The 56200-nt window shown below is 58.8% G+C and carries 58 protein-coding genes (1 of these 58 running past the window's edge); 32 read left to right on the forward strand and 26 right to left on the reverse strand.

Going from position 1 to position 56200, the window contains the following annotated elements; genetic code table 11:
• Nucleotides 1-121: 121 nt before the first annotated feature.
• Nucleotides 122-673, forward strand: coding sequence for a TRAP transporter small permease (locus T18_RS17815; RefSeq protein ID WP_003517954.1), 552 nt, complete (start codon nt 122-124; stop codon nt 671-673).
• Nucleotides 674-676: 3 nt separating this feature from the next.
• Nucleotides 677-1957: a TRAP transporter large permease gene (locus tag T18_RS17820; RefSeq protein ID WP_003517952.1), complete on the forward strand. Its 1281-nt coding sequence runs from the start codon at nt 677-679 to the stop codon at nt 1955-1957.
• A 24-nt stretch (nt 1958-1981) separates the two neighbouring features.
• Here T18_RS17820 and T18_RS17825 read toward each other — a convergent pair whose 3' ends face one another.
• Nucleotides 1982-2878 carry a LysR substrate-binding domain-containing protein gene (locus T18_RS17825; protein ID WP_003517949.1) on the reverse strand — a complete coding sequence of 299 codons (897 nt, stop codon included), beginning with the start codon at nt 2876-2878 and terminating at the stop codon, nt 1982-1984.
• An 88-nt stretch (nt 2879-2966) separates the two neighbouring features.
• The gene (locus tag T18_RS17830) at nt 2967-4163 is read right to left on the reverse strand and encodes an MFS transporter (protein WP_003517947.1); all 1197 of its coding nucleotides are present in this window, start codon (nt 4161-4163) and stop codon (nt 2967-2969) included.
• Nucleotides 4164-4286: 123 nt separating this feature from the next.
• Here T18_RS17830 and T18_RS17835 point away from each other — a divergent pair, with 123 nt between their 5' ends.
• Nucleotides 4287-5141 carry an AraC family transcriptional regulator gene (locus tag T18_RS17835; protein ID WP_038493844.1) on the forward strand — a complete coding sequence of 285 codons (855 nt, stop codon included), beginning with the start codon at nt 4287-4289 and terminating at the stop codon, nt 5139-5141.
• On the opposite strand, the gene T18_RS17840 is transcribed toward T18_RS17835, so the two are convergent.
• The gene (locus T18_RS17840) at nt 5138-6028 is read right to left on the reverse strand and encodes a helix-turn-helix domain-containing protein (protein WP_013761428.1); all 891 of its coding nucleotides are present in this window, start codon (nt 6026-6028) and stop codon (nt 5138-5140) included. The two genes, T18_RS17835 and T18_RS17840, sit on opposite strands and share 4 nt — an antisense overlap.
• 93 nt (nt 6029-6121) lie before the next feature.
• On the opposite strand from T18_RS17840, the gene T18_RS17845 reads away from it, so the two are divergent.
• The 6 genes from T18_RS17845 (at nt 6122) to T18_RS17870 (ending at nt 13890) form a co-directional block, all read left to right on the forward strand.
• Entirely contained in the window at nt 6122-7393 is a 1272-nt protein-coding gene (locus tag T18_RS17845; protein WP_019566481.1) for an ABC transporter substrate-binding protein, read from the forward strand.
• A gap of 78 nt (nt 7394-7471) precedes the next feature.
• Nucleotides 7472-8332, forward strand: coding sequence for a carbohydrate ABC transporter permease (locus T18_RS17850; protein WP_038493841.1), 861 nt, complete (start codon nt 7472-7474; stop codon nt 8330-8332).
• Nucleotides 8329-9165, forward strand: coding sequence for a carbohydrate ABC transporter permease (locus T18_RS17855; protein ID WP_013761425.1), 837 nt, complete (start codon nt 8329-8331; stop codon nt 9163-9165). The genes T18_RS17850 and T18_RS17855 overlap by 4 nt, the downstream gene beginning before the upstream one ends.
• A 13-nt stretch (nt 9166-9178) precedes the next feature.
• Nucleotides 9179-10264, forward strand: a complete 1086-nt coding sequence (locus T18_RS17860; protein WP_038493838.1) for an ABC transporter ATP-binding protein — start codon at nt 9179-9181, stop codon at nt 10262-10264.
• Between the two features lie 37 nt (nt 10265-10301).
• Complete coding sequence (locus T18_RS17865) at nt 10302-12305, forward strand: aldo/keto reductase (RefSeq protein WP_038493835.1); 2004 nt, start codon at nt 10302-10304, stop codon at nt 12303-12305.
• A gap of 352 nt (nt 12306-12657) precedes the next feature.
• Complete coding sequence (locus T18_RS17870) at nt 12658-13890, forward strand: M24 family metallopeptidase (protein ID WP_038493832.1); 1233 nt, start codon at nt 12658-12660, stop codon at nt 13888-13890.
• Nucleotides 13891-13902: 12 nt separating this feature from the next.
• Here T18_RS17870 and T18_RS17875 read toward each other — a convergent pair whose 3' ends face one another.
• The 3 genes from T18_RS17875 to T18_RS17885 all read right to left on the reverse strand — a co-directional run bounded on the left by T18_RS17875 (nt 13903) and on the right by T18_RS17885 (nt 15931).
• On the reverse strand, nt 13903-14220 hold the full coding sequence (locus T18_RS17875; RefSeq protein WP_003517929.1) for a cupin domain-containing protein: 318 nt from the start codon (nt 14218-14220) through the stop codon (nt 13903-13905).
• 41 nt (nt 14221-14261) lie between these two features.
• Entirely contained in the window at nt 14262-14999 is a 738-nt protein-coding gene (locus tag T18_RS17880; RefSeq protein ID WP_038493829.1) for a FadR/GntR family transcriptional regulator, read from the reverse strand.
• A 134-nt stretch (nt 15000-15133) separates the two neighbouring features.
• Nucleotides 15134-15931 (reverse strand): NAD-dependent epimerase/dehydratase family protein, encoded by a 798-nt coding sequence (locus tag T18_RS17885; RefSeq protein ID WP_038493827.1) that lies wholly within the window; start codon nt 15929-15931, stop codon nt 15134-15136.
• A 175-nt stretch (nt 15932-16106) separates the two neighbouring features.
• Here T18_RS17885 and kduI point away from each other — a divergent pair, with 175 nt between their 5' ends.
• The 8 genes from kduI to T18_RS17925 all read left to right on the forward strand — a co-directional run bounded on the left by kduI (nt 16107) and on the right by T18_RS17925 (nt 23736).
• A complete protein-coding gene (gene kduI / locus T18_RS17890) occupies nt 16107-16931 on the forward strand; it encodes a 5-dehydro-4-deoxy-D-glucuronate isomerase (RefSeq protein ID WP_013761418.1) in 825 nt (274 codons plus the stop codon).
• Nucleotides 16928-17671 (forward strand): 2-dehydro-3-deoxy-D-gluconate 5-dehydrogenase KduD, encoded by a 744-nt coding sequence (gene kduD, locus T18_RS17895; protein ID WP_038493824.1) that lies wholly within the window; start codon nt 16928-16930, stop codon nt 17669-17671. The genes kduI and kduD overlap by 4 nt, the downstream gene beginning before the upstream one ends.
• Nucleotides 17672-17784: 113 nt before the next feature.
• Nucleotides 17785-18696 (forward strand): 5-dehydro-4-deoxyglucarate dehydratase, encoded by a 912-nt coding sequence (gene kdgD / locus T18_RS17900; RefSeq protein ID WP_003517921.1) that lies wholly within the window; start codon nt 17785-17787, stop codon nt 18694-18696.
• A 24-nt stretch (nt 18697-18720) separates the two neighbouring features.
• Nucleotides 18721-19857 carry a D-galactarolactone cycloisomerase gene (locus T18_RS17905; protein WP_038493821.1) on the forward strand — a complete coding sequence of 379 codons (1137 nt, stop codon included), beginning with the start codon at nt 18721-18723 and terminating at the stop codon, nt 19855-19857.
• On the forward strand, nt 19854-20732 hold the full coding sequence (locus T18_RS17910; RefSeq protein WP_013761415.1) for an amidohydrolase family protein: 879 nt from the start codon (nt 19854-19856) through the stop codon (nt 20730-20732). Before T18_RS17905 ends, T18_RS17910 begins: the two co-directional genes overlap by 4 nt.
• Nucleotides 20733-20878: 146 nt before the next feature.
• Complete coding sequence (locus T18_RS17915; RefSeq protein ID WP_003517915.1) at nt 20879-21856, forward strand: TRAP transporter substrate-binding protein; 978 nt, start codon at nt 20879-20881, stop codon at nt 21854-21856.
• Between the two features lie 77 nt (nt 21857-21933).
• On the forward strand, nt 21934-22455 hold the full coding sequence (locus T18_RS17920; RefSeq protein WP_019566473.1) for a TRAP transporter small permease: 522 nt from the start codon (nt 21934-21936) through the stop codon (nt 22453-22455).
• Nucleotides 22456-23736 carry a TRAP transporter large permease gene (locus T18_RS17925; protein ID WP_003517912.1) on the forward strand — a complete coding sequence of 427 codons (1281 nt, stop codon included), beginning with the start codon at nt 22456-22458 and terminating at the stop codon, nt 23734-23736.
• Between the two features lie 29 nt (nt 23737-23765).
• Here the strand turns inward: T18_RS17925 and T18_RS17930 are convergent, their stop codons facing one another.
• Nucleotides 23766-24692, reverse strand: a complete 927-nt coding sequence (locus T18_RS17930) for a helix-turn-helix domain-containing protein (protein WP_038493817.1) — start codon at nt 24690-24692, stop codon at nt 23766-23768.
• 211 nt (nt 24693-24903) lie between these two features.
• Between T18_RS17930 and T18_RS17935 the strand changes: the two genes are divergently transcribed.
• The 6 genes from T18_RS17935 to T18_RS17960 all read left to right on the forward strand — a co-directional run bounded on the left by T18_RS17935 (nt 24904) and on the right by T18_RS17960 (nt 31860).
• Complete coding sequence (locus T18_RS17935; RefSeq protein WP_003517909.1) at nt 24904-25785, forward strand: carbohydrate ABC transporter permease; 882 nt, start codon at nt 24904-24906, stop codon at nt 25783-25785.
• A 4-nt stretch (nt 25786-25789) separates the two neighbouring features.
• Nucleotides 25790-26674 carry a carbohydrate ABC transporter permease gene (locus T18_RS17940; protein ID WP_038493814.1) on the forward strand — a complete coding sequence of 295 codons (885 nt, stop codon included), beginning with the start codon at nt 25790-25792 and terminating at the stop codon, nt 26672-26674.
• Between the two features lie 2 nt (nt 26675-26676).
• Nucleotides 26677-27777, forward strand: a complete 1101-nt coding sequence (locus tag T18_RS17945) for an ABC transporter ATP-binding protein (RefSeq protein WP_035199333.1) — start codon at nt 26677-26679, stop codon at nt 27775-27777.
• A gap of 49 nt (nt 27778-27826) precedes the next feature.
• Entirely contained in the window at nt 27827-29095 is a 1269-nt protein-coding gene (locus T18_RS17950; protein ID WP_038495769.1) for an ABC transporter substrate-binding protein, read from the forward strand.
• Nucleotides 29096-29207: 112 nt separating this feature from the next.
• The gene (locus T18_RS17955; protein WP_038493811.1) at nt 29208-30779 is read left to right on the forward strand and encodes a glycoside hydrolase family 28 protein; all 1572 of its coding nucleotides are present in this window, start codon (nt 29208-29210) and stop codon (nt 30777-30779) included.
• A complete protein-coding gene (locus tag T18_RS17960) occupies nt 30766-31860 on the forward strand; it encodes a glycoside hydrolase family 105 protein (protein WP_019566467.1) in 1095 nt (364 codons plus the stop codon). Before T18_RS17955 ends, T18_RS17960 begins: the two co-directional genes overlap by 14 nt.
• A gap of 45 nt (nt 31861-31905) precedes the next feature.
• Here the strand turns inward: T18_RS17960 and T18_RS17965 are convergent, their stop codons facing one another.
• Nucleotides 31906-33168 carry an ATP-binding protein gene (locus T18_RS17965; RefSeq protein WP_038493808.1) on the reverse strand — a complete coding sequence of 421 codons (1263 nt, stop codon included), beginning with the start codon at nt 33166-33168 and terminating at the stop codon, nt 31906-31908.
• A complete protein-coding gene (locus tag T18_RS17970; protein ID WP_193559229.1) occupies nt 33165-33896 on the reverse strand; it encodes a response regulator in 732 nt (243 codons plus the stop codon). The genes T18_RS17965 and T18_RS17970 overlap by 4 nt, the downstream gene beginning before the upstream one ends.
• Before the next feature lie 203 nt (nt 33897-34099).
• Here T18_RS17970 and T18_RS17975 point away from each other — a divergent pair, with 203 nt between their 5' ends.
• The 4 genes from T18_RS17975 (at nt 34100) to T18_RS17990 (ending at nt 38396) form a co-directional block, all read left to right on the forward strand.
• Nucleotides 34100-34765: a hypothetical protein gene (locus tag T18_RS17975; protein ID WP_038495766.1), complete on the forward strand. Its 666-nt coding sequence runs from the start codon at nt 34100-34102 to the stop codon at nt 34763-34765.
• Nucleotides 34766-34891: 126 nt separating this feature from the next.
• Nucleotides 34892-35188: a hypothetical protein gene (locus T18_RS17980; RefSeq protein WP_038495763.1), complete on the forward strand. Its 297-nt coding sequence runs from the start codon at nt 34892-34894 to the stop codon at nt 35186-35188.
• A 22-nt stretch (nt 35189-35210) separates the two neighbouring features.
• Nucleotides 35211-36434, forward strand: coding sequence for an efflux RND transporter periplasmic adaptor subunit (locus T18_RS17985; RefSeq protein WP_019566463.1), 1224 nt, complete (start codon nt 35211-35213; stop codon nt 36432-36434).
• Nucleotides 36435-36437: 3 nt separating this feature from the next.
• Nucleotides 36438-38396 (forward strand): MacB family efflux pump subunit, encoded by a 1959-nt coding sequence (locus tag T18_RS17990; protein WP_019566462.1) that lies wholly within the window; start codon nt 36438-36440, stop codon nt 38394-38396.
• 16 nt (nt 38397-38412) lie between these two features.
• Here T18_RS17990 and T18_RS17995 read toward each other — a convergent pair whose 3' ends face one another.
• A complete protein-coding gene (locus T18_RS17995; RefSeq protein ID WP_003517889.1) occupies nt 38413-38649 on the reverse strand; it encodes an acyl carrier protein in 237 nt (78 codons plus the stop codon).
• A 309-nt stretch (nt 38650-38958) separates the two neighbouring features.
• Here T18_RS17995 and T18_RS18000 point away from each other — a divergent pair, with 309 nt between their 5' ends.
• Nucleotides 38959-40056 carry an acyltransferase family protein gene (locus T18_RS18000; RefSeq protein WP_019566461.1) on the forward strand — a complete coding sequence of 366 codons (1098 nt, stop codon included), beginning with the start codon at nt 38959-38961 and terminating at the stop codon, nt 40054-40056.
• A 268-nt stretch (nt 40057-40324) separates the two neighbouring features.
• On the opposite strand, the gene T18_RS18005 is transcribed toward T18_RS18000, so the two are convergent.
• The 13 genes from T18_RS18005 to T18_RS18060 all read right to left on the reverse strand — a co-directional run bounded on the left by T18_RS18005 (nt 40325) and on the right by T18_RS18060 (nt 49235).
• A complete protein-coding gene (locus T18_RS18005; RefSeq protein ID WP_038493805.1) occupies nt 40325-40636 on the reverse strand; it encodes a hypothetical protein in 312 nt (103 codons plus the stop codon).
• Between the two features lie 13 nt (nt 40637-40649).
• Complete coding sequence (locus T18_RS18010; RefSeq protein WP_013761399.1) at nt 40650-40943, reverse strand: hypothetical protein; 294 nt, start codon at nt 40941-40943, stop codon at nt 40650-40652.
• A gap of 639 nt (nt 40944-41582) precedes the next feature.
• The gene (locus T18_RS27195) at nt 41583-41723 is read right to left on the reverse strand and encodes a hypothetical protein (RefSeq protein ID WP_003517881.1); all 141 of its coding nucleotides are present in this window, start codon (nt 41721-41723) and stop codon (nt 41583-41585) included.
• 90 nt (nt 41724-41813) lie between these two features.
• Nucleotides 41814-42098, reverse strand: a complete 285-nt coding sequence (locus T18_RS18015; protein WP_038493802.1) for a hypothetical protein — start codon at nt 42096-42098, stop codon at nt 41814-41816.
• Nucleotides 42099-42245: 147 nt separating this feature from the next.
• Nucleotides 42246-42461: a hypothetical protein gene (locus T18_RS18020; RefSeq protein WP_003517878.1), complete on the reverse strand. Its 216-nt coding sequence runs from the start codon at nt 42459-42461 to the stop codon at nt 42246-42248.
• Nucleotides 42462-42491: 30 nt separating this feature from the next.
• On the reverse strand, nt 42492-42728 hold the full coding sequence (gene rpsU, locus T18_RS18025; RefSeq protein WP_003517876.1) for a 30S ribosomal protein S21: 237 nt from the start codon (nt 42726-42728) through the stop codon (nt 42492-42494).
• A 27-nt stretch (nt 42729-42755) separates the two neighbouring features.
• Nucleotides 42756-43046 carry a hypothetical protein gene (locus T18_RS18030; RefSeq protein ID WP_019566459.1) on the reverse strand — a complete coding sequence of 97 codons (291 nt, stop codon included), beginning with the start codon at nt 43044-43046 and terminating at the stop codon, nt 42756-42758.
• Between the two features lie 110 nt (nt 43047-43156).
• On the reverse strand, nt 43157-43366 hold the full coding sequence (locus tag T18_RS18035) for a cold-shock protein (protein WP_003517872.1): 210 nt from the start codon (nt 43364-43366) through the stop codon (nt 43157-43159).
• 479 nt (nt 43367-43845) lie between these two features.
• Nucleotides 43846-45081, reverse strand: a complete 1236-nt coding sequence (locus T18_RS18040; protein ID WP_038493798.1) for a Gfo/Idh/MocA family protein — start codon at nt 45079-45081, stop codon at nt 43846-43848.
• A 20-nt stretch (nt 45082-45101) separates the two neighbouring features.
• Nucleotides 45102-45923, reverse strand: coding sequence for a sugar phosphate isomerase/epimerase family protein (locus T18_RS18045; protein WP_013761396.1), 822 nt, complete (start codon nt 45921-45923; stop codon nt 45102-45104).
• A 51-nt stretch (nt 45924-45974) separates the two neighbouring features.
• Nucleotides 45975-47138, reverse strand: coding sequence for a dihydrodipicolinate synthase family protein (locus tag T18_RS18050; protein WP_019566457.1), 1164 nt, complete (start codon nt 47136-47138; stop codon nt 45975-45977).
• A gap of 10 nt (nt 47139-47148) precedes the next feature.
• Entirely contained in the window at nt 47149-48291 is a 1143-nt protein-coding gene (locus T18_RS18055) for a Gfo/Idh/MocA family protein (RefSeq protein ID WP_003517858.1), read from the reverse strand.
• 245 nt (nt 48292-48536) lie between these two features.
• Nucleotides 48537-49235: a TetR/AcrR family transcriptional regulator gene (locus tag T18_RS18060; RefSeq protein WP_003517856.1), complete on the reverse strand. Its 699-nt coding sequence runs from the start codon at nt 49233-49235 to the stop codon at nt 48537-48539.
• A gap of 119 nt (nt 49236-49354) precedes the next feature.
• On the opposite strand from T18_RS18060, the gene T18_RS18065 reads away from it, so the two are divergent.
• The 4 genes from T18_RS18065 to T18_RS18080 all read left to right on the forward strand — a co-directional run bounded on the left by T18_RS18065 (nt 49355) and on the right by T18_RS18080 (nt 53637).
• Nucleotides 49355-50644 (forward strand): ABC transporter substrate-binding protein, encoded by a 1290-nt coding sequence (locus T18_RS18065; protein WP_038493795.1) that lies wholly within the window; start codon nt 49355-49357, stop codon nt 50642-50644.
• Between the two features lie 6 nt (nt 50645-50650).
• Nucleotides 50651-51604, forward strand: coding sequence for a carbohydrate ABC transporter permease (locus T18_RS18070; RefSeq protein WP_003517854.1), 954 nt, complete (start codon nt 50651-50653; stop codon nt 51602-51604).
• Nucleotides 51597-52472, forward strand: a complete 876-nt coding sequence (locus T18_RS18075; RefSeq protein WP_013761392.1) for a carbohydrate ABC transporter permease — start codon at nt 51597-51599, stop codon at nt 52470-52472. The genes T18_RS18070 and T18_RS18075 overlap by 8 nt, the downstream gene beginning before the upstream one ends.
• Before the next feature lie 88 nt (nt 52473-52560).
• The gene (locus T18_RS18080) at nt 52561-53637 is read left to right on the forward strand and encodes an ABC transporter ATP-binding protein (protein WP_003517850.1); all 1077 of its coding nucleotides are present in this window, start codon (nt 52561-52563) and stop codon (nt 53635-53637) included.
• Nucleotides 53638-53851: 214 nt separating this feature from the next.
• On the opposite strand, the gene T18_RS18085 is transcribed toward T18_RS18080, so the two are convergent.
• The 3 genes in view from T18_RS18085 to T18_RS18095 are tightly spaced (each overlapping or abutting the next) and all read right to left on the reverse strand, a layout consistent with a single transcriptional unit that may run on beyond the window.
• Nucleotides 53852-54628, reverse strand: a complete 777-nt coding sequence (locus T18_RS18085) for a sugar phosphate isomerase/epimerase family protein (RefSeq protein ID WP_038493790.1) — start codon at nt 54626-54628, stop codon at nt 53852-53854.
• Nucleotides 54625-55641: a hydroxyacid dehydrogenase gene (locus tag T18_RS18090; RefSeq protein WP_038493786.1), complete on the reverse strand. Its 1017-nt coding sequence runs from the start codon at nt 55639-55641 to the stop codon at nt 54625-54627. The genes T18_RS18085 and T18_RS18090 overlap by 4 nt, the downstream gene beginning before the upstream one ends.
• Nucleotides 55638-56200, reverse strand: the final stretch of a protein-coding gene (locus tag T18_RS18095) for a DUF2264 domain-containing protein (RefSeq protein WP_038493783.1). The gene runs 1315 nt beyond the window's last position; 563 of the gene's 1878 nt are visible here — the last part of the coding sequence; its start codon lies beyond the right edge, outside the window — the gene reads right to left on this strand; its stop codon occupies nt 55638-55640. Before T18_RS18095 ends, T18_RS18090 begins: the two co-directional genes overlap by 4 nt.

Below are 56200 nucleotides of genomic sequence, written 5' to 3' on the forward strand. Positions count from 1 at the left end.
CCGGGGTTGCACCGATTAGCAACCCGGCCGCTCCCATCGTCAGCAAGGGTTGCCTTGCCGTAGCGGCAGGGTGGCATTCGTTTTACCGGATATCCGGTTTCAGCAGTGGAAGGGTATTGTCATGCGCGATACGAAACCGTCGGTGCTCGGCACCATCGTCAAAGTCATCGCTGATGTCGCCGCCGGGGCGGCCTGTTTCGGTATTCTTGTCGTCGTTCTTCTCCAGGTCATTGGCCGTCTCATCGGCAGCCCGCTCCCCTGGACCGAGGAGGCGACACGCTTTCTCTTCATCTGGATGGTGTTCCTCGGCCTTGCCGCCGGTTTCCGCACTGTTGAAAGCGCGCGGGTCGTGGTGTTTCTGGTGCTGTTCCACCGCCTGTTCAGGCGGTTGGCGGTGCCGATCTATGTCGGTTCTTCGGTGTTCTTCTTCGGCATGATGGGCTGGACGGGCTTCACCCTGGTACGCCAGCAGATCATGATGAACGAGACCGCCGCGACCTTGCCCATCCCCATGTGGACCATCGGCATGGTTCTGCCTGTCTCGGCCGTCATCGCCGTGCTGGCCATCATCGAATCGCTGCGCAGCAGGCGGGACCTGATCGCGCTCCCCGAGATCGGTATCCCCGCGGACGAGATCGCCCACGCCGATATCTCTATTTCAGCAGGACATTGAGCCATGTCGGTCTTTCTTCTCATCGCCTTTTTCGGTCTCAGCATGCTGGGTGTGCCGCTCGCCATCGCTTTGGCGCTCGCCAGTGTCGGCACGCTGTGGCTCTTCACCTCCATGCCCATGGACCTTCTGTCGCAGACGATGTTCTCGTCGATGAACTCTTTCCTTCTCGTCGCCGTGCCACTCTTTATTCTGGTCGGTACGGTGATGGAGCGCGGGCGTGTGGCGGAGCGCATCTTCGATTTCGCCGAGGCGATGGTCGGCTGGCTTCCCGGTGGGCTTGGTCACGTCAACGTCATTTCGTCGGTCATCTTTTCCGGCGTCTCCGGCTCCTCTGTCGCCGATATCGCCTCTGTGGGCGCAATCGAAATCAAGGCCATGGAGCGACACGGATTTCCAAAGGGTTATGCCGTCGGCATGACGCTCTGCACCTCCACGCTCTCTTCCATCATCCCGCCGTCGATCCTGATCGTGATTGCCGGTTCCATCGCCAATGTGTCGATCGGCACGCTGCTCATTGCGGGTCTGGTGCCTGGCCTCTTCATCGCCTTCGCTTTTCTTGTCTTTAACCACTTCTATTCGGTGCATTACGGCTACAATCCACCGACGCCCTTCAATTTCCGTCTGGTTATCGTCACCGGCCTTCGCGCCATCCTGCCGATGCTCACGCCGCTGATCCTCATCATCGGTATCGCCAGCGGCCTGTTCACGCCGACGGAAGCCGCGGCCATCGCGGTTGTTTATGTGGCCGTATTGGGTGTGCTGGTCTATCGCACGCTGCCGGTTCGCGAATTGCCGGAAATACTGATATCCACGGCGCGCATTTCCGGCACCATCCTGTTCATCGCCGCCACCTCGCAGCTTGCCGCCTGGGTCTTCACCTTCGACGGCCTGCCGGAACAGGTGGCCGAGCTTTTGAAGGCGATGAACCTTGGGCCGATGTCGGGCATGCTGGTGATCTTCGTGTTTCTGCTGATCATCGGCATCTTCATGGAGGCTATCCCTGCCATGTTCATCCTCATTCCGGTGCTGATGCCGCCGGTGGAGGCGCTGGGCATCGATCCGATCCACTTCCTGATCGTGACTGTCATGACGCTGACACTTGGCCTTGTGACGCCGCCGGTCGGGGTCTGCCTGTTCGCGGCAGCACAGGTGGCGAACATGAAGATCGAAGACGTCATTCGTGGTTCGCTGGCGCCGATGACGGTGCTGACGCTCGCCATATTCGCACTCGTGCTTTTCCCGGTGCTGACGCTCGGGCCGATACGGTTGATGGGTCTTTATTGAGACTGAAACAGGAAGCCTGAAACATCAGACAACGCGACGGGCACGCCACTCGTCGCGTTGTTTTCGCATCCACTCCAGAAACAGCGTCACTTTTCTCTGACGCAGGTGGGAATGCGGGCAAACGATCCATTGCGTGACGAGCTTGATGCGGGGCGCATCGGCCACGGCCGGGATCAGCATTCCGCGTTGCAGTTCCCGCTCCATCATCAACGTGCTTTCCAGCGCCACGCCGATGCCGAGAACGGCGGCGTCGATGGCCATGTGGCTGCGATCGAACAGAACGCGACGCCAGCGCTTTTCAGCCGTCACGCCGGAAAGCGGGAACCAGTGGTTCCATTGCGCCTGCGCCTTGACCGAGTGGATAAGCCGCTGGTTCTGCAAATCTTCGGGCAGGAATGTACCGGCACCGGGCATATCCGGTGAACAGACCGGCAGGAACTCCTCTTCCACGAGCCCTTCCACAAACAGGCCCGGCCAGCGGCCATCGCCATGGCGCAGCTCTATGTCGACAAGCTCCTGCGAAAAATCGGTCGGCTCGTTGGTGCCGTCGAGGCGCACTTCCAGTTCGGGATGCTCCTCCAGAAAGGAGCCGAGACGCGGCAGCAGCCATTTGTTGGAAATGGTCGGGGTTGCCCTGATTGTCAGCGTGGTCACCGAGCGGAAGCCGCGAATACTGTCGGTGGCATCGGTGATCTGCTCGATCTGTGCGGTGATCATCGAGAAGTACCGCTCGCCCGCCTCCGTCAGCGTCACCTTGCGGCCGGTCCGCGCCATCAGCGTCGTGCCAAGCTGGCCTTCGAGCAACTGGATCTGCTGGGAAACGGCTGAAGGCGTAACGCTCAGCTCTTCCGCCGCCCGCGAAATGCTGCCCGCCCTTGCCGCAGCATGAAAGACGAGGATCGATTTTATCGGTATCTGCATGTGGCTGGTCTTCGCTCAACGAATTACGGCAGTCACCGTGATTATCACAGGTGACTGCCGTGACGAAACGCTTGAGAGCGTAGGGTCTTTACCGGTGGCTCGGCAACTTTGGCAAAAGCACGGTCAACAGGCCGAGCAGCGGCAGGTAGGAGCAGATGCGATAGACGAACTCGATGCCTTCCTTATCCGCATAGATCCCGAGAACCGCGGCTCCGATGCCACCGAAGCCAAAGGCGAAACCGAAGAACATGCCGGCGATGAGACCAACGCGCCCGGGTACCAGTTCCTGCGCGAACACGACGATTGCCGAGAAGGCGGAGGAGAAGACGAAGCCGATGACGACGACGAGAACGGTCGTCCAGAACAGGTTCGCATAGGGCAGCATCAGCGCGAAGGGAATGACGCCGAGGATAGAGAACCAGATGACGACGCGCGAGCCGAAGCGGTCGCCGATCGGGCCACCGAAGAAAACGCCCGCCGCAGAAGCGCCAAGGAAGAGGAACAGCAGAACCTGCGCATCCTGCACGCCCAGCCCGAACTTCTCGATGGTGTAGAAGGTGAAATAGCTGGAAAGGCTGGCGAGATAGGCGTTCTTGGTGGCGGTCAAAACCACCAGCACGGCAAGCGTCATCATCACGGTGCCGCGCGCCAGCGGAAGTGCGCGGCTGGCCGGAGCCTTGCCGACATTCGCGCGGCGGTGGCGGGTATACCAGACGCCGACCCAGGACAAGACGGCAAAGCCCATCAGCGCGATCAGTGAGAACCAGCTGAGGCTGGCTTGACCGAACGGGATGACGATGAAGGCGGCCAGCAGCGGGCCGATGGCCGTGCCTGTATTACCACCAACCTGGAAGAAGGACTGTGCCAGACCGTGGCGACCACCGGATGCCAGACGGGCAACGCGTGACGCCTCCGGATGGAAGATCGCCGAGCCGACACCGATCAGGCAGGCGCCGATCACGAGCACCTCGAAGCTGTGAGCGAATGCGAGCGTGATGAGGCCGGCACAGGTCGAGAGCATGGCGACTGGCAGGGAGAAAGGCATGGGCCAGCGATCGGTCACCATGCCGACGACCGGCTGCAACAGCGATGCCGTGACCTGAAAGGCGAAGGTGAGCAGCCCGATCTGCATGAAGTCGAGCGCATAATTGGCCTTCAGCAGCGGATAAAGCGACGTCAGCAGCGATTGCATGATGTCGTTGAGCATGTGGCAGAAGCTGGCTGCTGCGATGATTGAAAACGCCGTGCGTTGCGGGCTGAACCCGGTGCTGGTGACGGTGGCCATGATGTATCCTCTCCAGATTCCCCGCGAGAGACGGGAAACGTGTCTTTATTTCTTCCCGCTTTTATTCATATTGCTTCTGGCCTGCTTTCGTGTTCTGGACGAGTTTCTTTGTGAATGGGCCAAATGGCAAAAATCAAATCGCTAAAACCCGCCCGTCTGGCGGATGACGACCATGAGCGCAGCCTGAAATTGATCGACGGCACCAACGAGCCGGTGCTGGCGCTTCACCGTGCCTATCCGACAGGACACCGTACCCCGGTCCACAGCCATGGCCGGGTGCAGATATGGTGCGCACGCCAGGGCGTCGTGCTGGTCAGCACCGCCGCAGGGCGCTGGATGATACCGCCCGGTCACGGGCTTATCATTCCAGCCGGGCTGAAACATGAGGCCGAGATCATCTCAACGGTGGAGATGCATTCGATCTACGTTCACCCCGATCTGTTTCAAGCCGGGACGCCAAGGGTGGTGGAAATTACCGCCCTTGCCTCCAGCCTGATTTCGGAATTGCTGGGCGAGGAGTTGCAACCTGCCGCTTTTCACCGGCAGGGACTGGTGCGGGCGCTTCTGCTTGATGAGGTCAACCGTCTGCCTGAACGCCCGCTGGGATTACCCTTTCCCGATAATCAGCGTCTTGCCGGTCTTTGCCGCGAGTTCCTGAAAAAGCCTGTGGCCAGAGTGGAAATCGATGACTGGGCCGCCGCCATGGGCATGAGCCGGCGCTCCTTTACGCGGTTATTTCGTAAAGAGTTGGGGGTGAGTTTTGTCACCTGGCGTCAGCAGGCCTGCATTTTTGCGTCTCTGCCGAGGCTTGCCGCGGGCGAGGCGGTGACCAATGTGGCGCTGGATGCCGGTTATGAAAATATTCCGGCTTTCACCACCATGTTCCGGCGAATGCTCGGCAATTCGCCCCGCGCCTATCGCAAGGCGGCAGGTCAGCGCAGTGCCGGCTACTCCGATTTTGAAGAGGCGGAAAATTAAGCCGCCGTCGCGCGCATATCGCGGCGGAAATCAGAAGGCGACATGCCGGCGATCTGACGAAACGCCTTGTTGAAGGCGCTGACGGAGCCGAAGCCGCTTTCCATGGCAATCTGCAGAATATTGTCCTTGCCGTTCATCAGCATCGCCTGGGCGCGAGAAAGCCTGAGCAAGGTCAGGTATTTGATCAGCGTCATGCCGGTGGATTTGCGAAACAGGTTCATCGCATATTTCGGATGAAGCGAGGCGGCGCGGGCAATTTCGGTCGCGTCGATGTCGTCTAGAAAATTGGCGGCAATGAAATCGCACATGCGCACCACGCCGATTGAGGGCGCCATGCTCTCGTCGTTCTCTTCCCGTTTGCCGCTGACGGCGGAGGATATGACGGTATAGGGCTCGAGGAACATGCGCTCCACCCGCAGCAGCAATTCCTCCACCGCATGCTGCGCCTTGGCCGGATCACCCGAAGTGACGTAACGGAACCAGCGGCCGAAATTTTCCTCGTCGGCCCGGTCCGTCTGCGCACTCACCATCGTTGCGCCGCCCATCAGCAGGCTGGAAACCGCAGCCGGCAGCCGCATGCGGAAAAAATGGACGAGCGGCAGATGCGCGCCCGCATAAATCGAATCATCGGAGGAACGGTCCATCTGGTGCGGCTGGCCGCCCCAGAAAATGCACATCTGGCCGGCATCGAGCGAAAGGTCGTGGTCGCCCATCCGGTAATGTACGGATCCCGACATCACATAGTTCACCTCCACCTGCGCATGCCAGTGCGGCCTGAGCATGATGGGCGGGTGGTTGTAAAAAAGCTGGAGCGTGGTCGGCATGCCTTCGATGCTGCTTGCACCCGGCTGGTAGAAGGCTCTTTCGGCAATCTTACTTTCCGCCAAATCGATGTTCCCTTTGTACGAGACAGATTTCCTGCCGCCGGTAATGTGCCCATGTTCGCTAAAGAACGGCAATTGAAAAAAGGGAGGTTTTCAATGTGCTTTAAATTTCTTGGCGCGTCGACGGCTCTGGTGCTCCTTGCGGCACCGGTAATGGCGCAATCCGAGACCTTAACCATCTGGAGCTGGAATGTCGCCGCATCGGCGCTTAAATCCACTGTCGAAGGGTTCAACAAGCAAAATCCTGACATCAAGATTGTTGTTGAAGACCTTGGAAACGATCAGGTTTTCGACAAGACGCTGGCGGCTTGCGCAGCGGGTGGCGACGGCCTCCCGGATATTGTAACGGTCGAAAATTTCGAGGCGGAACTGTTCTGGAGCCGGTTCCCGGATTGTTTCACGGATTTGACTGCACTTGGCTATACGCCTGAAAAACAGGCGCTTTTTCCTGACTTTAAGCGCACGGAACTGGAGGTCGATGGCGTAGCTTATGCGGTGCCTTGGGATTCGGGTCCGGTGGCCGTTTTTTACCGGCGCGATTTCTACGAAAAGGCTGCTGTCGATCCGGCCACCATCAAAAGCTGGGATGATTTCATCGCGGCTGGCAAGAAGGTCATGGCCGCCAATCCCGGCACCGTGATGGCGCAGGCCGATTTCAACGGCGACAGCGAGTGGTTCCGCATGATCGCCAACGAGCAGGGATGCGGTTACTTTTCGACCGACGGCCAGAACATCACCATCAACAAACCTGCCTGTGTCGCGACGCTTGAAAAGATCAAGCAGATGAAGGATGCCGGCATCATCACGGCTGCGATCTGGGATGAGAAGATTCAGGCCAATACTGCCGGCAAGGCCGCGAGCCAGATGTATGGCGCCTGGTATGAAGGCACGGTTCGCTCCGGCTCTCCCGGTCTTTCGGGCAAGTGGGGTGTCTATATGATGCCGAGCCTTACGCCCGACGGCCCGCATGCAGCCAATCTAGGTGGCTCTTCGCTGGCAATAAGTTCGGCGTCCAAGCACAAGGAAGCCGCCTGGAAGTACATTGACTACGCGCTGACCACCAATGAGGGGCAGGTGACGATGCTGAAGTCCTTCGGCCTCGTTCCCTCGCTTCTCTCCGCCATCGATGATCCTTTCGTCAAGGAAAAGCAGCCCTATTGGGGTGGGCAGGCGGTCTGGACCGATATTCTGGCGACCCTGCCGAAAATCGTGCCCAGCCGTGGCACCGCGTTCCAGTCGGATGCAGATGCGATCTACAAGGCGACGCAGACCAAATATTTCGCGGGTGGTTATACCGATGCGAAAGCAGCTCTCGACGATGCCGCAAAGCAGATCGAAACGGCCACGGGGCTGCCGGTCGCGGAATGAAGCTCTCGGATGGCCGGCCTTGCGGTTTAGCATGACCGGCCTCTCCAAGCTTTCCAACCATCGCATCTGGAGGTCGTCATGCCGTCAAGGAACAGGATCGCTTATGCGTTCCTTGCGCCCTATCTTCTGATTTTCGCGTCGTTCTGGGTCTGGCCGATCGTCAGCTCGTTCATGCTGTCGTTTCAGAACACCCGCATCAATCCCTGGCGGTTTGCGCCCTCCATGAACTGGGGGAGGCTGGTCTCCGATCCGGCGTTTTATAACGCGCTCTACAATACGCTCATCATTCTGGTCATTCAGGTGCCTGTCATGATCGCGCTTGCGACCGTCATGGCGGTACTTCTGAACTCGCCACTGTTGAAGGTACGCCCGCTTTACCGTTTTGCCTTCTTCGCACCCGTCGTCGTCGGAGAAGTCGCTTATGCGGCAGTTTTCCGGCTGATGTTCAGTGCCGATTTCGGCATCATCAACAAGCTCATCACTTCCGTTGGCCTTTCGCCCATCTCGTGGTTCGACAATGCCAATGCGGCCATGGCGCTGGTCATCATCGCCGTCACATGGCGCTGGGCGGGGTATAACGCCATCATCATTCTGGCCGGCCTGCAATCCATCCCCGGCGATGTCTATGAGGCGGCGACACTGGACAAGGTGAACAAGCGGCAGCAGTTCTTCCACATCACACTGCCGCTGTTGAAACCCATCATCCTTTTCTGCGTGGTCCTGTCCGTCATCGGCACCATGCAGCTTTTTGCCGAGCCTTTCCTCATCACCAACAGGGGTGGGCCGGGCGGCGGTACGGAAACGCTGGGGTTGTTCCTTTACCGGCAGGGCTTCACTTCGCTCAATTTCGGCTACGCCTCAGCCATCGCCTACACCATGGCGGCGCTCGCCATCGCCATTTCGCTTCTTAATCTCTGGGTCGGGAGGGAGCCGAAATGAGATCGAAATCCAGATCGCTTCTCTGGCAGAAGATCGCGCTGCATGCGACGCTGACGCCGCTTGCCCTCATCTGGCTATTTCCGCTGTGGATGATGTTCGTGTTCTCGACTATGCCTGATTTTGGCATTTTCAGCCCCGACATCGTGCTCGTCCCGTCCACCAATTTCATCGAGAACTTCAAAAACCTTCAGGCGGATACCAACTTCCTGCGGGCGATGTTCATATCGATCACCGTTGCGGTCATCTATACGGTTTTCTCGGTGTTTCTGACCTCCATGGCGGGCTGGGCGCTGGCGCGCTATCGTTTTGCCGGACGCTCGGTGGTGATCGCCATCATTCTCGGCACCATCACCTTGCCTTTTGCAGTTGTCGTCATTCCCCAGTTCATCATGGTGGCGCGCGAATTCAAGCTCGCCAACACCTGGGTGGCACTCATCGTGCCTCCACTGTTTAACTCGCTCGGCGTGCTGTTCATGCGGCAATCCTTTTCCATGATGCCAACGGAGCTTTTCGATGCGGCAAGGGTCGAGGGCGTCAAGGAATGGCAGATATTCCTGCGCATTGCTCTGCCATTGGCGCGCCCCACCATGGCGGCGCTGTCCATCATCCTCTTCCTCGCTTCCTGGAATAATTATCTCTGGCCGCTGCTGATCAACTCCCGCCCGGAAATGATGACCGCACCCGTGGCACTTGGCACCCTCATCGGGCTCACCAAAGTGTCATGGGGCGGCATCATGGCCGGTGCAGTTCTGCTCACCGCACCCATTCTCATCGTTTTCGTGGCTTTGCAGCGCCACTTCATCGCCGGCATTTCCGCCGGGGCAGTCAAGTAAGGGGAGAGACCGCATGGCGGAACTTTCGCTCAAGAATGTCGTAAAGCGCTACGGTGCGCTGAAAGTCATCCATGGTGCAGATCTCGATATTGCCGATGGCGAGTTCGTGGTCTTCGTCGGCCCGTCCGGCTGTGGCAAATCAACGCTTCTGCGTATGATTGCGGGGCTGGAGGATATATCGGGCGGCGATATCAGTATCGGCGGCAGAACGGTCAACGATGCCGATCCGGCCGATCGCGGCATCGCCATGGTGTTTCAATCCTATGCGCTTTATCCGCACATGACGGTTGCCGAAAACCTGTCCTTCGGCCTCAGGATGAACGGCAATCCCAGGGCCGATACGGAAAAGCGTGTCAGCCGCGCTGCCGAAATCCTGCAGATCAACGAGTTGATGGAACGCCGGCCAAAGCAGCTCTCCGGCGGGCAGCGGCAGCGTGTCGCCATCGGCCGCGCCATCGTGCGCGAACCGCAGGTCTTTCTGTTCGACGAGCCCTTGTCGAACCTCGATGCGGAACTTCGGGTGCAGATGCGGGTGGAAATCTCGCGGCTGCACAAGCAGCTTGGCACCACGATGATCTATGTCACCCACGACCAGACCGAGGCGATGACGCTGGCCGACAAGATCGTGGTTTTGAGGGCGGGCAATATCGAACAGGTCGGTGCCCCGCTCGATCTTTATGACGACCCCGCCAACCGTTTCGTTGCCGGTTTTGTCGGTTCGCCGAAGATGAATTTTCTGGAGGCGACCGTCATTGGTACGGGTGGACAAAGCGTTACGCTGTCGCTCGACAGCGATCCTGCCGTGCGGCTGACCCTGCCGATCAAGGACCGGCTCGATGAGGGAAGCAAGGTCTCGCTCGGCATCCGGCCCGAACATTTTGCTGATGTCGGGCAGGGCGATGCCGATCTCACCGTCCACGTCGATGTCGCCGAGCACCTCGGCAATACCAGCTATGTCTATGCCCGTACGGAAGGCGGTGAGCAACTCGTCATCGAGCGGCCGGAATCGCGAGACGTCGCCAATCGTGACCGGCTGACGGTCGGTCTTTCCGCCCGCAAGGCATTTCTTTTCGACAGTCAGGGCAATCGCCTGCGCTGAACCCTTTCCCAAGCACGCAAGTCAAGACGAGGATTTCATGACGACCGACCAACCGATCCGCTGGGGCATTATCGGCCCGGGCACCATCGCCAAGACCTTTGCGGACGGCATTGCCCATTCCCGCACGGGTAAGCTCGAGGCTATCGCCACCCGCAATCCGGACAAGCCCGGCCTTGCTGACGCCTTTCCCGGCGCGCGCATCATCCACGGTTACGATGCGCTGCTTTCCGATCCCCATATCGACGCCGTCTATATCGCCACGCCCCATACCGGCCATGCGGAATGGGCGATCAAGGCGATCCGTGCGGGCAAAAATGTGCTGGTGGAAAAGCCCATCGCGCTTTCCGCCTATGACGCCGACGCCATTTTCCACGAAGCGAAAAAAGCTGATGTCTTTGCGGGCGAGGCCTATATGTACCGCCTGCATCCGCAGACGGCAAAACTGGTAGAGTTGATCAGGAACCGCGCCGTTGGCGATATCCGCATCATCCGCTCCAGTTTCGGTTTTAACATGGGGTCTTTCCGTGCCGACCATCGTCTGTTTTCCAATGAGACGGCAGGCGGCGGCATTCTCGATGTCGGCGGTTATCCCGTATCCATGGTGCGGCTGATTGCCGGTGCAGTCGATGAAAAACCCTTTGCTGAACCCGAAAAGATTGTAGGTGCGGCCCATCTCGGCCAGTCGGGCGTCGATGAATGGGCTTCGGCCGTTCTGAAATTTTCGAACGGTATCGTTGCCGAAGTCTCCTGCTCGATCATGGCAGGCCAGGACAATGTGCTGCGCATCATCGGTTCGGAAGGCCGTATCGAAGTCAAGGATTTCTGGTTCGCCGCCGGCCACAAGGGTGGCACCGGCCGGATCGATATTTTCAGGGGCGACAAGGTCGAAACCATCGAATTGCCGGAAGACCGTTGGCTCTATTCCTTCGAAGTCGATGCGGCAGGTGAGGCGATAAGGCAGGGCAAGCAGGAATTCGGCGCGCCCGGCATGGGCTGGGCCGACAGTCTCGGCAATCTACGTGTCATGGACCAGTGGCGTGCCGCCGTTGGCCTGGAATACAGCGTCGAAAAAGCAACTTCTCGCATCACGAATATTGCCGGTGGCAAGGTCGTGGCAGGCAATGCGGTTCCGAAGCGGCAGATACCCGGCCTCACCAAACCCGCTTCGGTGGTTGCGCTCGGTTTCGAGTTCTTCCCCAATTTCGCCTCCGCGTCCCTTACGCTCGATGCCTTTTATGAGGCGGGCGGCAATCTGTTCGATACGGCTTATGTCTATGGCGGCGGCAAGACGGAAGCCATATTCGGTGACTGGCACACCAGCCGCAACGTGCCGCGCGAAGAAATCGTGCTGATCGGCAAAGGCGCGCATTCGCCCCTCTGCTATCCGGACATGATCGCCAAGCAGCTCAACCAGTCGCTGGAGCGTCTGAAGACGGATTATGTCGATGTCTATTTCATGCATCGTGACAATCCCGACGTGCCGGTCGGCGAATTTGTCGATGCGATGGATGCCGAAGTTCGGCGTGGTCGCATTCGGGGCATTTTTGGCGGATCGAACTGGACGCGCGAGCGTATGGACGAGGCCACCGCCTATGCGCAAGAGAACGGCAAACAGGCGCCGGGCGCACTTTCCAACAATTTCTCGCTTGCCGAAATGCTCGATCCCATCTGGGCGGGGTGTGTGGCGGCATCGGATGATGAGTGGAAGGCATGGCTCCAATCCCGCCAGATCCCGAATTTCGCCTGGTCGAGCCAGGGGCGCGGCTTCTTCACCGACCGGGCGGGGCGGGACAAGCTAGATGACGAGGAAATCGTCCGCGTCTGGTATTCCGACCGCAACTTCGACCGCCGCGACCGGGCGATCGAGCTTGCCCGGAAACTCGGCCGCCATCCGATCCACATCGCGCTCGCTTATGTCATCGCCCAGCCTTTCCCGGTCATTCCGCTGATCGGGCCGCGCACCATTGCCGAACTGGAGGACAGCCTTTCTGCGCTGGATATCAAGCTGACGGCTGAGCAGGTTAAGTGGCTGGAGGCGTGACGCGACACGAGGCGGCGGGTTTTCCGCGGTCTCCGGATGGATGATAAAGTTGGCTACCTCTCCTGCGTCATGCCGGGCTTGACCCGGCATCCGGCCACGGTGTGCCAGCGCCGTGGCCGGAGCCTTTTGCAATCAAGGAATTGACCGTGCTGGACCCCGTATCTCGTCAGGGTGACGGAATGCGGATGCTGTGATTGTGCTAAAGCACTGTTTTATAGGAGGACTATCCCCAACCTCCTATCTTATCTTGTTTTCCTGCTTCTTTCTCTCAGCAGCCGCTGATAAATCGGAATCTTGATATAATTGCGCCCGCCTGAAAATACGGCGGGTGAAACAATCTACCGGGGTTCTTATGGGCGATATCGATCGAGGCCGTGCGCAGCAGTTGATGGGTGAGGCGGGCATGGATGCGCTGGTGCTTTTCCAGCCCGAAGCCTTCCGTTATGCGGTAGGAGCACATGCGGGCGTTGCGACGATGTGGGGCAGGGCGGGGTCGGCGATTGCGCTTGTGCCAGCCGATGCTGCGTCCGGGCTTGCCGCCGTCGTCAGCGATCACGCCGCACCTCTTGTCGAGAAGGCCGCGCCTGATGTCGATCTGCGCCGGCATCGCATCTGGATCGATATGGTCGATATGTCGGGTGTCGAAAACGCCTCGCAGGTAGACGGTGCCTATCGCCGAAACAATTCCGGCGGACAGAGGCCGGAGACATTCGATCGCGCCGCCTGCTTTGTTTTGCTGGCCGACCTTCTGCAGGAACGCGGGCTGTCTGCGGCGCGTATCGGTGCCGATCTCGAATTCATGCCCGCCGCCGATTTTTCGGCTCTTCGTGAGGCGACGCCCGCTGTGACCTGGGTTGATGGCTCGACGGTGCTGAAACGTCTGCGTGCGGTGAAATCCGTGCGCGAGATTGAACTTCTCAGGCGGGCCGCAGCGGCCGCTGAGGCCGGGCTGGTCGAGATGGCGGCGGCCGTGCGGCCGGGCTTGGCGCTCAGCCAGCTTTCCAACGCGTGGAAAGTCGGCGCTCAGTTGCATGCCGTGAAGTCGGGTTTTTCGCTGAGCGGTCATTGGGACTATATATCGGTCGGTCCGGTCCTGTCGGATATGACGGCGGTCGTCGCGCCCGGTGCCCTGATCAAGGCCGATGTTGGCACGTTGGTCGATGGTTATTCGTCGGATGGCGCGCGGACGTTTTCATGGGGTCTGGTCTCTCCGCTCGCGGCCAATATTTTCAAGGCGCTGGAGGCAGCTTTTGCCAGAGGGCTGGAAGCGATTCGTCCCGGCAATACATTCGGTGCGGTGCACGCCGCCATGCTGGCTTCGATGCGCAAAGACGGATTCAGCGAATATTATCGCGGTCACTTCGGCCATTCCGTCGGCGGCGGCGTAGGCATCGAGGAATGGCCGTTCTTTTCCCATGACAATGAGGAGGTCATTCTTCCCGGCATGGTCGTGGCACTTGAAGCGCCGTTTTACGGCGAAGGTCTGGGCGCGCTGATGATCGAGGACCAGTTTCTCGTTACCACAGCAGGGGCAGAGTGCATGAACAGCCTGCCACGCACCCTGCGGGATTTGTCCCGGGCCTGAGGCCGGCCAGGTTCAGAGAAAGTCGTCGCGGCGCGGGGTGAAGCAGTCGATCAGCTCGCCCTCTTCCAGGCAGAGGCAGCCGTGCTCGACATGGCCGGGAATGATGAGGCTGTCGCCTTTCTGCAGGTCGTAGGCTTCGCCATCCCGGTAAAAGCGGAAGCTGCCGCTGGCGACATAGGTGGATTGCACATGCGGATGGTTGTGCAGCTTGCCTTCGGCGCCGGTCTTGAAGCGGAACGAAACCACCATCAGCTCCGGCGCTTCGGAAAGCACGGTGCGTTCAACACCATCGTCGGGTGAAACGGTGGGGAATGTCGGAAGCTGCTGCATGTCGTTCTCCTCGGTCATGCGATGTCGTTCAAGCTTGAAATTCAGCGCGGCGCGCGCAGCATGGCGCGGTAACGCGTCTGGCTGCTTTTCAGGTGGTGGCGCATGGCGCTTCTTGCCGCCTCTTCGTCGCCGTTCTGTATAGCAATCAGGATCGCTTCGTGCTCACCGACAAGCCGGTTGAGGTCAGCGGGTGAAAGCACGGTTTCCTTGCCGTTTCCGGCAACGGCGCGGCGCGGAATGAGCGTGGGGCCAAGCACCTGTAGAAACTCGCTGAAGCGCGGATTGTTGGTTGCGTCGGCAACGGCCAGGTGAAAAGCGAAGTCGGCCTCTGCTGTCGGAATGCCCTTGGCGGCGCTGGCGCGGAAGGCATCGAATGCTTCGATGATTTTCTCCTCCTGCGCCGGGGAGCGGCGAACGGCGGCAAGACCGGCGGCATCACCCTCCACGGCGGTGCGCAGTTCGAGCATTTCGATCAGGGACGAGACGCGGGCAAGATCGACATTATGGAACGGCCGTCGCTCGACAGGCGCTGGCTCCAGCACGAAGACGCCCGCACCCTGACGCGGCTCGACCAGCCCGTCGGACCTCAGTGAGGCGATGGCCTCGCGCACCACGGTGCGGCTTACGCCGAATTCCTGCGTCATCTGCGCTTCGGAAGGCAGGCGCTCGCCTGTCTTGTAACGGCCCTTGGCGATCTGGCTGCGGAGCTCCTCAGAAACCTTCATCACAAGCGTCTTGGCTTGCGGAGCTGCCGGTTCGGAGGTTATCGCTTTTGTCATTGTCATCGCCGTTCTAAAAAAGGGTGCAGGTTAGCGTCCGGTATTCCTCGATACGTCATTCGCGGTCCGGCTTGCAATCCCGCTGCACGCGCAGGAAAGACCGGTTATCATGCCTGTCGGTCCCGATTGGCATTTCAAGTCGCCTTGAAGATCGGATTGTCGATGAAAACGCCGCCCTGAAAACGCGCCACCGCATCTTTAGGGTCTGGTTGCGGTGTTGTCTCGGCAATGTGCTGCCGGAAAGTCTCGGCGTTGTCCTTCGGTTTCCAGCCAAGCCAGCCGAGGTGGGAATTGTCCCACCAGCCCGCGTCATTGGCCGATGCGCCCCAGATGACCGGGCAGCCGAGCACCGGCGCGCGGAAAACCGCCTCGATCAGCAATACGAAATCATCCTGCGAAAACCAGGTCGACAACATGCGGTGATTTTGCGGTTCCGGCGTGCAGGAGCCGATGCGGACCAGCGCCGTTTCCTGGCCGAATTTTTCGAAATACATGCGGGCGAGGCTTTCGCCGAAACATTTGGACACGCCGTAAAGACCGTCCGGCCGGAAGGGAACGTTGGGGCCAAGCCGCTCTGTCTGGGAATAATAACCGATCGTGTGATTGGAGCTGGCGAAGACGATTCGCGGCTGCCCATGGGCGCGGGCCGCCTCATAGAGGTTATAAAGCCCGATGATATTACCGTGAAGGATCTGCTCGAAAGGCCGCTCCACCGATATGCCGCCAAGATGGACGATGCCGTCACAATCGGCGACCATCGCATCGACGGCGCTGGCGTCGGCCAGATCGCATTGCACGCATTCCTCGTTCGGTCCGGCAGGATCGAGCGGCGAAAGATCGGCAAGACGCAATATCTCGGCCATGGGTGCGAGGCGCTTGCGCATGACGCGGCCGAGCTGGCCAGCCGCACCTGTAACAAGAAGCCGTTTCATTGCAATTCTCCCTAAACGAATGGACTGCGGATCATCGAGGCTGCGGGAAACCCCATTCAACGTCTCCGGCGTGGTCGAGATATCCAGGTTCCTCTTGACCTTGTCATACAGATCGTACAAAAAGCGGATAACATATATTATGTCCTATACGCAACAATCATGAAGGATGAGTTTGATGCTGACCGTCGAAACAAGGCAGGCCGTCAACCCGGAATATGCAAAAACGCTCGATACCGAAGGGCTTCGCAAGCATTTCCTCGCCAACGACATGTTCCGTTCCGGCGAAATCAGGCTGATCTATACCCATTACGACCGTTTCGTCATGGGCGGCGCGGTGCCTGATGGTGCCCCGCTGATGCTGGACAAGGTCGAGGAAACCAAGACGCCGTCGTTCCTTGACAGGCGCGAGATGGGCATCGTCAATATCGGCGACACCGGCACCGTCAACGCTGGTGGCGAGACGTATACGCTCAATCGTGGCGACGTTCTGTATCTCGGTGCGGGCAGCGGTGCGGTGACCTTCGATGGCGCGGGCCGGTTCTACATCACCTCATGCCCGGCGCATCGCAGCCTGCCGGCAAAGCTCGTCAGCCTTGCCGACAGCAAGGAGGTCAAGCTTGGTGCGACCGAGACCTCCAACAAGCGCACAATCAACCAGTTCATCCACCCACTCGTCATGGAAAGCTGCCAGCTGGTGCTCGGCTATACGACGCTGGAGGACGGCTCCGTCTGGAACACCATTCCGTCGCATATTCATGATCGCCGCATGGAGGCCTATCTCTATTTCGGCATGGATGAAAAGTCGCGCGTTCTGCACCTGATGGGTGAGCCGCAGGAAACGCGGCATCTCTTCATTTCCAACGAAGAGGGTGCCATTTCTCCGCCCTGGTCGATCCATTCCGGCGCTGGCATCGGCTCTTACACGTTCATCTGGGCCATGGCTGGGGACAATGTCGATTATACCGACATGGACTTCATTCAGCCGGGGGATCTGAAATGAAAAATCCCTTTTCGCTTCAAGGGCGTAAGGCGCTGGTGACGGGTGCCAATACGGGGCTTGGTCAAGCAATCGCCGTCGGCCTCGCCGCGGCCGGCGCGGAAGTTGTCTGCGCCGCCCGCCGCGCGCCGGACGAGACGCTGGACATGATCGCGAAGAACGGCGGCAAGGCCGCCGCATTGTCGATTGATTTTGCCGATCCACTCGCCGCCAGGGACAGCTTTGCCGACGCCGGTTTCGATATTCTCGTCAACAATGCCGGCATCATTCGCCGCGCCGATTCCGTGGAGTTTTCAGAGCTCGACTGGGATGAGGTGATGGACGTCAATCTCAAGGCGCTGTTTTTCACCACGCAGGCCTTCGCCAAGGAATTGCTGGCGAAAGGTCGTCCGGGCAAGGTAGTCAATATCGCCTCGCTACTGTCGTTTCAGGGCGGCATCCGCGTGCCGGCTTATACGGCGGCGAAGCATGGCGTTGCGGGTCTGACCAAGCTTCTGGCAAATGAGTGGGCCGCGAAGGGCATCAACGTCAATGCCATTGCGCCCGGTTACATCGAAACCAACAATACCGAGGCGTTGCGGGCGGATGCTGCCCGCAACAAGGCCATTCTCGAGCGCATCCCGGCAGGCCGCTGGGGGCATTCTGAAGACATCGCCGGGGCGGCGGTTTTCCTCGCCTCGCCGGCGGCCGACTATGTGCATGGCGCCATCCTCAATGTCGATGGTGGCTGGCTGGCGCGCTAATGCGCGCCGGTTTTCAAAATTCATCATATAACTTGTATGATGACTTGTTGACAAATATGCGGCAAGCGGTTTAGGTGGCTTCCAGTCAGTGAACTTGCAGAGGAATACGGATTATGAACCCTGAACAAATCAAGGCGGCGCTTGGCTCCGGCCTGCTCTCCTTCCCGGTAACGCATTTTGATTCCGAGGGTCGTTTTGCGGCCGATAGCTACAGGGCGCATGTCGAATGGCTTGCCGGTTACAAGGCGCCGGTGCTGTTTGCCGCCGGCGGTACGGGCGAGTTCTTCTCGCTGAAGCCGGATGAAATCCCTGCTATCGTTTCGGCTGCCAAGGAAGTGGCCGGTGAAACGGCAATCGTTTCCGGCTGCGGCTACGGCACCGAGGTTGCGGTTGATATTGCACGCTCGGTGGAAAAAGTCGGTGCTGATGGCATCCTGCTTCTGCCGCATTACCTCATCGATGCGCCGCAGGAAGGCCTTTACGCGCACATCAAGAAAATATGCCAGTCGGTCGGCATCGGCGTCATGGTTTATAACCGCGACAATTCGGTGCTTCAGGCGGATACGCTGGCGCGTCTCTGCGATGAGTGCCCGAACCTCGTCGGCTTCAAGGACGGCACCGGTGATATCGGTCTCGTTCGCCAGATCACCGCCAAGATGGGTGACCGCCTGATGTATCTCGGCGGCATGCCGACGGCGGAACTGTTTGCCGAAGCCTATCTCGGCGCCGGTTTCACGACCTATTCCTCGGCCGTCTTCAACTTCGTGCCGGGCCTTGCCAACGAGTTCTATGCGGCGCTGCGGGCCGGCGAGCGCGCCACCTGCGAACGCATCCTGACGGAATTCTTCTATCCGTTCATGGCGATCCGCAATCGCGCCAAGGGTTACGCTGTCTCCGCCATCAAGGCTGGCGTTCGCCTGCAGGGCTTTGATGCGGGTCCGGTGCGCGCGCCGCTGAAGGATCTGACGAATGAGGAAATCGGCATGCTCGATGCCCTGATCGGCACGCACAAGCGCAAGGTGTGATCAAGGTATAACGGGAGGGGAACGATGAAGATCACAGCGGTGCGCACGCATCTGCTCGAACATCGGCTGGCCACGCCGTTTGAAAGCGCATCCATGCGCTTTGACCGGCGTGCCCACGTTCTGGTCGAAATCGAATGCGATGACGGGACCGTCGGCTGGGGCGAATGCCTCGGTCCGGCGCGACCGAACGCCGCCGTGGTTCAGGCCTATTCCGGTTGGCTTATTGGCCAGGATCCCCGCCAGACCGAAAAGATCTGGGCTGTGCTTTACAATGCCCTGCGCGACCAGGGCCAGCGCGGCCTCAGCATTACAGCCCTGTCCGGCATCGATATAGCGCTGTGGGATATCAAGGGAAAGCATTACGGCACCTCCATCTCCATGCTGCTCGGCGGGCGCTGGCGCGAAAGCGTGCGCGCCTACGCCACCGGCAGCTTCAAGCGTGATGGGGTCGACCGCATCTCCGACAATGCCAATGAGATGGCTGAGCGCCGTGCAGAGGGTTTTCACGCCTGCAAGATCAAGATCGGTTTCGGCATCGAGGAGGATCTTGCGGTCATTGCCGCCGTGCGCGAAGCGATCGGGCCGGATATGCGGCTGATGATCGACGCCAATCACGGCTATACCGTTACCGAAGCCATCGCGCTCGGCAATCGTGCGGCTGAATACGGCATCGACTGGTTCGAGGAGCCGGTGGTTCCCGAGCAGCTCGATGCCTATGCGCGCGTGCGGGCAGGCCAACCAATCCCGGTTGCGGGAGGCGAGACCTGGCACGGGCGTTACGGCATGTGGCAGGCGCTTTCCGCCGGTGCCGTGGATATTCTCCAACCAGACCTCTGCGGTTGCGGCGGCTTTTCCGAAACGCAGAAGATTGCCACGCTTGCCACGCTGCACGGCGTGCGCATTGTGCCGCATGTGTGGGGCACGGGCGTGCAGATCGCCGCTGCCCTGCAGTTCATGGCCGCGATGGTGCCCGATCCGGTGCGGGTAAACCCCGTCGAGCCGATCATGGAATTCGATCGGACGCATAATCCGTTCCGTCAGGCCGTGCTGCAACAGCCGGTAGAGGCGGTGAACGGTGTCGTCGCCATTCCCGAGGGTCCCGGTCTCGGCATCGAGATCAACCGCGACGCACTCGTTGAATTCAGGATGCCACAGCCATGAGCGAACTTGTCAGAAAACTAAGCGGGACACCGCCGCAGCCAGCGTTTCCGAAAGGGGCGGTCGATACTCAGATGCATATGTATCTGCCCGGATATCCAGCCTTGCCGGGTGGGCCCGGCCTGCCTCCGGGTGCGCTGCCGGGGCCTGAGGATTATCGCCAGCTCATGCAATGGCTCGGCATCGACCGCGTCATCATCACCCAGGGCAACGCCCAACAGCGAGATAACGGCAACACGCTGGCCTGCGTGGCAGAAATGGGCGAGGCAGCCCGCGCGGTGGTGATTATCGATGAGAAGACGACTGAAAAGGACATGGAACGACTTGCCGCTGCCGGTGCCGTGGGCGCCCGTATCATGGATTTGCCTGGCGGCGCGGTGAACCTATCGGAACTGGAAGCGGTGGATCAGCGTGCCCATGCGGCCGACTGGATGGTGGCGGTTCAGTTCGACGGCAATGGGCTTCTCGATCATTTGCCGCGCCTTGAAAAAATCCGTTCGCGCTGGGTCTTCGACCACCATGGAAAATTCTTCAGGGGTATCGACACGGATGGCCCGGAAATGGCGGCACTTTTGAAGCTCATCGATCGCGGCAATCTCTGGTTCAAGTTTGCCGGTGTTTATGAAAGTTCGCGCGACGCCTGGCCCTATGAAGATGTTGCAGCCTTTTCGCGCCGTATCGCTGCCCATGCTCCGGAGCGGATCGTCTGGGGGACGAACTGGCCGCACAATTCGGTCCGTGAGACGGCTGCCTATCCGGATGATGCCCGCCTTGCGGAGCTCACACTCGGCTGGCTGCCGGACGATGCGGCCCGTCACCGAGCGCTGGTGGAAAATCCAGAAGCCCTGTTCAAGCTGCCGCCACTCAAGGCGGTGTAGTTTCAATTCGGGATAGTTGGGGAAAGGGAGGTCCCCATCATCCTTTGCAGATGAAAGGTCTTTGCATGCCGGCCCGGATGGGCGTGAAAAATTCGGTCCGTTAGCCTTGGAGGGGTGGGGCCGTTGTTACAACGGAGGAGGAAGAAATGAAAAAGATTGCAAGCATGATGTGCATCGCGATGGGGATCGCGCTGTCAGGCGTTTCCGCCAAGGCGCAGGAAATCACCCTGCGCTCGGCCGATATTCATCCCGACGGTTATCCGACGGTTGAAGCCGTGAAATATATGGGCGAACTTCTGTCGGAACGCTCCAATGGCCGCATCAAGGTGCAGGTCATGAACAATTCGGTTCTCGGCGGTGAGAAGGATACCATCGAGCAGACCCGCTTCGGCGTCATCGACATGAACCGCGTCAACGCTGCGCCTTTCAACAATCTCGTCAAGGAAACCACCGTTCTCGGCCTGCCTTTCCTGTTCCGTTCGACGGAACACATGCACAATACCGTAGACGGCCCGATCGGCGATGAGGTTCTGGCAGCTTTCGAACCGCACGGCCTGATCGGTCTTGCCTTTTACGATTCCGGTGCGCGTTCCTTCTACACAACCAAGAAGCCCATCGAAAAACTGGCGGACCTGAAGGGCCTCAAAATCCGCGTGCAGCAATCGGATCTGTGGATTTCGATGATGCAGGCGTTTGGCGCCAACCCTACGCCGATGCCGATGGGCGAGGTTTACTCCTCGCTTGAAACAGGCGTTGTCGATGGTGCGGAAAACAACTGGCCGTCCTACGAATCCGCCCGTCACTATGAAGTGGCGAAGAACTATTCGCTGACGGAACATTCCCTCAATCCGGAAATCCTCGTCATCTCCAAGATTTCCTATGACAAGCTGTCGCCGGAAGATCAGAAGCTGCTGCGTCAGGCAGCCAAGGATTCCGTTGGCAAGATGCGTGAATTGTGGAGTGCGCGCGAAAAGGCCTCGGAAGAAAAAGTACGCGCCGGTGGCGCCAACGTCATCAAGGTCAACAAGGAAGAGTTCGCCGCCGCGATGGGGCCGGTCTACGACAAGTTCGTCACCGATCCGAAAATGAAAGACCTTCTTGAGCGGGTAAAAGCCGTCAAGTGACATAGGGAAAACCGGCTCTGGCAACAGGGCCGGTTTTCTTTTGTCGTCATTGGTCTGAGGTTGGAGGAGGAAGGCAAATGCGAAACTTCATGCGGGCGATCCGCCCATTTCTCGGCGCGCTCAGCCGTGCGTCACTTTACATCGCCGGCGTCGGCATGGTCGCCATGACCCTTATCGTCGGCTGGCAGGTGTTTGCCCGTTATATCCTGAATGATTCACCAAGTTGGTCCGAGCCGCTGTCGCTTCACCTTATGTCATGGTTCATCATGCTGGGGGCGGCGGTGGGCGTGCGTGAAAGCGTGCATCTGGGGCTGGATATTCTGCGCTATATGATGCCGCCGCGCATACAGGCGGCGATGGACCTGACCAGTCTGGCACTGATCTTCTTTTTCGGGGTTGGCATGTGCTGGTACGGAACCGTCCTCTCTGCCGGAACATGGACGGCGACGATCCCTGTTCTTGGATGGCCGGGCGGCATGGATTTCTTCCCGCTGATCGGTGGCGGTTTTCTGATCGCGCTGTTTGCAGCCGAACGCTTTATCGATCTTGCCATCGGCGAGGAAATCGCGGCGGATGTGTTTGTGCAGGAGGCCGCGTAAATGGCTTACACAATCCTCTTCGGTGTCTTCACCCTTCTGATGCTGATCGGTACGCCGATTGCGTTCTGCCTCGGCATTGCCTCCTTCGCCACCGTTCTTTATCTCGGCCTGCCGCCCATAGTGGTCTTCCAGCAGATGAACTCCGGCATGAACGTGTTTGCGATGATGGCGATCCCGTTCTTCATCTTCGCGGGTGACCTCATGGTCCGCGGCGGTATAGCCCATCGTCTGATCCGTTTTGCGGCCGGTCTTGTCGGTCATCTGCGCGGCGGTCTGGGGCAGGTCAACATCGTCGCTTCGACATTGTTCGGCGGCATTTCCGGCTCGGCTGTCGCCGACGCCTCGGCCGTTGGTGGCCTGATGATCCCGCAAATGGCCAAGCGCGGTTATGACCGGGATTACGCCGTCAACGTCACTGTCAACGCCGCCATCATCGCGCTGATGATCCCGCCTTCGCACAATATGATCCTTTATTCGATCGCGGCGGGTGGCAATGTTTCGGTGGCCGATCTCTTCACCGCCGGCATCATTCCAGGCCTGCTGCTTGCTGCGGCCCTGATGGTCACCGCCTATATCGTCGCGCGGCGCAAGGGTTACCCGTCCGAGCCGTTTCCCGGCTTTTCGAAGCTGATGTATTATCTTCTGGCGTCCTTTCCCGGCATTCTGTTGATCGGCATCATCTTCGGCGGCGTTCGTTCGGGTATCTTCACCGCGACGGAGAGTTCCTGCATTGCCGTTCTCTATGCCTTCCTTGTCGCCATGCTTGTCTATCGTGAGCTGGACTGGAGCGGTTTCGTGGAGGCGGTGATGGGGGCGGTTCGCACGACAGCGATGGTTCTGCTCGTCATCGGCACGGCTGCGTCGTTCGGCTGGTTGATGGCGTTTCTGCAGGTACAGACACTGATGATCGCGACAATCAGCGCGATTTCGGACAATCCGATTATCGTGCTTCTGGTCATCAACGTCATTCTGCTCTTGCTCGGCACTTTCATGGATATGGCACCGATGGTCATCATTTCCACGCCGGTGCTTCTGCCTGTCGTGAAGGCCTTCGGCATCGATCCCGTGCATTTCGGCGTCGTGATGATCCTGAACGCCGGTATCGGTCTCAATACGCCGCCGGTCGGAACGGTGCTCTTCGTGGGATGTGCGGTTGGCGGCATAACGATACGGGAAGCGATGCGAACGATCTGGCCGTTCTTCGGCGCCAGCATAGCCGTGCTGCTCGCCGTCACCTACATTCCGTCGCTTTCACTTTGGTTGCCGTCACTTTTCCGGTAGTTCCAAAGCTTTATCGCAAGAAGGCCCCGCTATGCCGGGGCCTTTTGCATTTCGGTGGCAAGCAGCCTCTGCTGTTCGTGCTCGTCAAACGCCATCAGATTGCCGTGCCGGCTGCGGCGTATCCTGTTCATGTGGTCGCGCGGGCTCAACCCCAATGTGCGCTTGAACATCCGTGAAAAATAATAGGGATCTCCATAACCTACTTCTGCCGCCGCAGCCGCAACTGAAAGCCCGGCTTCAAGAAAATGCATGGCACGTTCCATGCGTTTGAATTCCTGATATTTCCTCGGCGTGCGCCCCACCCGTTTCTGGAACTCACGCAGGAAATAGTCGCGATTATAGGGGGCTGCGTCGGTCGCCCTTGCGGCGATTTCAGGGTCGAGCGGATTGGCGGAAATCATCGTGATCGCTTTCATGACAGCCAGATCCAGGGCTTCGGCACCTTCCGGCTGGAAACTTGGACGGTCGACCCATCCGAGAAGTGCATCATCGATAAATGCGATCAGCAACACCATGAACAGGTGATGCTGGCCAAGCGTGACAGAGGAGGGCGGAGCGCTCTGCCGATAGTGGCGCACCAGCGGCTCCAGCAGCGGCCAGCGGCTCAGCGAAAGTTTCGGCTTGAGGTCCATCTGCGCGACAAGGTTGTGGCGACCGTAAATATCCAGCGTGAAATGCTGTGCCACTCCCCGATAGGTGACGGCCTGTTCATTCCAGCCGATAAAATGCTGCCCCCTGAAAATCAGCATGGCGTCGCCAGGCTCCAGCACCCGTGCTTCACCGTCCACGAGATAATGCCCGCGACCCTCCAGGCAGATAATGAGATCGTCCACCTGATTGGATTTGTCGATCTGCCAGGTGCGGGAGTGCTCCATCTTGATCGTGGCGCGCGTGAGATTAAGCGTGAGCGCCGCAGGCGGAACGGACGAGAGAATGCCACCTTCGATTTCGTCCATCTTTTTCCTCGTCTTTGTTAATTCACCTTGGCTCGGAAATTTGGTTTTGTCACCTCACAAACTGCTAATGCGCGCCGTATCAATGAGGGAGGAGATCGGCTTCGGCGAGAAATTGCGCCATCATGCGCCCGCCGTCAGCCGTTCCGGGAGAATCACTTGCACGAAATTGTATTCTGTTATCCGCGCCTTTCCGGGGTGGGGGAGGAGCGTCATGAAATCTAATCGCTTCCTCGGGCTGGGATATCTGACGCCCTACATCATCGGACTTCTGGTTTTCACGGCGATCCCGTTTCTAGGTTCCCTGTATCTCAGCTTCACCCGCTACGACCTGATGAGTGACCCCACATGGGCGGGACTGGCCAATTACGAGCGGCTCTTCACCCGTGATCGCACGTTCATGAAATCCCTGAACGTCACCCTGTTTTATGTGTTTCTGACGGTGCCGTTGAAGCTTGCCTTCGCGCTGTTCATCGCGGCAATACTCAATTACAAGCTGCAATTCATCAATTTTTTCCGCACCGCCTTTTACGTTCCGTCCATCCTCGGCGGTTCGATCGCGATTGCGGTGCTGTGGCGCTACATCTTCGCAAGCGAAGGGCTGGCCAACATGGCGCTGGCGGCAATCGGCCTGTCGCCGGTGGACTGGTTTGGCGATCCCGCCAATGCGCTTTTTACAATTACGCTGCTGCGCTGCTGGCAGTTCGGTTCGGCCATGGTGATCTTTCTCGCCGCGCTGCAATCCATCGACAAGTCGCTTTATGAGGCAGCGGCAATCGACGGCGCAGGCAAGGTAAAGACGTTCTTCTTCATCACCCTGCCGCTTCTGACGCCGGTCATCTTTTTCAACCTGATCATGCAGATGGTGCAGGCATTCCAGGAGTTTAACGGGCCTTACATCATCACCCAGGGCGGGCCGTTGAAGTCTACCTATCTGCTGCCTCTCTATATTTACGATGAGGCTTTCAAGAAGTTCAACATGGGCTATGCCTCCGCCATCGCCTGGGTTCTTTTCACCATCATCACCGTGCTGACCCTCGTGGCCTTCTGGTCCTCGAAAAAATGGGTCTATTACGCCGGCGACAAGCGGAATTGATGCCATGACCGATATCGCAACCTTAAACGACATGCAGGCCGCCCGCCGGGCAAGGCTCCGGCTGTTATCAACCTCTGTCCGGTACACGCTGCTGTTCGCGGTCGGCTTCATCATGCTCTATCCGCTGATCTGGCTGGTCGGCGCAAGCTTCAAGACCAACTCCGAGATCTTTTCCGGTGCAGGTTTCATTCCTGAGACGCCAACGCTGGACGGTTACATCCGCGGCTGGGAGACCTCCACGCCCTACACGTTCGGCCGGTTTTTCTGGAATTCGTTCCTGATCATCCTGCCGAAGGTCATCGGAACGGCGATTTCCTGCACCATGGCGGCCTATGCCTTCGCGCGCTTCGATTTTCCGCTGAAGAAAATCCTGTTTGGCTCGGTCATCGCCATCCTGCTTTTGCCCAATGTCGTAACCCGCATTCCGCAATATATCCTGTTCCGTGACCTCGGCTGGCTGGATAGTTTCCTGCCGCTATGGGTTCCCTCGGCACTAGCCGGTGACGCCTTTTTCGTCTTTATGCTTGTGCAGTTCCTGCGCTCGCTGCCCTCGGATATGGAGGAAGCCGCCCGTGTGGATGGCGCCAACAGTCTGCAGACGCTGGTCTACATCGTCGTGCCGATGCTGGCGCCGGCGCTGATCTCGGTCTGCCTTTTCCAGTTCATGTGGACGATGAACGACTTTCTGGGACCGCTGATCTACCTGTCCTCGGTCGATAAATATCCGGTGAGCCTGGCGCTCAAACTCTCCATCGACACCACCGAAGCCTTCGAATGGAACCGCATCCTGGCGATGTCGGTGCTGACGATCGCGCCTGCGCTCGTCGTGTTTTTCGCGGCGCAACGGTATTTCATTGAAGGGATCTCGTCTGGCGGGATCAAGGGCTGAAAATGGCAAGCGTTCAACTTAAAAATCTCGAAAAAGTCTATGGCGGCAGCTTCAAGGCCGTGCACGGCATCAATCTCGAAATCGAGGACGGCGAGTTCATGGTCTTCGTCGGCCCGTCCGGCTGCGCCAAATCCACCACGCTGCGCATGGTGGCGGGGCTGGAGGAAATCACCGGCGGTGAAATCCTCATCGGAGATCAGCGCGTCAACGACCTGCCGCCCGGCAAGCGCTCCATTGCCATGGTGTTCCAGAACTATGCGCTCTATCCGCATATGAAGGTGCGCGGCAATCTTGCTTTCGGTCTCAAGATTGCCGGTGTTGCCAAGCCCGAGATCGAGAAGGCAATCGACAATGTCGCGCGCATTCTCGAAATCGAGCCCTTGCTGGATCGCCTGCCGAAACAGCTTTCCGGCGGGCAGGCGCAACGTGTTGCTTTGGGCCGTGCCCTCATCAAGAAACCGGGCGTGTTCCTGTTCGATGAGCCCCTTTCGAATCTCGATGCGAAGCTGCGCGCTTCCATGCGTGTGCGCATTACCGATCTGCATCGCCAGCTGAAGGCGGAGGGCCTGTCTTCGACCGTCGTCTACGTGACGCACGATCAGACGGAAGCCATGACCATGGGCGACCGTATCTGCGTCATGCAGGCCGGGCGCATCATGCAGGTCGCCACGCCGAAGGAACTCTACAACCGGCCCGCCAATCTGTTCGTCGCCGGTTTCATTGGCATGCCGGAAATGAACCTTGTGGATGTGGCGATCGACGGGGCGGAGTTCGTCATCGGTGGGCAACGTCTTCCGATAGGGGACCATCTGGAAAAGCGGCTTTCAGCCAGACCGGCGGACGCCGTCATCGGCATCCGTCCGCAGCATCTTTCGTTAGCCGGTGAGGCCGATGGGCCTGCGCTGCAGGCTAAACTGACCAACGCCGAATTCATGGGGCACGAGGTCTATCTGCATGCCGATCTGGGCGGACAGAAGCTCGTGAGCGTGGTGGGAGCAGCCGAATTCGAGGCGCTTGGGCGCGACGGCATTCTGCGACTGAAGCCGGACCCCGAGAAGCTGCATATTTTCGACAAGGCCGATGGCCGCAATGTCTCGCTGTGAGGAGGGGACGAGCGTGCCTGATTTTTCGAGGAGGAGAAGAACAATGAAGATGACGACGATGACGAGAACAATGGCGATGCTGGCCGGCGCTGCCTATCTGGCCACGGTGGCTGCGCCTGCGGCGGGTGCCGCGGAACTGCGTATGTCGTGGTGGGGCGGCGAAAGCCGTCATGTCGCCACTCAGAAGGCGATTGCCGCCTGCGGTGAAAAATACAGCCACACGGTCAAAGGTGAATTTACCGGCTTCGATGGATATCTGGAAAAACTGACCACGCAAATGGCAGGCAAGACGGAGGCTGATATCGTTCAGGTGAACTGGCCATGGATGCCGCTGTTTTCCAAGAATGGTGAAGGTTTTGCTGATCTGCGTCAGCTGAAACCTCTCGATCTTTCGCAATGGGCCGAGACGGATCTGGAAGCGGGTTCTATGAACGGGGTGCTTCAGGGCCTTTCAGTCTCCACCACCGGCCGCGTGTTTTTTTTCAACGCCACCACCTTCGAGAAGGCTGGCGTTGAAATCCCCAAGACATGGGATGAATTCTTCGCGGCAACAAAAACCATCAAGGAAAAGCTCGGCAAGGATCATTACACCTTCAATGCCGTAAAGGAGACTGCCCAGCTTCTCGTGACACTCGCCGTGGTGCAGAAAACCGGAAACGATCTGGTCGACCCCAAGACCAACCGTGTCGCCTGGACGCCGGAGGAACTGGCGGAAGGTATCTCGTTCGTCGGCAAGCTGGTGGAAACCGGCTCCATTCGCTCCCAGAAAGAGGAAGCGGCCGATGGCAACGTCAATCTTTATGAAAAGCCGTCGTGGTCCGAAGGCCGTATCGCTGGTTCCTATGAATGGGATTCCACCTATTCGAAATATGCCGATCCCCTGAAGGATGGGCAGGTGCTGAAACCCGTGCCGATGCTGAAGCTTGCCGATGCCGTAACGGAAGGCGTTTATCGCAAGCCTTCCATGGTCTTTTCTATCTCGAAAAACTCGAAGAACCCTGAAGCGGCAGCGCAAATCCTGAACTGCCTGCTGAACGAGCCTGAGGGCATCGATGCGCTTGGCACGTCTCGCGGCCTGCCTGCTTCCAAGGCTGCGGCGCAGCGTCTGGGCGACAAGGGTGAGCCGGAAGTGCGCGCCGCCAACGCCATCGTCATGGCGGCATCTGGACCGGTAGTTTCGCCCTTCAACGAACATCCGGAAATCCGCTCCGGCTTCATCGATACGCTGGAGGAATATGCCTATGGCCAGCTGACGGCGGAAGAGGCGGCTGAGCAGATCATCGATACCACCAATGACGTTCTGGCCAAATTCGATTGACGACAATGGCCCGCCGCGCTTGCGGCGGCGGGCTCTTTATCCGGTTGCCGGGTGACATGGGCATTCCCGCCGATTGTTTTCGCGGGACATGCACGAACAACGAGAAACGAGCATGAACGAACCCTCTATCATCGCGCTTTCGGCGCGAACGGCGGCGCTTTGCCTCGCTGTACCCGGTGCGCGATATCGCCTGCCGCAGACGGCATGGCGGCTGACTTCGCAAGATGGTGATTTACGAGCCGGAAAAACCGCCACCGTGGTGACGCTGCTGCATGATCTGCGTCCGGATACACGGTATCTGTTCGAAGCGGATGGGTTCGCAAGCCTGGAGTTCAGGACAGCGCCCTGCGCGGGGCTTGTCGAGGCGACGGCATTTTCGCTGACGCCGGATATTGCGCTTGACGACGAAGCCGGCGCACGCGCCAACGCCCGCGCTCTGGAAGAGGCAGTTGCCGCCGTGCCTGCGGGCGGCACGTTGCGATTTGCTGCCGGCCTCTGGACAGCGTTTCCCGTGCGGTTGAAAAGCGACATGACGTTTCATCTTGCGGAAGGGGCCGTGCTGCGCGCACCCTCCACCCGCAATGGCTGGCCGATCCTGCCTGCCCGCGATGAGACGGGCCGCATGCTCGGCAGTTGGGAAGGGCTACCGGATGCCTGTTTCGCTGCGCCGGTCCATGCCATCGGCGCAGATAATCTCGTGATCGAAGGCACAGGCGTCCTCGATGGTTCCGGCGACAGAGGCGACTGGTGGAGCTGGCCGAAAGAAACCCGTGACGGCGCGCGCCGACCGCGCGGCCTGCATCTCGTCTCCTGCCGCAATGTCGGGCTTTTCGGTTTCACCATTCGCAATGCACCGTCCTGGACGGTCCATCCACAAGGGTGCGAGACCCTGACAGCGGCGGGTCTCACAATCAGCGCTCCGCATAACAGCCCCAATACCGATGGTTTCAACCCGGAAAGCTGCCGCAACGTGACGATATCAGGCGTGCGCTTTTCAGTGGGCGACGATTGCATTGCTGTGAAGGCAGGCAAACGCGGGCCGAACGGCGAGGACGACCATCTGGCGGAAACACGCGGCGTCAGCGTGCGCCATTGCCTGATGGAGCGCGGCCATGGCGGGCTGGTGATCGGCTCGGAAATGTCGGGTGGCGTGCATGACGTAACCGTAGAGGACTGCGACATGGTTGGCACGGATCGCGGCTTGCGTCTCAAGACGCGGCGGGGCCGTGGCGGTTCAGTCAGCGATATCACCATGCGCCGCGTGTTGCTGGATGGCGTGCATACCGCGCTTTCCGCCAATGCCCATTACCATTGCGATGCCGATGGGCATGACGGCTGGGTGCAGTCGCGAGACCCTGCACCTGTCGACGACGGGACCCCGTTTATCGACGGAATTACTGTCGAAGATGTGGAAATCCGCCATCTGGCACATGCCGCCGGCGTCTTTCTCGGTTTAGCGGAGGCCCCAATCCGCAATATCGCCATTCGCAATCTCACAATCGTCTCGCGTGATCCTGTAGCCGTGGCCACACCGCCGATCATGGCCGATGGGGTGCGCCCCATGCTGCATGAGGGGATCGTTTTCGAACAGGCTGAAATCATTTGCGACGATCCTGCGCTGCTGAGCGCCTCTGCCGTTTCCCACTCACAGATTTCAATCGAGAAAACCCATGAAAGCCACTGATTATTTTGATCAATTCTCCAGCCGCTATAGGCACTACAAGGGCGGGAGCTGGTGTTATGAGGATGGCTGTGTTTATCGGGGTTTGCAGCACCTGTTCGAAGCGACCGGCGACCGGCGCTGGAACGAACATCTGCATCGTCTGGCTGACACCCAGATAGCGGCAGACGGAGTGCTCGCCGGTTACGATCCGCAGGAATACAATATCGATCACATCCTCGCCGGTCGCATTCTGTTTCCTCTGGCAGCGGAAACGGGCGATCCACGTTATCTCGCTGCGGCGGAACATCTTGCGGGCCAACTCCGCAGCCATCCGCGTACGGGCGCCGGTAATTATTGGCACAAGAAGCGTTATCCGCATCAGGTCTGGCTGGATGGCCTTTATATGGGACTTCCTTTCCAGATCGAATATGCGCAGGCGACTAGTGACGCCGAACTTATCGACGATGCGCTACAGCAATTCTCAACCGCACTCACGCTGACGGCGGATGCCGGTGGGCTCTATGTCCATGGTTATGACGAAAGCCGCAACCAGCGCTGGGCCGATCCCGTGAGCGGCCAATCCCCGGCGGTATGGGCCCGCGCCGTCGGCTGGCTCGCCATGGCGCTGGTCGATGCGTTGGTGATGTTGCCGGCTGATGGCGCAACGATCGGACTTCGGGAACGCGCGGGCCTGCTTCTGGCCGGTATTGTTGCCCGGCAGACTAAAACCGGTCTCTGGATGCAGGTTCTGGACAAACCGGATCTTGCCGGAAACTACGAGGAAACCTCCGCTTCGGCGATGTTCGCCTATGCCTTACTGCGGGCTGCGCGGTTGGGGCTTTTGCAGGGAGAGGAAGCAAATGCGGCTCTTTCGGCGGGCCGGTCCGCGCTTGAGGCCCTGCTTGAGAGACAGCTCAAGGTGGACGAAAAGGGTATCGTCCGTCTCACCGGCATCGTGCATGTCGCGGGCCTCGGCGGTTTCGAGGGCAATTATCGCGATGGGTCTCCGGATTATTACCTGACCGAGCCGGTTGTATCCGATGACGCCAAAGGCGTCGGGCCGCTGATGATGGCCTATGCCGAAAGCCTGCTTTTGGCATGACGGCGCGGTCATCTTAACGGGCACAGGGTGTTTTGTGGCATGAGATCATGCCACTTTTGCCAAGATCACCGTCTGGATCAGGCCCTGTTTTTTGTGGTTCGCGATTGTGATCGTGCCACCGAAGCGCTCGATGATTTCTCTGGCGATGGCTAGACCCAACCCCACACCAGGGATCGACTTTCGCCGCCCGAGATCGACCCGAAAGAAGGGCTCGAAAATCCGGCCGATCAGTTCCTGCGGAATGCCAGGGCCTTCATCGCGGATTGTAACGACGACCTCGCTCTCGTCCTCGGTTAGATCGATCCGTGCCGTTTTGCCATGGGTGACGGCATTGAGGATGAGGTTGCGCAAGGCTCTTTTAAGCGCAAGTGGAGCGGCCTTGATGATCATGGCGGCTTCCGGTTTCATAAAGTCGAGCGCATCAGCGTAACCGAGATCAGAAAGTTCGCTAACGATTTCGCCGAGAAGCCTGCCGATATCGATCATCTTGACGGTATCCTGGCTCACTTCCTCGCGCACAAGCAGAATGGCGCTATCCGCGATGGCGTTCAGTTCCTCGAGGTCCGCCAGCCATTTGCCCCGCTCTTCGTCGTTTTCGATGAATTCTGCCCGCAGACGCATGCGGGTCATTGGGGTTCTCAAGTCATGGCCAGCGGCTGCGACGAGGCGCATTCGGCTTTCCATTGCCGCCTTCAGGCGGCGGGCGAGTTCGTTCAAGGCCCGCGCCGTGGCGCGGATTTCACCCGGACCTGTTTCCGACAAATGGGGTAGCGAACCATCGGGTCCGATGCTTGCAGCGGCGTTTTCCAGCATGTCGAGGGGGCGGGTGATCTTTCTGGCGGCGAAGATGGAAACAGCAGCACTGCCAAGAATGATCAGCCCGATCCACATGCCGAAAATCTTCCAGCCGCCCGGGGGAGGACCCATATGCGGAATTTCCGCGACCAGCCATCCGCTTTTTTCCAGCGCTATAGCCGCCACCGGGGCATTACTTCCAGGCGCGCGGATCACAATTGCGGTGCGCGGCTCGCCAACCTGTGCAAGGGCCTTTTCTAGAAACTCCGAAAGCATTCCGTCAAGATCACCTTCAGGCGGCTTCTGTTCAATGCGGAAATAGCCGGGTTGTTGCAGCGAGGGGTCGCGTTCGGCCATGGTCACGGCAAAGGCAAGGCTGCGGGCAACGGGCTCGATGGTGGCATCTGGCGGCGGCGGCTGCAATGTCTGATCTGCCACCACAGTTGCAAGCGCGATGACCGCGATGATGGAGACGATCAACAGTGCGGCGATACGGTTTCTGAGCGAGCTCATCGATGCACCGGCAGGGTTCTGACCTGAACCGTCATCTGGTAACCGCCATTGCGAACGGTTTTGAAGATCGGAGCCCGGGCATCGGTTTCGAGCTTCTTGCGCAACCGGCTCATCAACACGTCGACGGAGCGGTCGAACGGTCCGCGGTCCTTGCCCTGCGTAAGATCGAGCAGCTGATCGCGGGAAAGAAGCCGGCCGGGCCTGTCGAGGAAGACTTTCAGCAGATCGAACTCCGCCCCCGTCAGCTCGATCCTCTCACCGCTGGCGTGGATGACGGAGCGCTGTTCCGGATCGGCGGTGAAGTCCGAAAAACCATAAGCGGTGGATGAGCCGCGAGGTACTTCCTGAGGTACTGCGCGGCGCAGCACGGCCTTGATCCGCGCCGTCAGTTCTCGCGGATTGAAGGGTTTGCCAAGATAGTCGTCGGCGCCAATTTCCAGCCCAACGATCCGGTCGACATCCTCCTTGAGCGCTGTCAGGAGAATGACGGGCGTGCGCGGCCGGCGGCCTTGGAGATCGCGGCAGATATCGAGGCCGGAACCATCCGGCAGCATCACGTCGAGCACGATGAGATCGGGATCGGAGCAGGCGAACTGTTCTTCGAACTCACGCCTGTCGGCTGCCATAGAAACGCGAAACCCCTGCGAGCCGAGATATTTCGCGAGCAATGTACGTATCTCCGGATCATCATCCACGATCAAAATATGTGTCACCGAAACTGTCGCCATATCATCCAACCTTTTGATGCCACTATACATAAGCGGAGCAAAGAAACGGCGGATTTTTGCAACGAAAGCTTGCTGCGGCCGCTCTGGCAACATTCGGTTACAAATAGGCCGCGCGTGGAACAAGACCCGCAACATTGGGACCAAAGCCGGAAACGCTTAGCTCCTATCGTCTTCTCAGGTTGGAAAACGAAAAGGAAGGTAAGATGAGAAACGCTCTAATCGCCACCGCCGTCGTCGTGACAACTGTTCTTGGCGCTTCGGCCACCTCCCGGGCTGCGGAGCAGGGTGAACCAGTGCCGCAGGCATCGGAACAGGCCATGCCGCCGCTGGCCAGTCCTGACTTCGGTTCGAATAGTGGTCCGGAGCAAAGGCTGCCGCATGGCCGCAAGATGGCCGGGCCTGAGATGCTACGCCCGGATATGATGGGGCCGGATATATTGGGCCCGGATATATTGGGGTTGGCGACGAAACTTTCGGCAGCGGAAATCTATCTCGGCGTCACACCTGAACAGCTTGGTCCGTGGCGCGCCTATACCACTGCGCTGATCGATCTTGTTTTGCCCACTTCGGAACTCAAGCCATTGCCGCCGAAGGGACCGGGTGCGACGGGGCTAGAGCCTCGTCTTGCCGGTGAGGAACTGGCCGGCATCACAATGAAAAAGGCAGAACAGGCTAAAGCACTTCAGGACGCAGCGGCTACGCTGAAACCAAAACTTTCGCCGCAGCAGGTGCAGAAGCTTGCTGAACTCGAACGCGCATTGATGCCGCCTCCGCCTCCCGTCCCGCATGATGGCCGTGCACGAGACCGTCGCATCGAGCCTCCGCATGGCGACAGGATGCCGCCGCTGCCTCAGGCAGAGCGGGGCTGACGCCACTCTTCAAAGTTTCCTCCTTTAATAGCCCCCCAGCAAAGGAGGAAATCAGCCGGAAACGGCTGAAGCCGGGGGATCGCTCGCCTGCGATCCCCCGCGTGATTTTCAAGCGAGAAGATGATGATGAGATATTTCTACCTGATGCTGGCGACGGTTTTTGGTTTGAGCTTCGTCTGGTCGGTCGCTGCGGCCGGTGACAGGCCGATGCGAGATCCGGCGGCGAAATCCCGGCAGGAAGAACAGTGGCACCAACCCGTCTGTGCCAAGGAACGGCGCGAAAATGCACACGGCAAGCGTCGTCACGACACCTGCCGCAAGGCATCCGCCAGAAAGTCTGTTGCCGCCTATGAATGGATCGAAGCAGACAACGGCTTCATCCTAGTGAAACACGACATGAGGTCGGTTTCTTCTTTTGAGTAGACCGGCCGGACAGGACAGGACGATGAAAATGGTTCGCAAAGCAGGTGTGGCGCTGACGGTTGTCGCGCTCGTCCTGGGTGGCTACTGGTTTTCGTCACAATATACGCGGGCCGCAACGCCCGGTTATATCACCTCGTCTGTGAAGCGCGGTGATATCGAGCAGACTGTTCTGGCGACTGGAACGCTCAAACCCGTTCGTCTGGTGGCCGTCGGCGCGCAGGCCTCCGGTCGCATCACCGCCGTCAAGGTCGCACTTGGAGATACGGTCAAGGCGGGCGATCTCATTGCCGAGATCGATTCCGTTACCCAGAATAACAGCCTGCGCACGGCGCTGGCAGCGCTTGCAAACGTGAAGGCGCAGCGGGTGGAAAAGCAGGCGACACTTGTTCTCAACCGCCAGAGCCTTGTCCGCCAACAGGAAATGGTGTCGAAAAATGCCGCCTCCCGTGCGGATTTCGAAAGCGCCACTGCAGCGCTCGCAGTCACCCAGGCGCAGATCGAAGCGATCGACGCCCAGATCGAGGAGGCACAGGTCGCTGTCGAAACGGCAAAGGCCAATCTCGGCTATACGAGGATCACCGCGCCCATCGAAGGCACTGTTCTGTCTATCGTCAGTCAGGAAGGGCAGACCGTCAACGCCACGCAGTCCGCGCCGACAATCGTGATCCTAGGCCAGCTCGACCGGATGACGGTGCGCACGGAAATCTCCGAAGCAGATGTGACGCGCGTAAAAGCCAGTTTGCCAGTTTACTTCACGGTGCTGGGTGAGCCGCAGCAGCGTTACGACGCGACGCTTACGTCCATTGAACCGGCGCCTGAATCAGTGCGCAGCGACTCCAGCTTCAGCTCCTCGACGTCTTCCTCGACCACATCGTCCTCTTCCAGCACCTCGTCGTCGGAGGCGATCTATTATAATGGCGTGTTCGAAGTGCCGAACCCGGACGGCAAGTTGCGCACCTATATGACGGCGGAGGTCCATATCGTCCTTGGTGAAGCGAAGGACGTGCTAACCGTTCCGGCGGCGGCCCTTGGTAGCAAGGGCGCCAACGATGACTATGCCGTGCGTGTGCTAGACACCGATGGCAGAATTTCCGAACGCAGGGTCCAGATCGGTCTGAACGACAAGGTAACGGCGGAAGTACGTTCCGGCCTTGCCGAGAACGAGCGCGTGGTGACCGGCGAACTTTCCATCGACACCACCAAAAACGCCGTGCCGGGGCCTGGTGGCCCGCCGATGGGTTTTTGAACAATGGCTGATCCTCTGATTTGCCTTAAATCCGTGCGGCGGGATTATCCGTCCGGTGAAGGTACGATTACCGTACTCAAGAATATCGACCTCATCATCGAGGCCGGCGAGATGGTGGCGATCGTTGGCGCTTCCGGATCGGGCAAGTCGACGCTGATGAATATTCTCGGTTGCCTCGACCGGCCGACCTCAGGGAGCTACATCATCAGGGGCCGGGAGACGGGCGATCTCGATGCAGACCAGCTTTCGGAATTGCGGCGAGAAAACCTCGGTTTTATTTTCCAGCGTTACCATCTGCTTGTCGAACTGACAGCGCTCGGCAATGTCGAAATTCCGGCGATCTACGCCGGAAAGTCACAAAGCGATCGCAGGAGCGATGCCGCCAGGTTGCTCGGTCGCCTTGGCATGGCGGACCGCCTCGATCATCGTCCGGGCCAGCTTTCCGGCGGCCAGCAGCAACGCGTTTCCATCGCGCGCGCCCTTATGAACGATGCCGAAATCATTCTTGCCGACGAGCCGACCGGTGCGCTCGACAGCGCGAGCGGCGACGAGGTGTTGCGCATCCTCGACGAGCTGCATGCCGAAGGGCGCACTGTCATTATCGTCACGCACGATATGTCAATTGCACGACGTGCCGAACGGATCATCGAAATCAGCGACGGCGCCATCATTTCCGACCGCGGGGCGGATGCCGCGCCGGTTCGGAAGGGTGACGCCAAACCCTCTATGGTTTCCGGCGGGGCCTCCAGTCTCGCTGGTCTCGCATCCTCGCTGCGGGAGGCATTGCGCATGGCGCTCCTGTCGATGCAGGCGCACAAGCTGCGCAGCTTTCTCACCATGCTCGGTATCATCATCGGCATCGCCTCGGTCATCAGCGTCGTGGCGCTGGGGCAGGGGTCACAGCAGCGCGTGCTGCAGAATATCTCAAGCCTCGGCACCAACACGCTGGAAATCTTCGCGGGCAAGGATTTTGGCGACATAAGGTCGGGCAAGATCACCACGCTGGTCGTCTCCGACGCCGAGGCACTTGCCAAACAATCCTATGTCGCGGCTGTGACGCCCACGGTCTCGACCTCCAGTACGGTGCGTTTCGGCGCGAAGGAGGCGAATGCGCTTGTGAATGGTGTCAGCGAGCGGTATTTCGTCGCCAAGGGCACGAAGCTGTCACAAGGGCGCTTTTTCGATGCCGCAAGCGTCGCGCAGAAAGCCCAGGAGGTGGTGATTGATGAGAACACCCGCAAATCGTTGTTTGCGGATTTCGACGGCAGCCCCATCGGTCAGGTCATTCTCATCGGCAAGGTGCCGGCCCGCATCGTCGGCATCACGCAGGCGCAGCAGGGCGGTTTCGGTTCAAGCCAGAACCTTTCACTTTATCTGCCTTATACTGCCGTCCAGTCACGCTTTCTCGGCAGCCTGTCGCTGCGCAGCATCACGGTGCAGGTGAGTGACGATATTGACGCCGCAATTGCCGAACAGGCGGTGACGGTTCTTCTCACCCAGCGGCATGGAACGCGGGATTTCTACATTCTCAACACTGACGATATTCGCCAGACCATCACCAGTACAACACAGACCATGACGCTGCTGGTTGCGGCGATCGCGGTGATTTCGCTTCTGGTCGGCGGCATCGGGGTGATGAACATCATGCTCGTTTCCGTTTCCGAACGTGTATCGGAAATCGGCGTGCGCATGGCAGTCGGCGCACGGCGCAGTGATATACTGCGCCAGTTCCTGATCGAGGCAGTGCTCGTCTGCATCATCGGCGGAACGCTGGGAATTTTGGGCAGCTTCGGCTTCGGGGCGCTTTTCTCCGCCTTCAGCAGCAATTTCGCCATGGTCTATTCCACGGTGTCGATCATTGCTGCCTTCGTCTGCTCGACACTGATAGGCGTCGTTTTCGGCTATCTGCCGGCCCGCAACGCATCGAACCTCGATCCTGTTGCGGCCCTGTCGGCGGGTTGATATCCGCCGCTGCCGGTCAAGCCTTGTTTTTTTCGATGAAGCGGATGGCGTCGCCAACGGTCAGGATTGTGCTTGCGGCCGAATCGGGGATTTCCACTCCGAATTCTTCCTCGATTTCCATGACAACCTGAACCACTTCGAGGGAATCGGCACCGAGATCGTCGACAAAATTGGCGTCATCGACAACCGTGCCGGGATCTGCGCCAAGCTGGTCAACGATGATTTTTTTAATACGGTCGGCGATGGTGGACATGGTGGGACTCCGCGAAAGTTGTTTGCCGCCGAACAACCCGTTTGAATTTGCGCCCAGGACACTTGCTAAAATCGAAACCGGTTTTTGCGAGGCGTGGTACACAGAGTCAGAAGGTCAAAGCATCGATGACATTCGGACGTAGCATGCCTTTGACGGCTGCGAAAGAGCGTGGCTCATGGGGAATTGCCCATAAGAATTCGGGGTATGTTTGACGTTGAACAGTTTTTGACTGGATGCGATGAACCGCTGCGCTGTAAACCTCGTTTTCGTGAAGTAATTATAATCCAGTCCTGTCGAGCATCAACGCCCATGGTCCAGTCTTCCCCGGAACGCTTCATATTGCTCGATGGCATAAGGGGCGTAGCTGCGCTCTTCATCGTACATCGCCATGCCGAACAGTTTTTCGGGAGAGACGACGCTTCGAGCTATCTCGCCGTCGATTTGTTCTTCGCCTTGAGCGGTTTTGTGCTGGCGCATGCCTACAGCATGAAACTGCGCGAAGGGGCGATTACGCCAGGCTTCTTCATGAAGGCGCGCCTTGCGCGACTTTATCCACTGTATGGGCTGGGGCTGGCGTTGATGGCGTCCTATTTCATTTGCCTCTACCTGTTGGGCCTGCCGACGCCGATCGATGATCTTCATCGCCACATCAATCCCGGTGAGCTGGCGATAGCGTTGTTGACCGGGCTTCTTTTCGTTCCGGCACCCTTCACGCTTACATTGAACGGCGCATTGTTTCTGGTGAGTCCGGCATGGTCGCTTTTCAACGAGCTGGTGGTGAATGCGGTTTATGGCCGGTGGGGTGTGCGGGCGACTACGAAACAGACAATCGTGGTGCTGGCTGTCAGCGCCTGCGTCCTTGTCGTGGCGGCTGCTGAGTTTGGGAAGTTGCATGCGGGGTTTCGATGGCACGAAATGTATGCCGGCATGGGAAGGGTGTTTTTCTCGTTTTTCGCAGGCGTGCTGGTTTACCGCTTCCGCAATCGCATAACCGAGCTGAAGCCCATCCAGGCGGCCCTCTGTCTTATGCTGGTCTGCGTCATCCTCGCCGTGCCAATTTCGCGTGAGCTTCGGCCCTTCTTTGATCTCGCGGTGGTTCTGCTCGTCTGGCCGACGGTATTGTTCGTAGCCAGCAGGATAGTGCCGGGTCGCAGGGTGGGAATCTTGTCGACGTTTCTCGGCACAGCTTCCTACGCCGTCTATGTGCTGCATATTCCGCTGCTGGCCTGGACGGATTTTCTGATGCCTGCCGTTGATAGGGAAAACATCGCTTTGCCGGTCGGTGTCGCTTTCCTGATAGGGACGACGTGTCTGTCATGGTACCTGACGGTCCATTTTGATCAGCCAGTGCAGACATGGCTCAAAGGTCGCCTGAGAAAGCGGGCAGGGGTCGGGCAACCCGTGTGATCGCGTCTTGTCGCTGCAGGCTTCAGTAATGCGCGAAGATTGGAGCCGTGATAACAAAGGCCGCGACCAGACTGATGATCGTCAGTTTCGCGGCACGCATGCGGCGCATTCTGCGGCCGCTCCAGTCATACGTCATACTCACCCTCCACGCAGACGCAAACTCTCGGACTGATGTCCGACTAAATCAGTTTCTCCTGATATATCTCATTTGCCAAGTCATTATTGTTACCAGTGATTTTGGCGAACACCGTCCGCTTCGGGAGGCGCTTCAGGGGAAAAGCCGGATAAGTTGATTGTCTTTGAGTTTCAGGCGGCTTGCCTCATCGGAAGAAATGCAATGCTCTATGTTCTTTCGCAAGTCGTCGGGAACTATCGGCCCGCCTGCCTTCAAAAGCTTTTCGGTCATCGAAAAAAGAATGCCGAACTGGGTCTCGCATTCGGCCGATGTCAGAAGCAGCGGTAGCGACGGAACGGTTCTCGCCGTAAAGACGCTATCCGCCGTATCGTACATGGTGACGAGGTACCAGGTCAGAAATAGCCCCAGCCACAGGCCGGTGCTGACCATGATATATTCGCGCATCTGCTCTCTCCCCTCAATGGCGGTGGTAAAGCAGTGGCAGGCCCTGGATTGCATATCGGGGGAGCGGCTTCCACGGCTTGATGCGGTCGTGTTTCTGCACGCCGAACAGGAAACGCATTTCGTCGGTGAGGTCTGCCGGATCGGTCAAACCATCCTGATATAATTCAATAACCTTGCGGGCGGCTCTGTTATGGAGCTTTTTGTCATCATCGTCGGAAAGGTGATTAAAACCGATGCTCTCGAGGACCAATTGGAGCATTTCGAGATCTTGAGAGGAGATCAGGCAGTTACGGGGCGCAGAAGACATGATGGCCTCTTTTCTTACTGGTTCAGAAAGCCGAAGCCTCGCGCGCGCCCTTAAAAGGCTGCACGGGACGCTCCAACGCTTCGAAACGATACGCCGGTGCGGTCGATGACCGTTGCCGGTTTTCGGGGGGCATGTGCCTCAACGCGCCCTGGGAAATTCCGCACGGGGCGCTGTAGACGGGAGGCATGTGCAAATGGGGCTTGAGACGGCAAGGATGCCTGACGGCGGTAACGCCCTTTAAGTACCGATGGGGAAGGGTGCGCTTTTTGCGCGCAATAGGCAAGTTAATTCCATAGCCCCTGACGAGTATGTGACCGGTGCGGCGACATTCTTTATCTCACCAAGGCAGACAACAAAAAAGGCCGGGGCAATATTGCACCGACCTTCCTCATATCGCCATTAACACCAGTGCCAGTACATCCGTGGTCAAAAGTCTAAAGCGACGGAAACAACTGCGAACGACATATTTTGCGCTCACCAGCAGTTGCTGTATGAACTTTCTAGAAGAGCAATGTGGCCAAAACAAGTCCGCATTTCCATTATATGTTTTATTTGTCGCGACCCTTTGTGTATCGGGTCGCGGTTTGGCAATTCGTGCCGGGGCGTCGCGCTGTTATGAGCGGGCTGTCCGGAACAATCCTACTTCTTCTTGCCATCCGCAGTTGTGGAGTTTGCGAACTTGACCTGCGTGCCGGCAGCTGGTGCCGCAGCCGGAGCTTTCGTCTTGTCCTTCTTCGGTTTGCGGACTTCTTTGTTGCTGCGTACTTGACCCTTGGCCATGGTGTCCTCCTGGTATTGAACAGATATTGGATATTGTGTGGTCCGGGGCATGATCGCGCGCCGCAGGCAGGCTGCGGGGCGGTTTCATCGTCAGGGGAAAGGCAGTCCGTTAAGCGGAAGTTTCCCGAAGGGAAGGGTCGGTTTGGAGAGGCGGATACGCCCTGCGTAGAAGGTTCTCCGCACCATGTCGGGCTGGAGGCCAAAATCAGGAAACGCCGCAAAGCCGGAGGATGCGCCGCGAACCTGATCTAGGCGCATTGCTGTTTCTTCGGCGGCACTGAGAAGCAGGCGAAGCGATGCGTTTTCCCGGTAACCCAAACCGCCGGTGCGGACGAGGTTCCGTGAAAGGCTTGATGAATAAAAGTCGGAAGACATCTCGTCCTCCTTTCGTTTGGGGGCGAGGACACTCTGCCCTCAAACACCAGCACTCTTCAGCGGATTGCTGACAGGCGAAGCGTGCGCCTGTTGCGTATCAGGTTCAAGAAGTTTTTCGGAAAGACGACGTCAAAAAGTGCAACCGGGTTATTTCTTGCCGGATGACTTTTTGGTGCGGGTGGGTGGAGGGGCGGCGATTGCCGCCTCCTGAGCTTCGCGAAGTTGGCGAAGCCGTTCCGTCTTCTTGGCGCGCTGGTCGGATTCGGCGGTTATGATCTGTTTCGCCGCCTTGTCCGTTATGGATGCCTTGTCCTGCGAGGACAGCTTTCCGGGTTTGAAAACAGCCTCTTTAGTCGCGGTCATGGCATTCTCCTTTGCGGAGCGAATTGAAAGTTATCGAGCGCGGGCAACCTTTTTGGGAGCAGGAAGCAATCCCTCGCGCTGCAATTTTTTCTTCGCCATCTTGCGGTGGCGGCGCACAGCTTCGGCTTCTTCGCGGATACGCTTTTCCGACGGCTTTTCGTAAGATTCCCGTGCGCGCATCTCACGGAAGATACCCTCGCGCTGCATCCTCTTTTTCAAGACGCGGAGGGCTTGCTCTACATTGTTATCCCTGACGAGTACCTGCAACTTATCTCCTTAACGCAGCCATCGCTGCTATTTTTTGATTCTGATCGTATTCGAATTGATCCAGCTCGATCCCGCAACGCGCGAAGACGAGCCTTCGATTTCCACGGGCCGCGATGAAGACGCAACCACATCGATTTCATCGAGCGCTATATTACGTTCGAAGTTCTCGTGCTGGAAACGCACCCTGTAGCGAACCGCACCTTGTTGTGTCTCTGGCAGAGCCGTTACGACCCGGCCTGGACCTTTGGGCTGGTTGGCCCCAAGTACGCCCGCCTTCAGAAAGATAGCATCGCCGGAACGATAAGGATTTTTGCGCATGAGAGCCTCCCCATGGCCAAAAAAAACAAAAGGCCGGGATTTAACCCGACCTCTCACAATCACTCAGCGCCACTGCTGGTACATGCGTAGCCAGCGGGGCCGATGACAAATCAAGCTGCGCGAAGGTTGTCAGCTGAGCTCTTGCCGGACTTGCGGTCCTGCACGATGTCGTAGGTGATCTTCTGGCCGTCGTTCAGCGAACGCAGACCTGCGCGCTCAACAGCCGAAATGTGAACGAAAACGTCCGTGCCGCCGTTGTCAGGCTGAATGAAGCCGAAGCCCTTGGTGGCGTTGAACCACTTTACAGTACCAGTGTTCATAACGATTTCCTTTCGTAGTAATCGTTGTTGGTTTCCGCGATACCTTGCGGAATTAGATCGATTATTTGAGAGGAAATCCGACGGGAACGTAGAGTCCCAGGAGCGACGTCACAAGCAATTGTCGATTTGCCGAATATAGCCTCAATTTTTGATTTTGCAATGGGCCGATGCGGAAAAATGCGCCATCTGGCGATTGCACTTGCCGGTTCCGATGTCTCTTCCTGCGTCAGCGGCGCGATTTCGGTTTTTTCTCTTCCCTGTTCATATCACGCCCCACCCATTTGAAAAAAAGGATCAGGCTGGTGCCGATGATGATGAGCGGAATGAAGGATTCGAAACTGGACATGATTAACTCTTTCTTCCCCCGATCGTCGTTTTACCGGTATGGAGGAAGCGCGTAATCTGCAGAATGTTATCCGTTCTTTTTTGGCAATTGCGGCCTGCGGACCGACGTTGAAAGCACCGCAGGCCGAAAATATCTAGATGGGCAGGGATTTCACCGCCGCTGCACCACCCTCGCGGGCGCTTTTCAATGCGGCTACGCCGCAGAGCACGGACATGGCGCCGGCGCGCGAACCCGCCCGCTGCCGCAGCCGGTCGTTCGAACCGGGCTTGAAGATCATGTCGCGCATGCGATTGTCGCCGCCATAATGGCCGCCCGGCTCATGCGGCACCCAGATACGCTCGACACCGCCACCGAAACTTTTTACCAGCAGTATTTCGTCGGCTGGGGGCTCAGTCCACGGCTGCTTTTCATATTGGCGCATCTCGATGCGTCCTTTATGGCCGTTAAACGCGATGTGGTGTCCCTCGATCGGCATATAGGTATTGAGCGAATAGGAGACCTGCACGCCGTTCGCATAGCGAATCGAGGCACTCATCGTGTCGGGGATGTCGATCTCCTCGCGAAAGACGCAGGCGTCACGCATATAGCCATCCACAGTCGACGGGTCCTCGTAAAGCGCGTCCAGGAACGGGTCGGCCCCGAGATCCATGAAATAGTCGCACTCGTCCTTGTGCGGACAGGTACGACAGCGCGTTCCCCGGAACGGTCCGTTCTTGCCATAATGCAGCAATTGCCCAAAGCCCTTCACTTCCACCGGGTCGGAATCGAGATACCAATTCAGAAGATCGAAGTGGTGTGTGGCCTTGTGGACGAACAGGCTGCCTGAATGTTCGGTGAAAGCGTGCCAGCGGCGGAAATAATCCGCACCGTGCTGGTTATCGAGATACCAGTGGAAATCTACCGAGGTAACGGTGCCGATCGCGCCGTCGTCGATCAGCTCCTTCATGCGCGCCGCCGTCGGTGAAAAGCGATAATTGAAGGAAACGTCGACGCGGCGGCCGCTTTCGGCCTCCGCCGCGCGGATGCGGTCAATCTTTTCCGGGGTGGTGGTCATGGGTTTTTCGCTGATGACATCGGCACCGCCCTCGAGCGCGCGGATAATGATGTCGTCATGAGTATCGTCGGGCGTGCAGACGATTACCAGTTCCGGGCGTTGCTCGGCCATCATCCGGTCGAAGTCGTCGTAAAGCGGAGCGGCCGACCCCATCATGGCGCGGGCCCGTTCTGCGCGCATCAGGTTCAGGTCGCAAATGCCGACCAGTTCGACATAGTCGCTCCACCCGGCCAGAAGTTCGCGCCCCCACATGGTGGTGCCACGATTGCCGGTGCCGACCAGTGCATAACGTTTGCGTTTCACCCTTTCAGGCATTTCCTTACTCCCGAACCCAATCAACAAACGGTTTTAAAACGCTCGACGACGGTGGACAGAACCTCGTCCACCGGGCGTGCCTGCCAACGATGCGAAAAAATCTCGACTTCCTGCGGACCGGAAAAGCCGGCGGCCTCGATCATGGCGCGAAATGCCTTCAGGTCAATCACGCCATCGCCCATCATGCCGCGATCGTTGAGCGGATCGGTGGTCGGCACCAGCCAGTCGCAGATATGGTGTGCCAGTATCTGCCCGTTTCGCCCGGCGCGCGCCACCTGTTCCTCCAGCTCCGGGTCCCACCAGACGTGATAGACGTCGATGGCCACACCGGTTCCGGCACCCAGCCGGTCGCAGAGGTCGAGCGACTGTTTCAAAGTGTTGAAGCAGGCGCGGTCGGCGGCATAAAAGGGATGCAACGGTTCAATGGCGAGCGGCACGCCGGCTGCCCTCGCATAGGGAAGAAGTTCGGCCATGCCGTCCTCCACCATCTGCCGTGCACCTTTCAAGTCTCGAGAACCCGCGGGCAGGCCGCCCACGACAAGCACCAGGCAATCTGCCTTCATGGCGGCGGCTTCGTCCACGGCGCGTTTATTGTCCTCAATGGCGCGGCTGCGGCCTTCTGCATCGGGGGCGGGGAAAAAGCCGCCCCGGCAATGGCCGCTGAGACGAAGGCCGTTCTGCTCGACAATGCGTGCTGCTTCAGCAAGGCCTGCAGCGTGAACCTGCTCGCGCCAGGGCGAGATGGTGGTGATGCCATGCGCAAGGCATGCATCCACGATTGCCCCGAAGGAACGTCCCTGCCGCACGGTGGCAAAATTTATTGAAAGGCCCTCAACGCCCATAACGGTACTCCTCCCTTTTGCGAAGGCCTCCAGCCACCTTCGCTCTCGCGCTTAACCAATGCCTCTGACAGCCAGAAACTGCTTCATGCGATGCGTCGCCACATCCGGTTCGGCAAGCACATTGGCCTTGTCCGCCAGCCGGAAAAGCTCGGCGAAATGCCGCGTGGAGCGGGCGCTTTCCTGCCCGCCAACCATGGTGAAATGGTCCTGCAAGCCGTTGAGATAGGCGAGAAACACCACGCCGGTTTTGTAAAAGCGGGTCGGCGCCTTGAAGATATGGCGTGAAAGCGCCACCGTTGGCTCCAGAATGTCGAAGAATTCATTATCCGCACCGCGCTTCAGGCTGGCGAGCGCCTTGGATGCCGCCGGAGCAATGGCATCGAAAATGCCGAGCAACGCGTCCGAATGACCTTTTTCGTCACCGGCGATCAGCTCGGCATAATTGAAGTCGTCGCCGGTATACATGCGAACACCAGCGGGCAGGCGACGGCGCATGACGATTTCCTTTTCCTTGGATAGAAGCGAAATCTTGATGCCGTCGATCTTGTCTGCATTCTCCTCGATCATGGCAAGGCAGGTGTCCATCGCCGCCATATGGTCGCGGGCACCCCAGTAGCCCTCAAGCGCAGGATCGAACATTTCTCCCAGCCAGTGGATAACCACCTTGTTCTCGGCACGGGAAAGGACCCTGGCATAGGCCTTGAGATAATCGTCCGGGGAGCGGGCGGCAGCGGTGAGCGCCCGGCTTGCCATCAGGATCACGCGCCCGCCTTCTCCCTGAACAAAATCAAGCTGTTCCAGGTAGGAGTCGATAATCTGGTTCAGGTCATATCCGCCGCCCTCAAGATGATCCGTGCCGACGCCGCAGGCGATCAGCGCATCCTTGCGGGTGGCCGCTTCCTTCAGCGAACGGGAGATCAGTTCCTGCGCCTGCGGCCACGCCAGTCCCATGCCGCGCTGGGCCGTATCCATGGCCTCCGCAACACCCAGGCCGAGGTCCCAAAGGCGGTGGCGGAAGCGCAGGGTAGCGTCCCAGTCGATGGCGGGCGTCAACCATGGATCGTTGTCGGCGAGGGGATCGGCCACCACATGGGCGGCGGCGAAGGCGACACGATTGAAATCCGCCGCACTTCGTTTCTCAATGGCGACCGGCGCGCCTGATAGCCTGTAGACCTCGATGCTGCGGTCGTCCTTTGGAAGCTTGAGTTCGCTCACTGTCGCCTCCTCAGGAAAGTGCGGGAACGTCGAGCCAGCGGCGTTCCTTCCATGATCTCAGCCCCAGTTCGGCCAATTGCACGCCCTTCACGCCCTCCATCAGCCCATAGGGCCATGGGTCGTTGTCGACGAGGTGACGCACGAACATTTCCCACTGCGCCTTGAAACCGTTGTCATAAGTGACGTTGTCAGGCACTTCCTGCCAGGTCTTGTAGAAATCGATGGTCTGGGGCTGGTCAGGGTTCCACACCGGTTTCGGCGTATTGGTGCGGTGCTGGGTCCAGCATTTAGTGAGACCCGCCACGGCCGAACCATGCGTGCCATCAACCTGAAACGTGACGAGATCATCGCGGCGCACACGCACCGCCCAGGAAGAGTTGATATGGGCGATGGCGCCGCCTTCCAGCTCGAAGGTGGCGTAGGCGGCATCGTCGGCATCCGCCGCATAGGCGTGGCCCTGTTCATCGAAACGCTCGGGGATATGGGTGGCGCCGAGGCAACTTACGGATTTCACCGGTCCGAATAGATTATCGAGCACATAACGCCAGTGGCACAGCATATCGAGGATGATACCGCCGCCATCCTTCAGGCGGTAATTCCACGAAGGACGCTGCGCCGGCTGCCAATCGCCTTCGAAAACCCAATAGCCGAACTCGCCGCGCACCGAGAGGATCTTGCCGAAAAAGCCGCTGTCACGCAGCATCGCCAGCTTGCGAAGGCCGGGCAGGAACAGCTTGTCCTGCACCACGCCGTGTTTGATACCGGCGCTTTCGGCCAGTCTGGCAATTGCCAGCGCCTCTGCCACGCTGTCGGAAATCGGCTTTTCGCAATAGACGTTCTTGCCCGCCTTGATGGCTTTTTCGAGCAGGCTGCCACGCATCTGCGTCGTGCCGGCGTCGAAGAAAAGCGTGTCATCCGGGTTCGCAAGGGCGGCGTCGATGTCGGTCGTCCAGCGCGCGACATTGTGCTTTTTAGCGATTTCCTCGATTTTCGCACCGTTTCGGCCGACCAGAATGGGGTCGAGCATGACCTTTTCCCCGCTCTTCAAAACCACGCCGCCCTGATCGCGAATGGCGAGAACGGAGCGCACGAGGTGCTGGTTGTAACCCATGCGGCCGGTGATGCCGTGCATGATGACGCCGATACGTTTCATGAATTTCCTCCCAAGGCGGCCTTTTCCCGAAAGCCGCTTCCGTCAAACATGGCAATTTGTAACCATTTGGTTATTTGTGGTCGTGAAGGATGCGATCTGTCAAGGTGTTTTTGGCAGGAAATTCACATGCACTTGCGGCGGCAGAAATCACGGGTTTGTGCCGCGCCGCAAAAGGAAACGACGCGCTTCGCGGATGCGAATGGCGCGTCGTCGCTGTTGTTAAAGGGAAATTCGGTTTTTACGGCTCAGACCGGCCGCACCGCAGCAAGCAGGGTATCGACGATATGCTGGCCCCAGCGTTCAAGTTCGGCGGGGTCGGTCAGGTCGCGCTGGAAGATCGTCGACAGCGTGAATCGGTTCGAAAGATAAAAGGCGCCGAGCGAGGCGATCGTCAGATAGACGTCGATCGGATCGAGACCGTCACGGAATTCGCCAGTATCGCGGCCGCGCCGCAGCACGTCCTCAAGCTCGGAGATGAAGTTCGAATGCATCGCCGCAATCGTAGCGGATTGCCTGAGATAACGGGCTTTGTTGAGGTTTTCTGTTGCGAGAATGCTCAGAAATTCCGGGTGATCCAGAAAATAATGCCAGGTGAAAAGCGCGAGTTCCCGCAAGCCTTCCGAAGGCGCCTTGCGGGTCAGGTCCAGCCGCCGTTCGGTGTGGCGGATATGGCGATAGGCGTCCTCCAGAACGGCGAGATAAAGCGCGTCCTTGTCGCCAAAATAATGGTAGATCATCCGCTTGTTGGTGCCGGCGCGCCGCGCCACGACATCGATTCTCGCGCCCGCCAAGCCCTTCGCGGCCACCTCGCGGCGGGCGGCTTCAAGAATGGCGGCGCGTGTTCTCTCCGGGTTTCGCACCTGTGCCGCCCCGCGTTTGCGCTTGGGGGCAGGCGTTTCCTCGACGGCCGGATCGGGCAGCTGGTTTTTCGTCGTTTCGTCCATCTTAGCACCCGCTTGACAATGTTGGCGATCGGTGTTCCCATGTAACCAATTAGTTATAAAACGGCAATAGTCGTTTACCCCCATCATCAATTTGGCAGTCAATTAGGGAGGAGTTGCCAATGCCCGTGATGCTTCACAGGAGAAGTGTGCTTTCAGCAGGGCTTGCGGCCCTTTCACTCGCAACATTGGGAGGTGGTTCGGCGCAGGCTCAGGCCGCGCGGCTGCGTATGTTGTGGTGGGGATCGCAGGAGCGTGCGGATCGCACCAATAAGGCGATCGCCGCATATAAGCAAATCAAGCCGGATCTCGATATTGCCGGGGAATTTGCCGGCTGGAGCGACTACTGGCCGCGCCTTGCCACGCAGGTGGCAGGCCGCAACGCGCCTGATCTGATCCAGATGGATTATCGCTACATCTTCGAATATGGCCGGCGCGGCGCCCTTGCTCCCCTTGATGACTATATTGGCAAGGGCCTGAAGATAGAAGATTTCGGCAAGATGAACATCGACTCCGGTCGGGTCGACGGCAAGCTTTACGGGGTTAATCTTGGCGTGAATTCCAGCGCTGTCTTCTTCGACAAGGCGGCTTGGGAAAAATCCGGCGCGACCCCGCCAGCGATCGGGCAGACCTGGGAAGAGTTTGCCGAAAACGCCGCCAAGCTCAGCAAGAACAAGCCCAAGCCCGGCTATTACGCCACGGCCGATGCCAGCGGCGTCGAGCCGAGCTTCGAGAACTGGCTGCGTCAGAACGGCAAATCACTCTACACACAGGATGGCGGTATCGGTTTTGATCCGACCGACGCGACCAAATGGTTCACCATGTGGGCGGATTTGCGCAAGAGCGGTGCATGCGTGCCGGCCGATATTCAGGCGCTCGACCAGTTGAATATTGAAACCAACGCGCTGACGACGGGCAAGGCGGCAACGGCATTTGCCCATTCCAACCAGTTTGTCGGTTATCAGGCGCTCAACAAAGCCAAGCTGGCTATGACCTCCTATCCGAAAAGCAAGAAGGATGGTCCTTCCGGTCACTACCTGAAACCATCCATGCTCATCAGCGTCGCCAATGGCAGTGCCGGCATCGAGCAGGCGGTCGGTTTCATCAACTTTCTCGTTGCCGAACCACAGGGCGTCGATGTTCTGGGTGTTGAGCGCGGCGTTCCGGCATCGGAAGCGATGCGTAACGCGCTGACCGCCAAGCTCGATGCCGTCAGCAAGAGCATGGTGGAATATATTGCCGAGATTACCCCCGGCGTTGGCGATCTGCCGCCGGCACCCCCTCCGGGTGCAGGCGAATTCGCCTTCGTCCTGAAACGTACAGCGGAAGAGATCGGCTTCGGCAAGATTTCGGCGGCTGAGGGTGGTGACCGGCTCGTCAAGGAATCCGAAACCGTCATTAAACGGAAGTGATGGCAGATGGCCTTTCGATCTGAAACTCTCGTGGAGGAGAGCCGTGGCGCGGCTCTCCCGAAGCGGGCAGGCGTGAAGCGGCTTTTGGACCGCAACGTTCACGCATACCTGTTTCTCCTGCCGTGGCTGATCGGTTTCTTCGGTCTTACCCTCGGGCCTGCGCTGGTGTCGCTTTATCTGTCCTTCACCAATTATGACCTGCTTCAATCCCCGGACTGGGTGGGGGCGGCCAATTATGTGCGCATCGCCACTGCCGACCCTAAATTCGCAGCCGCCATGCAGGTCACCTTTACCTATGTGCTGCTTTCGGTGCCGTTGAAGCTGATTTTTGCACTGCTGGTGGCGCTCGCCTTCAATCGCGGCATAAAGGGGCTCACGCTTTACCGGGCGATCTTCTATCTGCCGTCGCTGCTCGGTTCCAGCGTGGCGATCGCTGTTCTCTGGCGGCAGCTTTTCGCGTCAGATGGCCTCGTCAACATGGTCCTGTGGCAGGTTTTCGGTTATGAGGGGCCGAGCTGGATTTCCAATCCGGACTACTCGCTCTACACGCTGGTGATCCTGTCCGTCTGGCAGTTTGGCTCGCCAATGATCATCTTCCTCGCAGGGCTCCGGCAAATCCCGCAGGATATGTACGAGGCCGCCGATATCGACGGCGCGAGCAAGATGCGGCAGTTCTTCCGTATTACGCTGCCGCTGTTGACGCCGGTGATCTTCTTCAACGCCGTGATCCAGACGATCGATGCCTTCAAGGCCTTCACGCCCGCCTTCATCATTTCCGAAGGCACGGGCGGGCCGATCAACTCGACGCTGTTCTATACGCTCTATCTCTATCAGGAAGCCTTCGGTTTCTTCCGCATGGGATATGCCTCGGCGCTTGCTTGGATTCTTGTGATCATCATCGCGCTGTTCACGGCCTTCTCGTTCCTCAGCGCGAAATACTGGGTGCATTACGATGACTGACGCTGTTACCGCTCCCCGGCCGGGACAAGGCCCGCAACGCTCGCCGCTAATGTCGGTTTTGCTGCATGCGGCGCTGATCCTTGCCTCCTTTGCGATGCTTTATCCGATCCTGTGGATGATTTCGGGTTCGTTCCGCCCGCAGGACGAGCTGTTCGGTTCCTCCTCGCTCATTCCTTCGTCGGTTGATTTCGGCGGCTATATTCGCGGCTGGACCGGGCTTCAGGTCAGTTTCGGGCAATTCTTCTGGAACTCGTTCTTCATCTCGGTGCTCGCCACCATCGGCAACGTCGTTGGCTGCTCGCTTGCCGCCTTCGCTTTCGCCCGCCTGCGGTTCGGTGGGCGTAATTTCTGGTTCGCGCTGATGCTCGGCACTTTGATGCTGCCCTATCACGTTGTGCTCATCCCGCAATATATCCTGTTTCTGGAAATGGGTTGGGTGAATACGTCGCTGCCGCTGATTGTGCCGAAATATCTGGCAACCGACGCCTTCTTCATCTTCCTGATGGTGCAGTTCTTCCGGGGTATTCCGCGTGAGCTGGATGAGGCAGCGGTGATGGACGGTTGCTCGCCCTTCCGCATCTACTGGAAGATCATGCTGCCCCTCTCTCTGCCGGTTCTGGCAACGGCCGCGATCTTTTCCTTTATCTGGACCTGGGACGATTTCTTCGGTCCGTTGATCTATCTGAACGACATCAACACCTACACCGTGCAGCTCGGCCTCAGATCCTTCGTGGATTCCACCGGCAGCTCGGATTGGACGTCGCTTTTCGCCATGTCCAACCTGTCGCTGGTACCGGTCTTCCTGTTCTTCCTGTTCTTCCAGCGGCTGCTGATTGAAGGCATCGCTACCACCGGAATGAAACGCTGAACGGACGAAACGGGACCGAAAACGAATTGCAGAACATCAACACCGTCGCGGCTGCCTTGTCTGCAGCGCGACGGTCGGGAGAAACAGCATGGCAAGCAGCATTACTCTGGAAAAAATCGTCAAGCGGTTCGGCGCCTTTCCGGTCGTCCACGGCATCGATCTCAAGATCGAGCCGGGCGAGTTCACCGTTTTCGTCGGCCCCTCGGGCTGCGGCAAATCTACGCTTCTGCGCATGATCGCCGGTCTGGAGGAAATCTCCGAGGGTGATCTTCGCATCGATGGCGAAAGGGTCAACGAAACAGCCGCTTCCAAGCGCGGTATCGCCATGGTGTTCCAGTCCTATGCGCTTTATCCGCATATGAGCGTTTACAAGAACCTCGCTTTTGGGCTGGAGACGGCGGGTTACAAGAAACCGGAAGTCGAGGCGCGGGTGCAGAAAGCTGCCGATATCCTGCAGATCGGTCCGTTGTTACAGCGCAAGCCGAAGGCGCTTTCTGGCGGCCAGCGCCAGCGTGTCGCCATCGGTCGGGCTATCGTCCGCGAGCCGAAAATCTTTTTGTTCGATGAACCCCTGTCCAACCTTGATGCGGAACTGCGCGTGCAGATGCGTGTCGAAATTGCCAAGCTGCACCAGACGCTCGGCAGCACCATGATCTATGTGACGCATGACCAGGTGGAGGCCATGACGATGGCCGACAAGATCGTGGTCCTGCGTGACGGCCGCATCATGCAGGTCGGCCGCCCGCTTGATCTCTACAACAATCCGGCCAACCAGTTTGTGGCGGGTTTCATCGGTTCGCCAAAGATGAACTTCCTTTCCGCGAAAGTGGCTTCAGGCGACAGCTCCAACCGTACCATCGAGGTCGCCGGCCAGCGCATTCTGCTCGAAAAGCCGGTCGCGGCTGAGGAAGGCGAGCCACTCACTTTCGGCATTCGTCCCGAACACGTAAACCCACAGGCGCAATCGGCCTCGCTTGGCGATGCGTCCATCCAGCTCGTTGAACATCTCGGCGGCTCGACGGTGGTTTATACCAGCACCCCAGATGGCCAGCCCGCTACCCTGCTGCTGGACGGCCAGCGCCATATCCGCATCGGCGAGACCATTCCCTTTGCGTTTGATCTGGCGAAGACGCATCTGTTCGGGGCGGATGGGCGGCGAATATAAGAGGAAAAACCGGGGGGAGGAACAGACCTTCCCTTATTCCTGTGCTTGTCACAGGAGTCCAGCTGACGCGTCTGCGCGGCGATGAAATCAATCAGCCCAAAGACTTGGGCTGGCTGGTTCCCTATAGGGGGTACAGGGATGAGGGCAGTGGGCGGTTGTGATGGATAGCGAATTTTAGTCCGCCGCGTCGGTTTTCGATAAAAAACAAGCGGTTCTAAGAGCGGGCGAGAATCTCGCTCAGCACCGCCGCATCTTCCGAGAACTGGGCGACGTTGTCACCTTTGACGAACTCCAGCATCGCATAAGCCGGTTCTATCCAGTCGCTTGCTGGCAAGGCATCAACGCAAGCCCGCCAATAGTCCGCGCGCTCGCCGAGCGGCAGGCGGCTGGCATCGGCGAGCCAAGCGAAGACGTGCAGGTGGCAGATGCGCGAGCCGAGCGCGGATATTTCCGCAAGGGCGTCATCCAGCGGTAGACCTGGGGCTGGCTGCCAGTAAAAGAACAGGTTAGGCATCGGCAAATCCTGCATGAGCTGCAAGGCCGAGGGCAGCGTGTCGGTCAGCGAATTGGGGTGATATTCGAGGCCGATTGTCATTCCGTAGTCGTCTGCCCGCCGGGCAAGTGCCGCCAACGCGTCGGTTGCCGCACGGCGTTCCTCTGGTGAATAATCCGCGGATGGGCGTTTGCGGCTGCCGGGCCAGATGCGGATATGGCCGGTGCCGAGCGCTTTCGCGGTTTCCAGAACTGCGGTCACATCCTCCGGCGCAAAATCCGGTGCGAAAATGTAGGATCCGTAGGAAGAGACGGTAAGACCGGCTTTCACCGTACGCGCCGCCACATCCCTTGCATTTTCTAAGTCGCCAGGTGGCACATGGATATCGGCACCCCATTCTATCGCCTTGATGCCATTTGCAACGGCAAGGTTAATCACGGCCTGCGGCGTCATGGACCTGAAGGTGACAGAGCAGAGGCCCGGCTCGAAAATTCTCATGCGATAAGTTCCAGATGTTCCGGACGTACCTGCTGTTGCAATGGTTCTGCGCGGCAGAAGCGTTCGATCTCGGCAATCGCCATGTCGCCGAGCCGGGCGCGTTCAAGGCCGACGGCGCCGGCGATATGCGGCGTCAGGAACACGTTCGGAAGGCTGTAGAAAGGTGACTCTGGTGACGGCACTTCCGGATCGGTCACGTCGATGACGGCCTCTATGCGTCCGGTTTTCAGTTCCGCCAGCAGGGCGTCTTCGTCCACTAGCGCGCCGCGGGCCGTGTTGATCAAGGTCGCTCCGTCCTTCATCAGGGCAAGCGCATCGGCGCCGATCATATGCCGGGTTTGCGGCAGGGATGGCGCGTGCAGGGAAATGACGTCGCTTACCGCCATAAGCTCGCGGAGCGATACGAGACGCACACCGAGCTTTTGTGCCTCCACCGCGCTTAAAAACGGGTCGAAAAGGATGAGATCGAGATCGAAGGGCTGCAGCAGATTGATGACCCGACGCCCGATGCGTGACGCCCCGACAATGCCAACGGTCAGGCCGAGATTGCCGATGACCTGCGACTGCAGGCGGTCGACGTTTCGCCGTGCGCGATCCTCTCCGTAGATGCGTCGGAAACCGAAGGTACGCTTGCCGGAAAGCAGGATCATTGCCAGCGTAAACTCCGCGACCGGCTGCGCATTCGCCTCGGCCGCGCTGCACACCGTCACGTTTCGTTCGAAAACTGCCTGGGACAGGAAGTATTTCACCGTCCCGGCGGCATGCGAAATCAACCGAAGGTTCGGCATCATTGCCAGTTCCCGCATGTCGATCTCGGGACAACCCCAGCCAGTCAGAAGAATATCTGTTCTCTCCAACTGGGCAGTCACAGCTGGGTCGTGAAAATCGCAGACCGGCCGGGTATCGAGGATGTCGACGCTCTGCGACAGCTTTTCAAGCGCCTGTGGCGTCAGCACATGCTGCGTCCGCTCCGGGTCCATGGCAAGGCTGAGACGCGGACGCGGGCTCATCATTGCGGTTCTCCCGCCGCCGCCATACTGCTTACGGGAACACCGCGCTCAACAAACAGGCGGTCAAGCGCTTCCATGTCCGGAGGTGCGGGAACTGTCGCCAAAGCTGTTTCGCTTTCAGGTCCCGCCAGTCCCACAAAGACGGCGCAGGCGAGCAGGGTTTTGCCCGCTGGAATGTCGCCCCGCAATTGCGGCACCGTGGTTTTGGCATTGATGAGATTGGTATTGGGCAGCGCCTTCAACGCCACGCCCTGGCGGGATGCGCTGGAGCCGAGATCGATGATGGCGGATATGTCGGTGCCGCAATCGGCCGTTGCCCGGCCGCTGTCTTCGGTCACCGCATCGCGGTCGCCATCGTTGCGGTTTATCGCAAAGCCGCCTTCGGTGACAAAAAGTGGCCGCGCGGAAGTAATCCGGTGCAACCGGATATGCCACTCTCCCGCGGCAACCAGCGTCGTTTCGACCTCGACATCGGGGAATGGGTTCCAAGTCGCTCGAAGATTGGTGCCAGCCAAGAGCACAGTGCGGTTGGTTTCGCGCACCCGGTAGTGGCGGCCATCTT

The organism is Rhizobium sp. TBD182, from assembly GCF_001950375.1.
GTDB classification, from domain to species: Bacteria; Pseudomonadota; Alphaproteobacteria; order Rhizobiales; family Rhizobiaceae; genus Agrobacterium; species Agrobacterium tumefaciens.

Bases quoted from the DNA above. Each gene is read 5' to 3' on its own strand.
- T18_RS17905 (WP_038493821.1), top strand. From the start codon at position 18,721: ATGAAGATCACAGCGGTGCGCACGCATCTGCTCGAACATCGGCTGGCC.
- T18_RS17820 (WP_003517952.1), top strand. From the start codon at position 677: ATGTCGGTCTTTCTTCTCATCGCCTTTTTCGGTCTCAGCATGCTGGGT.
- T18_RS18015 (WP_038493802.1), bottom strand. From the start codon at position 42,098: ATGTCTTCCGACTTTTATTCATCAAGCCTTTCACGGAACCTCGTCCGC.
- T18_RS18060 (WP_003517856.1), bottom strand. From the start codon at position 49,235: ATGGACGAAACGACGAAAAACCAGCTGCCCGATCCGGCCGTCGAGGAA.
- T18_RS17865 (WP_038493835.1), top strand. From the start codon at position 10,302: ATGACGACCGACCAACCGATCCGCTGGGGCATTATCGGCCCGGGCACC.
- T18_RS17930 (WP_038493817.1), bottom strand. From the start codon at position 24,692: ATGGACGAAATCGAAGGTGGCATTCTCTCGTCCGTTCCGCCTGCGGCG.
- T18_RS27195 (WP_003517881.1), bottom strand. From the start codon at position 41,723: ATGGCCAAGGGTCAAGTACGCAGCAACAAAGAAGTCCGCAAACCGAAG.
- T18_RS18035 (WP_003517872.1), bottom strand. From the start codon at position 43,366: ATGAACACTGGTACTGTAAAGTGGTTCAACGCCACCAAGGGCTTCGGC.
- T18_RS18075 (WP_013761392.1), top strand. From the start codon at position 51,597: ATGACTGACGCTGTTACCGCTCCCCGGCCGGGACAAGGCCCGCAACGC.
- T18_RS17950 (WP_038495769.1), top strand. From the start codon at position 27,827: ATGACGACGATGACGAGAACAATGGCGATGCTGGCCGGCGCTGCCTAT.
- T18_RS17965 (WP_038493808.1), bottom strand. From the start codon at position 33,168: ATGAGCTCGCTCAGAAACCGTATCGCCGCACTGTTGATCGTCTCCATC.
- T18_RS18030 (WP_019566459.1), bottom strand. From the start codon at position 43,046: ATGCGCAAAAATCCTTATCGTTCCGGCGATGCTATCTTTCTGAAGGCG.
- T18_RS17875 (WP_003517929.1), bottom strand. From the start codon at position 14,220: ATGCAGCAGCTTCCGACATTCCCCACCGTTTCACCCGACGATGGTGTT.
- T18_RS18010 (WP_013761399.1), bottom strand. From the start codon at position 40,943: ATGTCTTCTGCGCCCCGTAACTGCCTGATCTCCTCTCAAGATCTCGAA.
- T18_RS17970 (WP_193559229.1), bottom strand. From the start codon at position 33,896: ATGGCGACAGTTTCGGTGACACATATTTTGATCGTGGATGATGATCCG.
- T18_RS17920 (WP_019566473.1), top strand. From the start codon at position 21,934: ATGCGAAACTTCATGCGGGCGATCCGCCCATTTCTCGGCGCGCTCAGC.
- T18_RS17835 (WP_038493844.1), top strand. From the start codon at position 4,287: ATGGCAAAAATCAAATCGCTAAAACCCGCCCGTCTGGCGGATGACGAC.
- T18_RS17945 (WP_035199333.1), top strand. From the start codon at position 26,677: ATGGCAAGCGTTCAACTTAAAAATCTCGAAAAAGTCTATGGCGGCAGC.
- T18_RS17935 (WP_003517909.1), top strand. From the start codon at position 24,904: ATGAAATCTAATCGCTTCCTCGGGCTGGGATATCTGACGCCCTACATC.
- T18_RS17880 (WP_038493829.1), bottom strand. From the start codon at position 14,999: ATGACAAAAGCGATAACCTCCGAACCGGCAGCTCCGCAAGCCAAGACG.
- T18_RS17870 (WP_038493832.1), top strand. From the start codon at position 12,658: ATGGGCGATATCGATCGAGGCCGTGCGCAGCAGTTGATGGGTGAGGCG.
- T18_RS17960 (WP_019566467.1), top strand. From the start codon at position 30,766: ATGAAAGCCACTGATTATTTTGATCAATTCTCCAGCCGCTATAGGCAC.
- T18_RS17885 (WP_038493827.1), bottom strand. From the start codon at position 15,931: ATGAAACGGCTTCTTGTTACAGGTGCGGCTGGCCAGCTCGGCCGCGTC.
- T18_RS17925 (WP_003517912.1), top strand. From the start codon at position 22,456: ATGGCTTACACAATCCTCTTCGGTGTCTTCACCCTTCTGATGCTGATC.
- T18_RS18020 (WP_003517878.1), bottom strand. From the start codon at position 42,461: ATGACCGCGACTAAAGAGGCTGTTTTCAAACCCGGAAAGCTGTCCTCG.
- T18_RS17915 (WP_003517915.1), top strand. From the start codon at position 20,879: ATGAAAAAGATTGCAAGCATGATGTGCATCGCGATGGGGATCGCGCTG.
- T18_RS17980 (WP_038495763.1), top strand. From the start codon at position 34,892: ATGAGATATTTCTACCTGATGCTGGCGACGGTTTTTGGTTTGAGCTTC.
- T18_RS18080 (WP_003517850.1), top strand. From the start codon at position 52,561: ATGGCAAGCAGCATTACTCTGGAAAAAATCGTCAAGCGGTTCGGCGCC.
- T18_RS17975 (WP_038495766.1), top strand. From the start codon at position 34,100: ATGAGAAACGCTCTAATCGCCACCGCCGTCGTCGTGACAACTGTTCTT.
- T18_RS17940 (WP_038493814.1), top strand. From the start codon at position 25,790: ATGACCGATATCGCAACCTTAAACGACATGCAGGCCGCCCGCCGGGCA.
- T18_RS17825 (WP_003517949.1), bottom strand. From the start codon at position 2,878: ATGCAGATACCGATAAAATCGATCCTCGTCTTTCATGCTGCGGCAAGG.
- T18_RS17850 (WP_038493841.1), top strand. From the start codon at position 7,472: ATGCCGTCAAGGAACAGGATCGCTTATGCGTTCCTTGCGCCCTATCTT.
- T18_RS17855 (WP_013761425.1), top strand. From the start codon at position 8,329: ATGAGATCGAAATCCAGATCGCTTCTCTGGCAGAAGATCGCGCTGCAT.
- T18_RS17815 (WP_003517954.1), top strand. From the start codon at position 122: ATGCGCGATACGAAACCGTCGGTGCTCGGCACCATCGTCAAAGTCATC.
- T18_RS17860 (WP_038493838.1), top strand. From the start codon at position 9,179: ATGGCGGAACTTTCGCTCAAGAATGTCGTAAAGCGCTACGGTGCGCTG.
- T18_RS18070 (WP_003517854.1), top strand. From the start codon at position 50,651: ATGGCCTTTCGATCTGAAACTCTCGTGGAGGAGAGCCGTGGCGCGGCT.
- T18_RS17955 (WP_038493811.1), top strand. From the start codon at position 29,208: ATGAACGAACCCTCTATCATCGCGCTTTCGGCGCGAACGGCGGCGCTT.
- T18_RS17845 (WP_019566481.1), top strand. From the start codon at position 6,122: ATGTGCTTTAAATTTCTTGGCGCGTCGACGGCTCTGGTGCTCCTTGCG.
- T18_RS18085 (WP_038493790.1), bottom strand. From the start codon at position 54,628: ATGAGAATTTTCGAGCCGGGCCTCTGCTCTGTCACCTTCAGGTCCATG.
- kduI (WP_013761418.1), top strand. From the start codon at position 16,107: ATGCTGACCGTCGAAACAAGGCAGGCCGTCAACCCGGAATATGCAAAA.
- T18_RS17830 (WP_003517947.1), bottom strand. From the start codon at position 4,163: ATGGCCACCGTCACCAGCACCGGGTTCAGCCCGCAACGCACGGCGTTT.
- T18_RS18090 (WP_038493786.1), bottom strand. From the start codon at position 55,641: ATGATGAGCCCGCGTCCGCGTCTCAGCCTTGCCATGGACCCGGAGCGG.
- T18_RS18045 (WP_013761396.1), bottom strand. From the start codon at position 45,923: ATGGGCGTTGAGGGCCTTTCAATAAATTTTGCCACCGTGCGGCAGGGA.
- T18_RS17985 (WP_019566463.1), top strand. From the start codon at position 35,211: ATGAAAATGGTTCGCAAAGCAGGTGTGGCGCTGACGGTTGTCGCGCTC.
- T18_RS18040 (WP_038493798.1), bottom strand. From the start codon at position 45,081: ATGCCTGAAAGGGTGAAACGCAAACGTTATGCACTGGTCGGCACCGGC.
- T18_RS17995 (WP_003517889.1), bottom strand. From the start codon at position 38,649: ATGTCCACCATCGCCGACCGTATTAAAAAAATCATCGTTGACCAGCTT.
- T18_RS18005 (WP_038493805.1), bottom strand. From the start codon at position 40,636: ATGCGCGAATATATCATGGTCAGCACCGGCCTGTGGCTGGGGCTATTT.
- T18_RS18065 (WP_038493795.1), top strand. From the start codon at position 49,355: ATGCCCGTGATGCTTCACAGGAGAAGTGTGCTTTCAGCAGGGCTTGCG.
- T18_RS18000 (WP_019566461.1), top strand. From the start codon at position 38,959: ATGGTCCAGTCTTCCCCGGAACGCTTCATATTGCTCGATGGCATAAGG.
- T18_RS17990 (WP_019566462.1), top strand. From the start codon at position 36,438: ATGGCTGATCCTCTGATTTGCCTTAAATCCGTGCGGCGGGATTATCCG.
- T18_RS18055 (WP_003517858.1), bottom strand. From the start codon at position 48,291: ATGAAACGTATCGGCGTCATCATGCACGGCATCACCGGCCGCATGGGT.
- kdgD (WP_003517921.1), top strand. From the start codon at position 17,785: ATGAACCCTGAACAAATCAAGGCGGCGCTTGGCTCCGGCCTGCTCTCC.
- kduD (WP_038493824.1), top strand. From the start codon at position 16,928: ATGAAAAATCCCTTTTCGCTTCAAGGGCGTAAGGCGCTGGTGACGGGT.
- T18_RS17910 (WP_013761415.1), top strand. From the start codon at position 19,854: ATGAGCGAACTTGTCAGAAAACTAAGCGGGACACCGCCGCAGCCAGCG.